Origin of the sequence: Streptomyces sp. AM 2-1-1, assembly GCF_029167645.1 — a bacterium.
GTDB lineage: Bacteria > Actinomycetota > Actinomycetes > Streptomycetales > Streptomycetaceae > Streptomyces.
In genome coordinates, this window is the sequence record NZ_CP119147.1 from 3,434,693 (window position 1) to 3,491,814 (window position 57,122).

A 57,122-nucleotide genomic window follows, 5' to 3' on the forward strand; every position below is an offset into this window, starting at 1 on the left:
GCTGCTCCTGCTCAACTCCGTCGTAGGCGCCGGACTCCCGATGCCCGACCCCTGGTGGGTCGCCCCGCTGCTGCTGGCGCTCGGCGGTCTGGTGGTGCTGGCGCTCGCCCTGCTCTCCTGGCCGTTCCGCCGCCGGCTCCCCGAACGCGCTGCGGTCGCCCGCACCTACCGGGCGGTCGCCGCCCTCCTCCGCGCTGCCGGAACCCCCGCGTACGAGATGCACCGCCAGGACGTCACCGAGAGCCTCAACACCTCCTACGACCTGGTCCTTGCCCGCCGCGCCCGCTACCACGGCCGCAGTCCCGCCATGGTGCGGATGCTCTCCCAGCTCAACGTCGTGATCCCCCTCGTCGAGGCGGCACCTGCCGTGCACGGGGAGGGCCGGCCGCTGCCCCCGGCCGTCCCGGCAGCGGTACGCGCGCTGGCCGAGGACATCGAACAGGGCCGCACCGGCCGCACCGTCCCCGACCTGCCACCGCCCGACTCCCCCGCCACCCAGGCGGTGGACAGCGCGCTCCGCCACACGGCGACCGTCGTCCACCGGGCCGAGCCCGATCCCTACAACGTGGACGACCGGCTCGGCCGCCCCGCCGCCCTGCGCGTCCGCGTGCGGCGCTCCCTGCGCTCCGTCCTGCTCTCCGAGGCGTCCTGGCGCTACGGACTGCGCCTCGCCCTCTGCATCGGGCTGGCCCAGGCGCTCACCTCGCTCATCCCGGTGGACCGCTCCTACTGGGTGGCGCTCACCGTCACCTTCGTCCTCAAGCCGGACTACGGTTCGGTGTTCTCCCGGGCCGTGCTGCGGGCCGTGGGCACCGCCGCCGGACTGGTCGTCGCCGCTCCCGTACTGGCGGAGGTCCCGACCGGCTGGTGGTTCGTCCCGGTGATGGTGGTCCTCGCCGCGCTCATCCCGGCGCTGACGGCGAAGGGGTACGCGTTCCAGACCGCGGCCATCACCCCGCCGATCCTGCTCCTCTCCGACCTCCTCAACCACCAGGGACTGGACCTGGTGCAGCCACGCCTCATCGACAGCCTCCTCGGCTGCGCGATCGTGCTGGTGGCCGGCTACCTGCTCTGGCCGGAGAGCTGGCACACCCGCGTCGGCGCCCGGCTCGCGGACGCGGTGGAGGACACCGCTGATTACGTCGCCTACGCCTTCGACTTGACCAGCGCGCACGACCGGGCCGAGCGGGTCCGCGCCCGCCGGCGCCTGTACCGCGACCTGTCGGCCGTGCGGTCCGAATTCCAGCGCGCCCTGACCGAGCCGCCGCCCGTGGGTGCCCGGGCGGCGGCGTGGTGGCCGTTGGTCGTCGCGGTCGAGCGCATCGTCGACGCGGCGACAGCGGCCCGGGTACGGCTGAACTACGGAGCTCCTCCGCCGGAACCCGGCGAAGCCATCATGATCGAGGGACAGTTGCGGGAGCTGGCCGAAGGAATCCGCTCCAGCGAGACCCTGGTGGGCGTACGGGCCGACCTCTCCGGCGACGAGGAGAGCGTGCTCCGTCCGCTCTGCCAGGAGGTCGCGGCCGCCCGGGCCATCGCATCCCCGCAGCCATGACGGCGTTTCACGTGAAACACAGAGAGTGAGCAGAGGAGTCGATGAGCGCGGGAGTGTCCGCGCCGCCCCACGCACGGCAGAAGACTGCCTGAAATACAAACACTCATGCGTGAGTCGAACGCTTTCGCATGCACGGTCATCCACTCACGCGGGAGTCGCGTACTGTACCTATCGCAACGTGAGTGTCACGTCGCGGGGAGGGGCCGTCATGCGCATTCTGGAAGGCACGCCCGCAGAGATCGCGGAGTTCCTGCGTCTCACCGACCAGGCTGCCGAGGGCGATGTCGCCGAGACCGCCGACGTCCTGGCCGCGAGCGGTGGCATGGACGAGGCCTCGGTCCAGGCCTTCATCGACCAGCGGGGACGGACCGACGCGGGCAAAGCCCGAGTGAGGAAGTACTTCGAGAAGCTCGGGCGTACAGGCGTCGAGATCGTCACCGGCCAGTCCGCGCGGACGAAGGACGGGCACACCGACTACCTGATGGTCCGCGACGACGGCCCGCGCCGCTTCGGCGCTGTCGCCTATGTGAAGCCCGCCAACAGCGGCCTCACCCTGCGCCTGACCCGGGAGGACGTGGCGGACGTCGACCCGGACCACATCCAGTTCCGCGATGTGCGGGCGGGCCACCAGTACGTCGTCAACTGCCCCCTCACCTCGGACGAGGCCATCGATTGGGCTGTCGAACTCACCCTGCGGGCCCTCGCGAAGGTCCGCACGGCGTAACTCCCGGCTCCGGGGGGGGGACGAGCGGGCCGCAGCCGCGCCCCGGCGCAACTCCCCCGCACACCACCCGCGACCCCGACGCCCGTCATCCACCGATGACGGGCGTTCGTCAGGACGTCCCCGAGCACGGCTCGGCAGTCCCCGTCGGCCGTCCCCGGCACGTGCGCGGGACGTCATGCGGGTCGACCCGCATCCACGAGAAAGGACGCACCGCAGCGACGAGCGAGAATCCGGTGCGGGCACCAGGATCCTCGCCGCCGGGGGTACGAGCCGTGGAAAGCCCACGAGGTACCGCATCGGCCACACCGGCTCGACGGAAAAGTCAGGTACGGCCGGGACCGGCGTCCCGCCCGCCCTGGAGCCGCTCCATCTCGCGCCGGTCCCGCTTGGTGGGGCGCCCGGCGCCCCGGTCGCGGACCGGCACCTGGAGAGCCACGTCGCGCGGGGGCGGTGGCGGGCTGGTGTCGACGAAGCACTCCACGGCGACCGGTGCGCCGACACGCTTCTTCACGATCTTGGACACGGTGACGATCCGGTCCCGGCCCTCGTGCCTCAGACGCACCTCGTCACCCACGCGCACGGCTTGGGCGGGCTTGGCGCGTTCCCCGGCGACCTTGACGTGGCCAGCACGGCAGGCGGCTGCCGCCTGCGCCCGGGTCTTCGTCAACCGGACCGACCAGATCCACACATCGACCCGGACGCTGCCTGCCGCCTGCGGAGCCTCACCGGAAACCATTCTCCGACTGTAACGGGGGAGCCGGTCGCGGGGACACCGTCGCCTGACCGGTCACCCGGACACCCGGCAGACGTCAACCGTGCGCACACCGTGACGGGGTACGTCCGTCCGGGTGTTGAGATACACGCCCACCCCCGCCCGGCGAAGTCCCGCTGACCGCCGAACTCTTGGGTTCTCGCAAAGGAAACGGTTGCGCGTCGGTTCACCCGCGTGCGGGCCGGACCGCCGAACGGCCTGATCCGGCCGCTAACCTTACGTATCCGTCCTGGCCAGGGATGATTTTCCACCGGTCGGACATTTCTCGCACCCAACTCATGCGAAAGGCCTCGCCCATGGGCATTCGGAGCTTGCTGCGCAAGGTGTTCGGCCGGGAGCAGGACGAGCCGACCACGGCCACCGTTCCGCCCCAGGGTGAGCGCGCGCGATCGACGGAACCGGAATCGGAAGCAGTGCCGGAGAGCACGTCCGCCGCCGAGCCGAAGGTGACCGTTCCCGCGCCCGCCGCTTCCCCCCTCTCCTCCGCCTCCCGCCATTCGGCGGACGCAGGTACGGGCGACTCCGGCGGGCCGGCCGAGCCGGACAAGGGAACCGCCGCCGCGCTGGTGGCCGCCGCCTTCGACCAGCCCACCGCCGCCCCGCACCCGACGGTGCCGGCCCAGAACACCGGTCCCAAGGCCGCCTCCGAGGTGAAGCCCGCGCCCACCCCCGAGGCCCCTGCGGCCTCCGAAGCCCCTGCGGAGCCGGTCGCCGAAGCGGAAGCGGAACCGGTCATCGGGACGGAGCCGGTCGACGGGGCGGAGAAGCCCGGGAGCCGCGAGGCCACGGAGACCACCGCGCTCGCGGAGACCACCGAGGCCGAAAAGAACCCCGCGGCCGAGGAGACCCCTGCGGCCGAGGAGACCCCCGCGCCGGCGAAGGCCGAGGAGCCCGCGGTCGTCGAGCCGGAGGTCCTCGCGGCCGCCATCACGATCGACCTGGACCCGGAGCCCGAGCCCGAGACCGAACCGGCACCCGCCCCGGCACCGACCGTCACCCCGCAGGCGCCGGAAGGCGACGCGGATTCGCAGCCGGAGACCACCGGGGCCCCGGACACCGCTGCGGCCGGAGCCGCCGAGCCCGGGACCGCTCCGAAGGCCGACGCCGCCGCGCAGGCCACCGAGGCGGCCCTCGACGCGATCATCATCGATTACGAACCCTCCGATGGGACTGCGGAGGGTTCCGAAGAGCCTGCGGAGGCTGCGGAGGGTTCCGAGGAGGCGGCGGAGGCGGCCGGGACGCCCGCCCCGGAGCAGGCGTCCCCGGAAGCCGCAGCCGCCCCGGGCCCCGAGGCCGTCCCGGCACCGGTGTCCTCCCCGCGAATCGCAGCCGCCCCGGCCGCCGCCACCACGGCCAGGCCCGCCACCTCGCTCGCCCGCGTGAAGTCCCGCGCCCCCGGCCTGGTCGCCCCGTACAAGTCCGCGCAGGCCGCCCTCAAGGCGCAGGGACTGACCGGGCTGCGGGCCTCCGTCTACCTGGTGCTCGACCGCTCCGGCTCCATGCGGCCTTACTACAAGGACGGCAGCGCCCAGCACCTCGGTGACCGCACGCTGGCCCTCGCCGCGCACCTGGACGAGAACGCCTCGGTCTCCGTGGTCTTCTTCTCCACCGACGTCGACGGCACCGGCACCCTCGGGCTCGACAGCCACGAGGGCCGTATCGACGGGCTGCACGCCGGACTGGGCCGCCTCGGGCGGACCCACTACCACCGTGCCGTCGAAGAGGTCGTCGCCCACTACGAGAAGTCCGGCGCCACCGGCCCCGCGCTGGTCGTCTTCCAGACGGACGGCCCGCCGGACGCCAAGGTCGCGGCCAAGCAGGCGCTGACCGAGGCCGCCCGGCTGCCGCTCTACTTCCAGTTCGTCGCGTTCGGCGACCCCGACGCCAAGGGCTTCGACTTCCTGCGGAAGCTGGACGCCGACCACGCCGGCTTCTTCCACGCGGGCCCCGCGCCGGCCTCGATCCCGGACGCCACGTTCTACCGCGAGATCCTCACCGGACTGCCCGCCTGGATCGCGGGCCGCTCCGGCGGCTCGGCGGGCTGACCTCCGTACCGTCGCGCACCGCGCTCCATCGCTCCACCGCTCCACCGCACGTCACGGCGGGCCCGGGTCACCGGGCCCGCCGTCCGCGTCCCGGACCCGGGGGCGGTCACCGGCGCGGGTTCCGGGCGGGAGCGAGGTACCAGGAGTCGGGGGAACCTCCTGCGGACCGTTAGGATTTTGACCATGGCGGCCACTGGATCCGAGAAGCAGGGAGAGACGTCGTTCTACGTCTCCACCCCCATTTACTACGTCAACGACGCTCCTCACCTGGGCCACGCCTACACGACCGTCGCAGGCGACGTGCTCACGCGCTGGCACCGCCAGCGCGGCGAGAAGGTGTGGTACCTCACCGGCACGGACGAGCACGGTCAGAAGATCATGCGCACGGCCGATCAGCACGGCGTCACCCCGCAGGCCTGGTGCGACAAGCTCGTCGAAGAGGCGTGGAAGCCCCTCTGGGAGCACCTCGACATCGCGAACGACGACTTCATCCGCACCACGGAGAAGCGCCACACCGACCGGGTGCAGGAGTTCGTCCAGGACCTGTACGACAAGGACGAGATCTACAAGGGTGGGTACGAAGGCCCGTACTGCGTGGGCTGCGAGGAGTACAAGCTCCCGGGGGACCTCATCCAGGCCGAGGACGGCACGCCCCTGTGCCCGATCCACAAGAAGCCGGTGGAGATCCTCAAGGAGGAGAACTACTTCTTCAAGCTGAGCGCGTACGGCCCGAAGCTGCTGGAGTTCTACGAGGCCAACCCCGGCTTCATCCAGCCGGAGTCCGCCCGCAACGAGGTCGTCAACTTCGTCAAGCAGGGACTCCAGGACCTTTCGATCTCCCGCTCGACCTTCGACTGGGGCGTCCCGGTGCCGTGGGACGAGAAGCACGTCATCTACGTGTGGGTCGACGCGCTGCTCAACTACGCGACGGCGGTCGGTTACGGCGCCAACCAGGAGAAGTTCGACGGGACCTTCCCGGCCGACGTCCACCTGGTCGGCAAGGACATCCTCCGCTTCCACGCGGTGATCTGGCCCGCCATGCTGATGGCCCAGGGCCTCCCGCTGCCGGGCCGGATCGCGGCCAACGGCTGGCTGATGGTCGGCGGCGAGAAGATGTCGAAGTCGAACCTGACCGGCATCAAGCCGCAGGACCTCACCTCGCACTTCGGTGTGGACGCCTACCGCTGGTACTTCCTGCGCGCCATCGCCTTCGGCAGCGACGGCTCCTTCTCGTGGGAGGACTTCTCGGCGCGCTACACCTCCGAGCTGGCCAACGACTACGGCAACCTCGCCTCCCGCGTCGCCGCGATGATCGGCAAGTACTTCGGCGGCACGCTGCCCGGGGCCACCGCCGCGGGGGACGCCGAGCAGGCGGTCCAGGACGGTCTGGCGAAGGCGGTCGCCGCAGCGGACCTGAAGATCGGCGAGGAGCTCGACTTCCAGGCCGGCATCCTGGCCATCTTCGACTTCGTGAAGCAGGTCAACGGCTACATCACGGAGCAGGAGCCGTGGAAGGTGGCCAAGGACGGCTCGCCCGAGGGGCAGGCCCGTCTCGCGACGATCCTGTACACGGCGTCCGAGGCGCTGCGGGGTGTCGCGGTGCTGCTGAACCCGGTGATGCCGGAGACCTCGCAGAAGCTGTGGGAGTCGCTCGGTGCCGAGCCCTCGCTGGGCGCCCTCGCCGACCAGCGCGTTCAGGACGCGGGCACCTGGGGCCGGCTGCCCGCCGGCGTCACGGTCACCAAGGGCGCGGTGCTCTTCCCGCGCCTGGAGGAGAAGCCGGCCGCGTAGTCGTACGCCCGCGGACCGGCCCCGGCCGGAGTCCGCGGACCGACCCGGAAGGGCGGGACCCCCGTGGCCCCGCCCTTCCGGCGTACCCGCCCTCGCGGCAGCAGGTCCGCAGGGGCCGTCAGCGCGCCAGCGAGGCCTTGTCGCCCATCACGACGACCGGCTTCTTCGCCGGGTCGAGCGTGCGCAGCAACTCCTTCATCCGCTCCTCCGAGACGGAGACACACCCCTGGGTCGGGCCGCCGTGGTCCACGTGGATCCAGATGCCGCCGCCCCGGTCCTCGCCGAGCGGCCGCTCGTGGTCGATCGGGCTGACGCCTTCGACGCGGTTGTAGTTGATGGCCACGACGTAGTCGAAGGAGCCCTCCAGGGGTTCGCCGAAGAACCCGTCGCCCTCCACCGCGAAGTACTCCTCCTCGTCGTACGGGAGCCGGCTGCCGGGATCGGGCAGTCTGCCGCCCGCGTCGGTGAGGCCGAAGACGCCCACCGGGGACCGGAGATCGCCGGTGGAGTGCTCGGCGGTCCACCCCTCCATGCCGTTGTGGGCGGCCCACGGCTCGGTGGCGGGTGTCCAGCCCCGGTCCGGGGCTTCGCGGACGTACAGGACGGCGGTGGACTCGTTGGAGTCCGCGTTCCGGCCGGTCACGACGAACGCCTGCCGGGTGTCGGCCGGGATCTCCGCCAGGGTCTCCGGCCCCAGCCCCGGGATCGCCGTCGGGAGCACGGAAGGAACGGACAGGGCGGACGGGGCGGACGGGGCGGACGGGGCGGACGGGGCGGACGGGGCCGGCGACCCGGGAACGACGGGCCGGGCGGCGGCCGGGGCGGAGGGAGCGGGAGGAGCGGCGGGCGCGGCGGACCGGGCGAGGACACCGACGGAGCCCTGGCCGCCTTCACCGTCCGACCCGGCCACCTCCGCTCCCTTCGGCACGGGCCCGGAGGAGGCGGGTGCGCCGCAGCCGGTGAGCACCAGGAAGAGAGCGAGAAAGGGCGCGAGGAGGGGCACGACGAGCAGGTGCGGTCGGCAACGACCAGCGGATGGGGCGGTCGCGGCGGAGACGCCACCCCGGCGCCGGAGAGCGCCCGGGCCCCGGACGAGGCGCCGGTGGGAGGAGACGGACGGCGGGAGGGAGACGCGCGGACGGTGGGAGACGGACACGGGGCGGGCTCCTGAGTGGTTCTGACTGACTTCCTCTCAGGAGCCACTCTTCGCCGCCTCCGCCGCTCCCGAATCCGGGCGGGGGCCATCCGGCGGTACACCCGCCCGCCGGTCGGCCGCCGGCGGCACGGCGTCCCGTCCGGCGAGCTTCACCGGCACCCCGTAACGACGCAACAGCCCCCGATCGGCGGATCGGGGGCTGTTTCACGTGAAACGTACGGAGCCGGGGCCCCGAGCGGCCGACGCGGTGCCCTTGCGAGCTGCTCCGCCGGGCGCGGTACCGCCCGAGCTGCTCCGCCGGGGGTACCGCCCGAGCGGCTCCGCCGGGTGCGGTACCGCCCGAGCGGCTACGCCCCCGCGCGGCGCGGGCGGAGGCGCCCGCCACGCGACCCGAGCCGGAACCGCAGCCGCACCGGCCCTCGGGGGCGCCGTGGCGCCCTTACTTCTCCGTCTTCTCCGCGGCGGAGGACTCGGCCTTGGCAGCCTCGCCCTTCGACGTGGCGACGGGCTTGCGGAGCTGGATGTTGAGCTCGCGCAGACGCGCCTCGTCCAGCACGGTCGGGGCGCCCATCATCAGGTCCTGGGCGTTGCCGTTGAGCGGGAAGGCGATCGTCTCGCGGATGTTCGGCTCGTCGGCGAGCAGCATCACGATGCGGTCCACGCCCGGGGCGATGCCGCCGTGCGGCGGGGCACCGAGGCGGAAGGCGCGCAGCATGCCCGCGAACTCCTGCTCGACGGTCTCGCGGTCGTAACCGGCGATCTCGAAGGCCCTGAGCATCAGCTCGGGCTCGTGGTTGCGGATCGCGCCGGAGGACAGCTCGATGCCGTTGCAGACGATGTCGTACTGCCAGGCCAGGATGTCCAGCGGGTCCTTCGTCTCCAGGTCCTCCAGGCCGCCCTGGGGCATCGAGAAGGGGTTGTGCGAGAAGTCGATCTTGCCGGTCTCCTCGTCCTTCTCGTACATCGGGAAGTCGACGATCCAGCAGAACCGGAAGACGCCCTCCTCGAAGTGGCCGGAGCGCTTGGCGGCCTCGACGCGGACGGCCGACATGATCTTGGAGACCTCGTCGAACTCTCCGGCGCCGAAGAAGATCGCGTGGCCGGGAACGAGCGAGAGGCGCTCGGTGAGCGTCTTGACGTCCGTCTCGGTGAGGAACTTGGCGATCGGACCGGCCAGCGTGCCGTCCTCACCCACGCGCACCCAGGCGAGGCCCTTGGCGCCGTGCTCGACGGCGTACTCACCGAGGCCGTCGAAGAACTTGCGGGACTGTCCGGCGGTGTCCGGGACGGGGAGCGCGCGCACGTGCTTCCCGGCGAACGCCTTGAACCCGGAGTCGGCGAAGACGTCCGAGATGTCGACGAGCTCCAGCTTGGCCCGCAGGTCGGGCTTGTCGTTGCCGTACTTCAGCATCGACTCGCGGAACGGGATGCGCGGGAACGGGGAGGTGACCTCGCGGCCGTTGCCGAACTCGGTGAAGAGCTCGGTCATCAGCTTCTCGATCGGCTGGAAGACGTCTTCCTGCTCGACGAAGGACATCTCGACGTCGAGCTGGTAGAACTCGCCCGGCGAGCGGTCGGCGCGGGCGTCCTCGTCGCGGAAGCAGGGCGCGATCTGGAAGTAGCGGTCGAAGCCGGAGATCATCAGCAGCTGCTTGAACTGCTGGGGGGCCTGCGGCAGCGCGTAGAACTTGCCCGGGTTGAGACGCGACGGCACGACGAAGTCACGGGCGCCCTCGGGGGAGGTCGCGGTGAGGATCGGGGTCGCCATCTCGTTGAAGCCGAGAGCCACCATCTTCGAGCGGATGGCGGCGATCACGGCCGAGCGCAGCATGATGTTGCGGTGCATGCGCTCGCGGCGCAGGTCGAGGAAGCGGTACTCCAGACGGCGCTCCTCGTTCACCCCGTCCTCGGTGTTGATCGTGAAGGGCAGCGGGGCCGCCTCGCCGAGCACCTCGACCGCGGTGACCTCGATCTCGATCTCACCGGTCGGGAGCTCCGGGTTCACGTTCTCGGTGCCGCGCGCGGAGACCTTGCCGTCGATCCGGACGACGGTCTCCTTGGTCAGCTTCGAGAGCGCCTCGTTCCCCGGGGTGCCGGGGCGGGCGACGAGCTGGACCAGGCCGTAGTGGTCGCGGAGATCGATGAAGAGGATGCCGCCCAGGTCTCGGCGATTGTGCAGCCAGCCGCTCAGCCGGACGTCGGTGCCGACGTCAGAGGCGCGGAGCTCGCCGCAGGTGTGGGACCTGTACCGATGCATCGTCGTTCATCCAGTCTTCGCGGTTGGGGGTCTGTGAGCCACCCCAGGCTACCGCCCGGAACCCGGCCTCCTCGTTGCCCCGACCACTTCGAGGTCATCCGGAGGCCCTGACTGCCGCCGCGTGCCCGGTGAGGGCGCTCCCCGGGTCCGGTCCGCCCCGGCGGGCGGCGGTCCCCACGGTGGCGTAGGCGGAACGCATCTTCCTAAAGTGGGGCAATGCGTACCGAGGACATCCTGGCGGCCATCGAAACGGGGCTGTGGCGCTGGGACACCGCGGACGGGACGGTCCTGCTCGACGCGGAGGCCGCCCGTCTCCTCGACATGCCCGGGAGCGGGATCTACCGGGAGTCCGTCGTACGCGCCCGCTACCACCCGGCCGACTGGAACGAGGTCCGCTCGGTCGTCACCCTGGCGGTCTCCGAGGACACCCTGGCGGAATCCCGGCTCCGGATCGTCGACGAGGACGGCAGGGTGCTCCGTACCGTGCGGGCACGGGCCCGGCCCTACAAGCCCACGGGCGCGGCCACCGACGAGTTCGTCCTCTGGGGCACGCTCCAGGAGGTCGCGGAGCCCATCCCCGGCGTCTCGTCCGCACAGACGCCCGTCACCGGCGACTGGCGGCGCTCCCGCGAGGCGTTCCTGCTGGACGCGGGGCGGGCACTGGTCGAGGCCCGGTCCACGGAGGAGGTCCTGCGGGTCGCCGGTTCGCTCTCCATGCCCGGCTTCTCGCCGGACGGGCTGGCGGTCTTCGGCATCGAGGGGGACCGGCTGACCGTCGTGGGCCATCACGGCCACGGCGACGGCGACGAGGAGCCCTTCGCCGACATGCCGCTCCAGACCGCCTACCCCGCGGCGGAGGTCGCCCGCACCGGCCGGTCGATCTACCTGTCGTCACCGGAGGAGTACGCCCGGCGCTTCCCGCTCACCTGGCCACTCGCCCGCAACTTCGGCCGGCGGTCCTGGGCCTTCCTGCCCCTGGTCGTCTCCGGACGGACCATGGGCGCCTGGATGGCCGGGTTCCGCGAGGCCGTGAGCTTCTCCCCGGACGAGCGGGCCGTGCTCACCACCGTGGCGAGGATGCTCGCCCAGGCCCTCGACCGCGCCGGGGCGGCGGAGTCCGAGCGGGAGCTCTCCCTTGGGCTCCAGCGGGCAATGATGCCCTCGCTGGGCATGCGCGTCCCCGGCATCACCGTGGCGGCCCGCTACATCCCCACCGGCGGAGGCCTCCAGGTCGGCGGCGACTGGTACGACATGATCGCGCTGCCCAACGGCCGGGTCGCGCTCGTCATCGGCGACGTGCAGGGCCACGACGTGCGCGCGGCCGGGCTGATGGGCCAGCTCCGCATCGCCCTGCGCGCCTACGCCTCCGAGGGCCACCGCCCGGACGCGGTGCTCGCCCGCGCCTCCCGCTTCCTGGCCGGGCTGACCAAGGCGTACGAGTACGACGGCGACGGCGACGAATCCAGCGCCCCGCGCTTCGCGACCTGCCTCTACGCCGAGGCCGACCCGGCCAACGGCACCCTCGACATCGCCCGCGCCGGCCACCCCGACCCCGTGGTGATCAGCGCCGACGGCACCGCCGTCATCCGGCAGACGCAGGGCGGACTGCCGCTGGGCATCGAGACCGACGCCGACTACCCGACGACCCAGGTGGTGCTGGAACCCGGCGAGACGATGATGCTCTGCACCGACGGGCTCATCGAGACCGGCGGACACGACCTCGCGACCGGCTGGGAGCGGCTGCGCCCCATTCTGGAGACGCCCGGAGCCGATCCGGAGACCCTCGCCGAGGCGCTCCTGGAGACGGTCCACGGACCCACCTCGCACTACACGACGGGCCCCCTCCCGGAGCGCCACGAGGACGACATCGCGCTGCTGGTAATCCGCCGAGACACCCCCGCCACCGAGGCGAAGTCCCCGCCGCGCCGTGCCGCGGTGACCATCGCGCAGGCCGAGCCGGAGCGGATCGCCGTCGCCCGGCAGCTGCTGCGCGAGCTGCTGCACGACTGGGCCGACGACGAGCAGGTCGACTCCGCCGTGCTGATGCTCTCGGAGATGGCCACCAACGTGCTGGTGCACACGGACGGCGACGCGCTGATGGTGGCCGAGGTGACCGGCGAGCACGGCGAGCGGCGGCTGCGGGTCGAGGTCGCGGACGGCAGCGATGAGCTCCCGCACAAGCGCCGTCCGGGCGAGATGGCCTCCAGCGGACGCGGGCTGGTCCTGATGGAGATGCTGGCGGACACCTGGGGGGTCGACCCGCGCGGAGCGGGCAAGTCGATCTGGTTCGAGCTGTACGAGTCCGCCGAGCCCGAGGAGCTCACGTCGCCCCCGCTCCCGTTCGAGCGGATCTGACCGGACCGCGCCGCGCTCAGGCCAGTACGACCGAGAAACTGTCCAGGGTGACCCAGGTGATGGCGTTGGCCGCCGTCGCGCCGAGCACGGTGACGCGGCCCGAGGTGCTGATCTCGACCACGCAGGCGTTGACGCCGGCCTTGTTGTTGCGCGGGCACACCCCCCGGGAGGTCTTCGGCACCGCGAGGGTGGCGGGGACCGCGCCCAGCGCGGCCTCCGCGGTGAGGGCGCAGACGACGCCGCCGCGCAGCTGGAGGAAGTCCGTGCCGGCGATCCTGACGACGCGGGCGGCCGGGACCTCGGCGGAGGCGGTGACGTCCGGGGCCAGCACGAGCGGCGCCCAGGGGTGGACCAGATTGACGCCGACGCCCCGGACGGGGGTGGCAGCGCCGGCGGGGGCGGCGAGCAGGGGTGCGCCGACGGCCGCCGCGGGGGCGGTGACGGCCGCGGTCAGCAGGGCACGACGACTGGGGGTGCTCAGCGGCATGAGGGGTCCTCGGGTGACGTGGGGGCGGGGGAAAGGGGAGGTGGAGCGCGGAGGTCGTGGGGGTCTCGTCAGCGCCAGGCGACCGAGAAGCCGTTCAGGTCGACCCGTTCGACCGGGTGGTCCGGGGTCGCCCCGTACACCGTGAGTCCGCCGTCGGGCGTGGCGTCCATCCGGCACACGCAGCGGCCGGCCAGGCCGTCGCGGGGAACCTCGGCCCGGACGGTGCGGCTCGGTGTCAGGGCAGGCGGGAGCAGCGCGATCCGGGTGTCCCGGGTGAGGGTCCCCCCGAGGACGCCGCGCAGTTGGAGCGAGGTGGTCCCGGCGATGTCCACCAGGCGTCCGCGCGGGCGCCCGGTGCCGTCCCGCGGGGTGATCCCCGGGGCGGGGGTGAGCGCGGTCCAGTCGGCCAGCACCTTCACCCCCTGCACGGGCGCCTCCGTGGAGAGGAAGCAGATGGTGACCTCGCGCGGTGTGGTGTGGCTGCCGCTGAACCCGAAGAGGAGCCGCGCCTCCCCGCCCGCCGGCTCGATGCACAGCCCTTCGGGCTCCCGGCGCTCCAGCCCCGGCACGGCGGTCATGAGCCGGGGCCCGGCGACCACGGAGCCGTCGGTCCAGGAGAGGGCGGTGATGTGGGTGTCGTCCACGTCCGGGTTGCCGGTGTACAGGTAGAGGTGGTCGCCGAGCGAGGCGAAGCCCTGGAAGGTGTCGGCCAGGCGCGGCACCCGTGCGGCCGCGGGGTGCGCGACCGTGCGCAGCGGGATCCAGGTGACGTCACCGGTGTAGGGGTCGATCGGGTACTGGCTGAAGAGGTACCCCCGCGCGGTCAGGTACCGGACGGTGAGGCGCAGCAGGACCGGGTCCACGTTGGGCGCGACGAACCGGGCCCCCGGTGCCGGGGTGAAGGGCTCCGACAGCACGGACGAGCCCAGGGTGACCGTCTCTCCCGGGAGGTAGGGGAACCGGGCGACGCGCGTACCGAACTGCTCGAACAGCGGGCCGACCTCGGTCCAGAGGTAGGTCGTGCCGCCGATGTGCTGGGCACCGATCTGGTAGCCGTGGCCGAAGCCGTCGCAGTGCATGTGGTCGAGCGCCCTGCCGGTGGCGCGGTCCATGCGGTAGACGCAGAGGTTGCCGTTGGCCGGGGCGTCGCGGATCTGCACGACGAAGAGGTCGTGGGTCACCGGGTCGACGGCCATCGACTGGGGCGCCCGGGTGTGCTTCTCGTGGTTGAGCGGCGTGCCGCTGAGGACGCGGCCCCAGGGGCCGGCCAGGTCGATGAGATCCATTACCGCCACGGACGAAGTCCCCTCCCCGCGGGTCCGTGGGTGGACCGCGCGCGGGGAGCGTACGTGCAGCGGGCCGCTCCGCCCGCGCGGCCCGCCGTACGCGCCGAGGAGCCACCCTCACGGGGTGTCGGGAGCCGCGTTCCGGGCCCGCAGCTCCTCGATCACGCCGAAGGCCGCCGCGCTGAGCGGGACGGCGAGCAGCATGCCGAGGATGCCGGCGACGCTCGCGCCGGCGGTCAGCACGATCAGGATGACGGCCGGGTGCAGCCGCACGGTGCGGCTCTGGATCATCGGCTGGAGCACGTGGCCCTCCAGCAGCTGGACCGCGACGACGATGCCGAGTACCCAGAGGGCGATGACGAACCCCCGGTCGGCGAGTGCCACCAGGACGGCCACCGCGCCGGAGAGGAAGGCCCCCAGGTAGGGGATGTAGGCGCCGACGAAGACCAGCGCGCCCAGCCCGACGGCGCCGGGCACCCCCACGATCAGCAGTCCGACGGTGATGCAGAGGGCGTCGATCAGCGCGATGAAGGTGGTGCCGCGCATGAAGCCCTCGACCGCCCCGAAGGCCCGGCGCCCCATCGCCTCGACGAGGTCGCCCGCACCGCGCGGCGCGAGGGAGTGGGCGAGCCGTACGGCCCGGTCGGAGTCGCGCAGGAAGAAGAAGGTGAGGAGCAGCGCGAGGACGGCGGTCGCGGCCAGGGTGCCGATCAGGCTCAGGCCGGTGATGACACCGCCGGCCGCGGTGGCGCCGAACTTCTCGACGAGGGTCCTGGCGTTGCCGGCGAGGTTGTCCACGGACGCCCGGTCGCCCAGGTCGAAGTGGTCGATCACCCACTGGCCGGCGTCCTTGAGCGAGGAGACGATGTGACCGCCGTTGTCGATGAGCGCGGTGACGACGATGTACCCGGCACCGCCGACGACCGCGACCAACAGGGCGCAGGTCAGGCCGGCGGAGAGGGAGCGCTGCACGTGGCGGGCGGTCAGCCAGCGGTGGACCGGGCCGAGCAGCGCCGTACCGAGCAGGGCGAGCAGGACGGGGGTGACGGCGGTCTTGAGGTAGACGGACAGCCAGACGACGACGGCGGCGACCCCGGTGACGAGCAGCAGGACACCGCACCAGGCGGCCGTCCGCCGGGCGGCGTCGGGCAGGAGGGGTTTCTGGTTCGGCACTCCACCACCCGATCACGGGGCGGGCGGATACGGCGTCCGGGCCCGCGACGCGTACGGGTGACGGATCGCCACCCGTACGCCGCCGGTCACATGCCGTGGACCGCCGGGACGGAGCCGAGACGGCCGGCCTGGAAGTCCTCGAAGGCCTTCTTCAGTTCGGCCTGGCTGTTCATGACGAACGGCCCGTAGTGCGCCATCGGTTCGCGGATGGGGCGCCCGCCGAGGAGGACGACCTCCAGGTCGGGGGTGTGCCCGTCCTGCTGCTCGTCCGCGCGGACGGTCAGCGAGGAACCGGCGCCGAAGACGGCCGTCTGTCCCAGGTGGACGGGGCGCCGCTCGGCGCCCGCGGTGCCGCGGCCGGCGAGCACGTACGCGAGGCCGTTGAAGTCCTCGCGCCACGGCAGGGTCACCTCGGCGCCCGGGCGGATGGTCGCGTGGATCATCGTGATGGGGGTGTGGGTGATGCCGGGGCCCTCGTGCCCGTCGAGCTCACCGGCGATGACGCGGAGCAGCGCGCCGCCGTCCGGGGAGGCGAGGAGCTGGACCTGGCCGCCGCGGATGTCCTGGTAGCGGGGGTCCATCATCTTGTGGCTCTTGGGCAGGTTCACCCAGAGCTGGAGGCCGTGGAAGAGGCCGCCGGACATGACCAGCGACTCCGGCGGGGCCTCGATGTGCAGCAGGCCGGAGCCCGCCGTCATCCACTGGGTGTCGCCGTTCTCGATGGTGCCGCCGCCACCGTTGGAGTCCTGGTGGATGAAGCTGCCGTCGATCAGGTACGTCACGGTCTCGAAGCCGCGGTGCGGGTGCCAGGGGGTTCCCTTGGGCTCACCGGCCGCGTACTCCACCTCACCCATCTGGTCCATCATGATGAACGGGTCGAGGTGCTTGTAGTTGATCCCGGCGAACGCGCGTCGCACCGGGAATCCCTCGCCCTCGAAGCCCGTCGGCGCGGTGGTGACCGCGAGGACGGGACGGGCGACGGCGTCGCCCGAGGCGGCCACCTTGGGCAGGGTCAGCGGGTTTTCTACGGTCACTGCGGGCATGGGAGCCACCTCCGGGCGGGATCTGCTTCCAATTTAGTTGAACAGTGAACATCTTGCAAGGCGTCGCGCATTCCCGGCGGGGCGCGAGGGGCGCGGCGGAGCGGCGGGGCCCGCCGAGGCGTACGCGAGGAAGGCCCGCACCGTGCCGGTGCGGGCCCTGGGGACGGGCGAGGGGCGGGCGCGTCAGCCGTACATGCGCCGCATGGCGAAGTCGACCATCTGCTCGACCGCCTTGGCGTCGAAGACCATCCGGTGGTCGCCCTCCATGTCGAGGACGAAGCCGTACCCGGTCGGGAGCAGGTCGATCACCTCGGCGCCGGTGATCACGAAGTACTTCGACTCCTTGCCCGCGTACCGGCGCAGCTCCTTGAGGGTGCTGAACATCGGGATCACCGGCTGCTGGGTGTTGTGCAGCGCGAGGAAGCCCGGGCCGTCGCCGCGCGGGCAGTACACCTTCGAGGTCGCGAAGATCTGCTGGAAGTCCTCCGCCGCGAGCGTGCCGGTGGTGAAGGCCCGTACCGCGTCCGCCAGGGAGGGTGGCGAGGGCTCGGGATAGAGCGGCTGCTCGGCATAGCCGCCGCCCATCTGCCCCATCTGACCCATCTGCTGCTGTGCACCCGGGTTCTGGTCGTAGCCGTACATGCCCCAAAGAGTAATCGGACACATCTCCGGCTCCAGGGGTTGCGCCTTATTACTCACGGGTAGCATCATCGGAGAGGTCCGCCCGACCGCGTCATGCCGCGGGCCGGTCCCTCCGCACAGCCCGTCGCCCGACCGCATCACTCCCCGGGGCGCTGCGCGTCACCGCTATTGATTACGGAGCCTTCCCATGGGGCACTACAAGTCGAATCTCCGCGACATCGAGTTCAACCTCTTCGAGGTGCTCGGGCGCGACAAGCTGTACGGCACCGGACCGTTCGCGGAGATGGACGTCGAGACCGCGAAGAGCATCCTCGACGAGGTCACCCGCCTCGCGGAGAACGAGCTCGCCGCCTCCTACACCGACGCCGACCGCACCCCGCCGGTCTTCGACCCCGCGACCCACACCGCACCGGTCCCGGAGACCTTCAAGCGGTCGTACCAGGCGTTCATGGACTCCGAGTACTGGCGCCTGGGCCTCCCGGAGGAGATCGGCGGCACCACCTCCCCGCGCTCCCTGATCTGGGGCTACGCGGAGCTGCTGCTCGGCGCGAACCCGGCCGTCTGGATGTACTCCTCCGGGCCCGCGTTCGCCGGCATCCTGCACGCCGAGGGCAACGACGCGCAGAAGAAGATCGCGGAGATCGCCGTCGAGAAGCAGTGGGGCTCGACGATGGTGCTGACCGAGCCGGACGCCGGTTCGGACGTCGGCGCCGGCCGTACCAAGGCGGTCCAGCAGGCCGACGGCTCCTGGCACATCACGGGCGTGAAGCGCTTCATCACGTCCGGCGAGCACGACATGTCGGAGAACATCCTCCACTACGTGCTGGCCCGCCCCGAGGGCGCCGGACCGGGCACCAAGGGCCTCTCGCTCTTCCTCGTCCCGAAGTACCACTTCGACTGGCAGACCGGTGAGCTGGGCGAGCGCAACGGCGTCTACGCCACGAACGTCGAGCACAAGATGGGCCTCAAGGCCTCCAACACCTGCGAGATGACCTTCGGCGACCAGCACCCCGCGCAGGGCTGGCTGATCGGCGACAAGCACGACGGCATCCGCCAGATGTTCATGATCATCGAGTTCGCCCGGATGATGGTCGGCACGAAGGCCATCGCCACCCTCTCCACCGGCTACCTCAACGCGCTGGAGTACGCCAAGGAGCGCGTCCAGGGCTCGGACCTGTCGCAGTTCATGGACAAGACCGCCCCCAAGGTCACCATCACGCACCACCCCGACGTGCGCCGCTCCCTCATGACGCAGAAGGCGTACGCCGAGGGCATGCGCTCCCTGGTGCTGTACACCGCCTCCGTCCAGGACGCGATCCAGGTCGAGGAGGCCGCCGGCGGGGACGCCAAGGCGCTGCACGGCCTCAACGACCTGCTGCTGCCGATCGTGAAGGGCTACGGCTCCGAGCGCTCCTACGAGCAGCTCGCGCAGTCGCTGCAGACCTTCGGCGGCTCCGGGTACCTCCAGGAGTACCCGATCGAGCAGTACATCCGCGACGCCAAGATCGACACCCTCTACGAGGGCACCACGGCCATCCAGGGCCAGGACTTCTTCTTCCGGAAGATCGTCCGCGACCAGGGCGCCTCCCTCAACACGCTCTCCGAGGAGATCAAGAAGTTCCTCGCCGGCGCCCAGGGCAACGACGAGCTGGCCCCCGCGCTGGACTCCCTCGCCAAGGCGGCCGTGGACCTGGAGGCGATCGTCGGCACGATGATCAACGACCTCACCGCGACCGGCGAGGACGTGAAGAGCATCTACAAGGTGGGGCTCAACACCACCCGCCTGCTGCTCGCCTCCGGCGACGTCGTCGTCGGCTACCTCCTCCTCAAGGGCGCATCGGTCGCCGCGGAGAAGCTGCCGACCGCCTCCGGCAAGGACATCGCCTTCTACCAGGGCAAGATCGCGGCCGCGAAGTTCTTCGCCGCCAACGTCCTGCCCGGCGTCTCGACCGAGCGCGTGCTGGCCGAGTCCGTCGACAACTCCCTGATGGAGCTGGACGAGGCCGCCTTCTAGGCGACGCGACCGGCGGACGCGGGTCCGCCCAGCCCGACGACCAGCGACGGCCCGCCCCCCTGCGGCGCACACCCGGGGGGGAGCGGGCCGCCGCCGTCCCACCCCCGCGGAACGGCGGGCCGGGCGGCGCGGCGGGACGACCGTGAATCCTCCGCAACAGGCGTCGTTACAGTGAAGAACATGAGTTCCTCCCACCACTTCGACAGGTCTCACACCGACGACCTGATGGCCTTCCTCGCCGCCAGCCCCTCGCCCTACCACGCCGTGGCCAACACCGCCGCCCTCCTGGAGAAGGCAGGGTTCCGGCAGGTCGAGGAGACAGCGGCCTGGGACGCGACGAGCGGCGGGAAGTACGTCCTGCGCGGCGGCGCCGTCATCGCCTGGTACGTCCCCGAAGGCGCCGCCCCCCACACCCCGTTCCGTATCGTCGGCGCCCACACCGACTCGCCCAACCTGCGGGTCAAGCCGCTGCCCGACACCGGGGCGCACGGCTGGCGCCAGGTCGCCGTGGAGATCTACGGCGGGACCCTGCTCAACACCTGGCTCGACCGGGACCTCGGCATCGCGGGACGGCTCTCGCTGCGCGACGGCACCGACGTGCTGACCTCGATCGACCGCCCGCTGCTGCGCGTCCCGCAGCTCGCCGTCCACCTGGACCGCGCGGCCAACACCGACGGCCTCAAGCTCGACCGCCAGAAGCACATGCAGCCGGTCTGGGGCCTGGGCCGGGTGGAGGAGGGCGATCTCGTCCGGTTCGTCGCCGAGGAAGCGGGGGTCGACCCGGAGGACGTGGCCGGCTGGGACCTGATGGCGCACGCCGTCGAGAAGCCCGCCTACCTGGGCCGCGACCGGGAGCTGGTGGCCGGCCCCCGGATGGACAACCTCCTCTCCGTGCACGCGGGCGCCGCCGCGCTCGCCGCCGTCGCCCGGCGGCACGCCTCCGAGGGCACCGCGCTCCCGTACATCCCCGTCCTCGCCGCCTTCGACCACGAGGAGAACGGCTCGCAGTCCGACACGGGCGCCGACGGCCCGCTGCTCGGCACGGTCATGGAGCGCTCCGTCTTCGCCCGGGGCGGCGGTTACGAGGACCGCGCCCGCGCCTTCGCCGGGACCGTCTGCGTCTCCTCCGACACCGGCCACGCGATCCACCCCAACTACGCGGAGCGCCACGACCCGACGCACCACCCGGTCGTCAACGGCGGGCCGATGCTGAAGGTCAACGTCAACATGCGGTACGCCACCGACGGCAGCGGCCGCGCCGTGTTCGCCGCCGCGTGCGAGCGGGCGGGCGTGCCGATGCAGACGTTCGTCTCCAACAACGCGATGCCGTGCGGCACGACGATCGGTCCGATCACCGCCGCGCGCCACGGAATCCAGACCGTGGACATCGGCGTGGCGATCCTGTCGATGCACAGTGCCCGCGAACTCTGCGGCTCCGACGACCCGTTCCTGCTGGCCAACGCCCTGACCGCCTTCCTGCGGGGCTGACGGCCGCCTCCGGGCCCCGGGCCCAACCTCCCTGACTGACATGGTTGTTGCCGGGCCGGGTACGCGATCCGTACACGGGCCGGAACCACCGGGCCGTCGAGGAGGCGGGAATCATGGGACTCGGAGGATGCATTCTCCTGATCGGTGCCGGAGCGGTACTGGCGTTCGCCACCGACTGGCAGATCGACACCGTCAACGTCGACCTGGTCGGCTGGATCATGATGCTCGTCGGCCTCATCGGCGTCTTCGCCTACATGAGCATCGCGCGGCGCCGCCGCATGATCGTGCCGCCCACCACCACGGTCGTCCCGAGCGCGGAGGACGAGAAGCGCTACCTGTGACGGGGGCGCCGGTGGAGCGGCGGCCGGTGCACCGGCCGCGGGAACGGCGAAGGGCGCGGAGAGGGTAGGACCTGCCTCTCCGCGCCCTCGTCGTGCCCGGACGGTCAGGCGTCGTCCATGCCCGCCAGCACCAGCGGCAGCCGGGCCACCCCGTCCGCCGTCACGACGACGGGTACGCCCCAGTCCTGCTGGTGGACGTGGCAGGCCGGGTACTCGTTCGCCGGGTCGTCGTCGCAGGACGCCGCCATCGCCGACACGTGCAGGATGCCCTCGGTGACCCCGTCCGCGAGCACCAGGTCGCGGAAGAGGTCCGTCCCCGCGCCCGACCCCCCGGCCAGCAGTTCCGGCGGGGTCGAGGAGACCAGCAGCCGGGTGGAGGGGCCGTACCGCAGGTCGAGCTTCTGACCCGCGGGCGCCTGGAAGACCACGTCGAGCCGGAGCTTCCCGGCCGCGATCCCGGTGGCCGCGCGCTGGGTGCGGTGCGCCCCGCCGTCCACCACGAGCGCCTCCTCGGGCAGCCGCAGCCGGGTCAGCCGGTGCCGCGCCGACTCCACGACCACCAGGTCCCCGTCGACCAGCACGGCGTCGCTCGGCTCCCGCAGATCGGTGGCGAGCGTGGTCACCTCGCCGCTCGCCGGGTCGAAGCGCCGCAGCGCGTTGTTGTACGTGTCCGAGACCGCCACCGAACCGTCCGGCAGCGCGGTGACCCCCAGCGGGTGCTGGAACAGCGCCTGCCCGGCGGCCCCGTCCCGGTGCCCGAAGTCGAAGAGCCCGGTGCCCACCGCCGTGGTCACCACGCCCTCCCGGTCGACGAAGCGCAGCGCCGAGGTCTCGGAGTCGGCGATCCACAGCCGCTCGCCGTCGGGGGAGACCGCGAGGCCGGAGGGCTGCGCGAACCACGCCTCGGCGGACGGACCGTCGACGAGACCCTCGTTGGTGGTGCCCGCGGCGACCTGGACGGTGCCGCTCGCGGGGTCGTACGTCCACAGCTGGTGCACGCCCGCCATGGCGATCCAGAGGCGGTCACCGAACCAGGCGACGTCCCACGGCGAGGAGAGGTTCACCTCGCGCGCCGAACCCGAGGTCGAGGAACCCTGCCACCACTGGTCACCGGTGCCGGCGAGCGTCACCGTACGGCCGGTGGTGAGGTCGAGGGCGCGCAGCGCGTGGTTGACGGTGTCCGCGACGGCGATCCGGCCGTCCGGCAGCACGGTGAGGCCCTGCGGCTCGCTGAACCGCACCTCGTCCCGCCCGCCGTCGGTGAAGCCGCGCTCGCCCGTGCCGTAGTGGCCGCGCACGGTCTCGCCGTCCGCCTCCAGCTCGACCAGGCGGTGCCGGGTGGTGTCCGAGACCAGGAAGCCGCCGTCCGGCAGGAGCAGCGCCTTGCCGGGGAAGCGCAGGTGGGTGGCGACCGGCTCGGGCGCGACGTACGGGCCGTCCCCGCGCCGCAGCGTGCCCTTCGCCGCGTGCTCGGCCTCCAGCTCGTCCACCAGCTTCGCGAGGGCGTGGGCGTGGCCCTCACCGGCGTGCTGGGCGACGACGTACCCCTCCGGGTCGACGACCACGAGGGTCGGCCAGGCGCGGACCGCGTACTGCTTCCACGTCGCGAGCTCCGGGTCGTCGAGCACCGGATGGTGCACCCCGTACCGCTCGACGGCGTCCACGACCGCCTGGTGCTCCGCCTCGTGCACGAACTTCGGCGAGTGCACGCCGATGATCACCACGGTGTCGCGGTGCTTCTCCTCCAGCTCGCGCAGCTCGTCGAGCACGTGCAGGCAGTTCACACAGCAGAAGGTCCAAAAATCGAGGACGACGATGCGTCCTCGCAGGTCAGCGAGGGTGTACTGCTGGCCGCCCGTGTTGAGCCAGCCGCCCTTGCCGATGAGCTCGGGGGCGCGGACACGGGCACGGTGGGGCGCGGGGGCGGGCGCCGGGACGGCATCGTTCATGCCTCAAGGGTGCCACCCGTGCACGGATGCCCGGCACGCGCGGGCGGTGCCCCGGTTCTGGCCGCTTCCGGCCGGAACCGCTCGCGTGCAGCGCTCCTCGGACACCTCCGGACGGGTACCGCGAAGGCCCGGTCGGTCCGGGACGGGTACGTCCCTCACCGGGTGGAACGCCGGCCGGGTGAGCGGGACGCCCGTCGGGCCGGCCCCGGCCGGGTCGGGCCCGGGGGCGCCGCGCGCCCCTCACGCATTCCGGGGCGGGCTCCGGGAACCTGTCTCCCATGAGACTTCTCGTACGCGAGCGACTGTTCGCCATCGGTGACGACTACTGGATCGAGGACACCGAGGGCCGCAAGGTGTTCCTCGTCGACGGCAAGGCCCTGCGGGTACGCGACACCTTCGAGCTGAAGGACGCGAACGGGCGGGTCCTCGTCGAACTGCGGCAGAAGCTGATCAGCATCCGCGACACGATGATCATCGAGCGGGACGGCGAGGAGCTGGCCCGGGTCAAGAAGAAGCGCCTGTCGCTGCTGCGGAACCACTACCGGGTGGTGATGGCGGACGGCACCGAACTCGACGTCAGCGGCAAGATCCTCGACCGCGAGTTCGCCGTCGACCACGACGGCGCGCTGCTGGCCCAGATCTCCCGGCGGTGGCTCAGCATCCGTGACACGTACGGCATCGACATCGTGCGTGAGGACGCGGACGCCTCGCTGCTGATCGCGGTGGCGGTGTGCGTGATCGTGCTGGCGGAGAAGGAGCACGAGTAGGGCGGCGGCTGAGGGACGGGGCGCGCAGAGGCGGGAGATACCGCGCGGCCGACCGACGACCGGTCGCACCGGAGCTCACCGCCAAAGTCGGGCCCCGCCCGACCCCTCACCCCACGGTCCCCGGCCGCTCCACCCCCAGCCGACGCCCCTTCAGCACCGGGAACCGCTCCCGGGTCTTCTCCACCTCCGCCGGGTCGAACTCGACGCGGAGGATCTCCTCCTCCGCCCCCGCCTCACCGAGGATCTCGCCCCAGGGGTCGACCACGAGGGTGTGGCCCGCCTGGGGGACGTCGGCGTGGGTGCCGGCGGTACCGACGGCGAGGACGTACGCCTGGTTCTCGACGGCGCGGGCCCGGGCGAGGAGGGTCCAGTGGGCCCGGCGGCGTTCGGGCCAGCCGGCGGGGACGACGAAGGTCTGGGCGCCCGCGTCGACCAGACCCCGGAAGAGCTCCGGGAAGCGGAGGTCGTAACAGGTGGCGAGCCCCAGGGTGGTGCCCGGGAGGGTGACGGTGACGAGCTCCTCGCCCGCGCCCATCAGGACCGCTTCGCCCTGGTCGAAGCCGAAGCGGTGGATCTTGCGGTAGGCGGCGACGCGCTCGCCCCGGGGGTCGAAGACGAGGGAGGTGTTGTAGAGGGTGCCGTCCTCGGCGCGTTCGACGAACGATCCGGCGTGCAGCCAGACGCCCGCCTCGGCCGCCGCGCGGGACATCACCTCGTGGGTGGGGCCTTCGAGGGGCTCGGCCTCCTCGGCGAACCGGGTGAAGGCGAAAGCGCCCACCGGCCAGAGTTCGGGGAGAACCACCAAGTCGGCCGGATTCGGACCTGACACCTCGCCGGCAACGAGGGAAGCCACCCGCGCCCTACGGTAATTGACGGGTTCATCCGGGTTTACCGCGATCTGGATGAGAGAGGCGCGCACACTACCACCGTCCTGGCATTCGAGCCGTCAAACCGGCCTACGATCGTCACACGAAAGCACTGCCGGGGTGCCTGCTCGCAGCGTAACTTGGAACTTTCCGAAGGAACGAACCTCCCACGCAGCTCGCCAGACAGCGCCGTCAGTGCCAGCCCGCCCGCCGCCAGCACTCCTGCACTCCAGCCCACGCACCGAAGAACCGCACGAGGGGTCCCGTGACCGTCCATCCCAGCCTCCAGACCTACGCCGATGCCTGGACCCACTCCATCGAGGCGATAACGGAGCTGGTGCTGCCGCTCGCCGAGGGGGACTGGAACCGCCGTACGCCGTGCCCCGCCTGGTCGGTGCGCGACATCGTGTCGCACATCATCGGCATGGAGTGCGAGCAGCTCGGCGACCCGCGCCCCATCCACACGCTGCCGCGCGACCTGTACCACGTGCGGAGCGACATGGCGCGGTACATGGAGATGCAGGTCGACGTACGGCGCCACCACACCTCGCCCGAGATGACCTCGGAGCTGGAATACACGATCATCCGCCGCTCCCGGCAGCTGCGGAACGAGTCGCGTGCCCCGGAGACGATGGTCCGGGCGCCGCTGGGGGCGGAGCAGACGCTCGAAGTGGCGCTGCACATGCGGGCCTTCGACGTGTGGGTGCACGAGCAGGACCTGCGCTGGGCCCTCGGGCAGCCCGGCAACCTCGACTCGCCGGGCGCCTTCGTCGTCCGCGACACCCTGCTCGAAGCCCTGCCGAAGGTCGTCGCCAAGGACGCGGGCGCCCCGGCGAACTCGGCGGTGGCACTCGACGTGCAGGGACCGATGGAGTTCCTCCGGACGATCCGGGTGGACGCGAACGGCCACGGGTCGATCGACGGGTCGCCCTCCCTGGGCCCCGACGTCACCCTGGCGATGGACTGGGAGACCTACTACCGGCTGGCCTGCGGGCGGGTACGCCCGTCGACCGTCGCGGACCGGATCAAGGTCGAGGGCGACGAGGACCTGGCGGCGGCGATCCTGCACCGCTTCGCCGTGACCCCGTAGGCCCGCGACTCCGTAGCCCGCGCCCCCGGGAGCCCGTCCCCCGCAGACCCGCAGGCCCGCCGCGGGACTCACGCCCACCGTGGCGGCGCTCGCCGGCTCCGGGACCAGCCGTCACACCGGTACGTGCACCGCTTCCACCCGGCTGATCACGTGGTGTTCGCGCTCCCGGGCGGCCGCCCGCTTCCGCAGCCGCAGGATCTGCACGGTGCCGAGCGCCTCCAGGAGGAACACCGAGGAGAACGCGATCGCGTAGTCGTCCCCGGTGGCGTCGAGCAGGACGCCGACCAGGAACAGCGTGGTCATCGAGGCGACGAAGCCGCCCATGTTGACGATGCCGGAGGCGGTGCCCTGGCGTTCGGGCGGGTTGGCGGGCCGCCCGAAGTCGAAGCCGATCATGGAGGCGGGACCGCAGGCGCCGAGCACCGCGCAGAGCGCGACCAGCAGCCACATCGGGGCGTCGCCCGGGTGGAAGACGGCCGCCGCCCAGAAGAGCGCGGTCGCCCCGACGGTGCCGAGGGCGAGCGGCAGCCGGGCCGCGTGGTGGCGGGCGATGATCTGCCCGTAGACCAGCCCCAGGGTCATGTTCGAGAGCACCACCAGGGTGAGCAGGCTGCCGGCCGTCCCCCGGCTCAGCCCCTGGTCCTCCACGAGGAAGGGCAGCCCCCACAGCAGCAGGAAGACCATGGCCGGGAACTGCGTGGTGAAGTGCACCCACATCCCGAGCCGGGTGCCGGGCTCCCGCCAGGAGGCGGCGATCTGACGGCGTACGTACGAGGCTCCGGCGTGCTCCACCGGCGGCGGCTCGTGACCCTCGGGGTGGTCCCTGAGGAAGAGCAGCAGCAGCACCAGCACCACGACACCCGCCAGCGAGCTGCCGACGAAGGTCGCCGTCCAGCCGAACCCGTGCAGGGCGCGGGCGATGAAGAGGGTGGAGACGAGGTTGCCCGCCATCCCGCAGAGGGCGGCGACCTGTCCGATCAGCGGCCCGCGCCGGGCGGGGAACCACCGGCTGCCGAGCCGCAGCACGCTGATGAAGGTCATGGCGTCGCCGAGGCCGAGCAGCGCACGGGAGGCGAGCGCGGTGCCGTACGACGGGGAGAGCGCGAAACCGAGCTGGCCGGCGGTGAAGAGGATCGCCCCGAAGGTGAGGACCCTCTTGGTGCCGAGCCGGTCGACCATCAGGCCGACGGGTATCTGCATCCCGGCGTAGACGAGCAGCTGGAGGATGGAGAAGGTCGACAGGGCGGAGGCGTTGATGTGGAACCGGTCCGCCGCGTCGAGCCCGGCGACCCCCAGGCTCGTACGGAAGATGATCGCGACGAAGTAGACGGCGACCCCGATGCCCCAGATCCGGGCGGCCCGGCTGCCGCCGGGCGGATCTCCGGGCAGGGAGAGGGTGGGTGCGGCTCCCGCACTCATCGGTCCTCACCCCGCACCAGCACCCTGACCCGGCCGACGTGACGCCGGACGACCCGTGCGGCCTCCTCGGCGTCGCCCGAGCGGATGGCGTCCAACAGCTCGCTGTGCTCGGTGATGTTGGCGGCGATCCGGTCGGGGTGCGCCTCCAGCACGGCCACCCCCATTCTCAACTGCCGGTCGCGTAGCTGGTCGTAGAGGCGGGAGAGGATCTGATTGCCGGCGTTGCGCACGATCTCGGCGTGGAAGCAGCGGTCGGCGACCGACACCGCGGCCAGGTCCCCGTCCCGGGCGAGGGCGCTCTGCTCGGCGAGCAGCTCGTCGAGCCGGGCGATCAGCCGCGGAGACGCCGGGACGGCCTTGCGGGCGGCGAACTCCTCGACGAGCAGGCGGGTTTCGACGACGTCGGCGATCTCCTGGGCGGAGACGGCGAGGACGAGTGCGCCCTTCTTGGGGTAGAGCTTGATCAGCCCTTCCACTTCGAGGCGGAGCAGCGCCTCGCGCACGGGCGTCCGGGAGACGCCGACCGCCACCGCGAGGTCGCCCTCGGTGAGGAGCGTCCCCCCTTCGTAACGGCGCTCCAGCACCGCCTCCTTGATGTGGGAGTAGACGCGTTCGGCGGCGGGAGGCGGTTTGGGCCCCGTCCGGCGGGCGGCGGGGGAAGCGGGAGGCGCGGCAGGCATGCACACAGCATAGATACAACAGATGCGCGAGGTGGAAGCCGTCCAAGATCCGGACGCCCCACCCCGTTCTCGTCACGCTCTCGTACCAGCCGATACCACCCGCCCCAGGAGTTACCGGACGGACCATTCCCGCGCGCTACGATGCACCGCTCCACAGGCGTCCAAACTCGCCCCGGCATCAGCACATCCAAGCGGCCGTCCCAGGAGTCTCACCATCAGCGGCTCCCATGGAGCCGCATTCCAGTGGCATTTGGAGCGTTTACCTTGAAAATCCGCATGACGGGCATTCGTCGCACCTCCGTCGCGGCCACCGTCACCCTGACGGCCGGTGCCGTCATCGCCGGTGGGGCGCTCGCCTCCACCGCGCAGGCGGCCACGATCCCCACGCCCACCGTCGTCGCGCCCGGCGGCTTCGTGATGAACAACGCCAACGCCGCGACGCTCTACTCCAAGGGCGCCGACACCCGCCGGCCGACCGGCTCCACCACCAAGATCATGACCGCCAAGGTGGTGCTGGCACAGAAGAACCTCAACCTGAACAGCACCGTCACGATCCAGAAGGCGTACAGCGACTACATCGTCGCCAAAGGCGCCTCCTCCGCGCACCTGATCGTCGGCGACAAGGTCACCGTGCGGCAGCTGCTGTACGGCCTGATGCTGCCGTCCGGCTGCGACGCCGCGTACGCGCTGGCCGACAAGTTCGGGGTCGGTACGACCCGCGCCGCCCGGGTGAAGTCCTTCCTCGGCAAGATGAACGCCGACGCGAAGACCCTCGGCCTGAAGAACACGCACTTCGACTCGTTCGACGGCATAAGCAATGGCTCGAACTACTCGACCCCGCGCGACCTGACGAAGATCGCCAGCAGTGCCATGAAGAACAGCACCTTCCGCGCCCTCGTCAAGACGACGTCGACGAAGCAGAAGGTGACCACGAAGAGCGGTGGCTACCGCTACATGTCGTGGACCAACACCAACAAGCTGCTGAGCAGTTACAGCGGCATGATCGGTGTCAAGACCGGTTCCGGCAGCAACGCGAAGTACTGCCTGGTCTTCGCCGCGACCCGCAACGGCAAGACGGTCATCGGCGCTGTCCTGGCGTCCACGTCCGAGGCGACGAGGACGACCGACGTGAAGAAGCTCCTGGACTACGGTTTCAAGAAGTAACCCGCACCACCGAAGGGGCCCGGACCGCGCGCGCTCCGCGCACCGGGCCCCTTCCCCTGTTCCGTCCCACCCGTTGTTCCGTCCCACCCGTCGACGACCCTTGTCCGAAAGGGCCTCCCACACGTGACCCCTCTCTCCCGCGTACGCCTGCGCACGGTCGCCGCCGTATCCGTCGCGGCGACCTCCTGCACGCTGCTCTCCGCCGTCGGCGCCACACCGGCGGCAGCGGCCGCGGTGGCCTGCAAGACCAACTACTTCACGCGCACCTACTACGCGAACACCACGTTCGCCGGTACGCCGAAGAAGACCGACTGCGACAACGCGATGGACCAGAACTGGGGCACCGACGCGCCCCTGCCCGGTCTGCCGAAGGACAACTTCGCCGTCCGGTACTCCGTCACCCGCGACTTCGGTTCCGGCGGGCCCTTCACCTTCGCCGCCTCGGCGCGCGACGGCGTCCGGGTCTACCTCGACGGCGTACGGAAGATCGACATCTGGAAGAACGGCTCGGCCACCGTGGCGAAGTCGGTCAACCTCACCGTCCCGTCCGGCAAACACACCCTGCGCGTGGACTACGTGAACTGGACCGGCGCCGCCAACGTGAAGTTCGCCTACGCGCCCCGCACCTCGGCGACGGTCGACAAGGTCGGGCCGCGCACCCCGACCGGTGTGAAGGCCGTCCACGACACCGCGTCCGGCAAGGTGAGGATGACCTATCCGGCGAGCGTGGAGATGGACCTGGCCGGCTACCGGATCTACCGCCGCCCGGCCGGCACCACCACGTACACCCTCGTCGCCTCGGGCGGAGCCACCGGCTACACCGGTCTCAACCCCGTGCCGGGCATCACCTATTACTACGAGGTCCGGGCCGTCGACAAGGCCGGCAACGTCTCCACCGGTTCGGCCGACGTCCCCGTGGTCTCGCCGCTCATGACCACGCCCACCGGCCTCGCGGCGACGGGCACGGACACCGGCATCACCGTGACCTGGAAGCCGGTGGCGGGCGCGACCCGCTACCTGCTGAACCGCAGCGGCGCCGGTACCGCCACCACCGTGTCGGTGACCGGCACCTCCTTCCACGACACCGCGGTCGCCCGGTCCGTCCCGTGGCAGTACCGCGTGGCCGCCGTGGACGGCGCGGGCCGCACCTCGGCCTACACCCCCGCGACCGACACCGCCGCCTCCGCACACCGCACGGTCGCCGCCCCGCACAGCCTGACGGCGGTCGCCGCCACGTCCTCCGTGACGCTCTCCTGGCTCCGGGCGACGACGGACGGCGCCGTCGCCGGGTACCACGTCTACCGCTCCACGAAGCTGCCCGTCGACACCGGGGCGGCGCCCGTCGCCGACGTCGTCTCCTCGACCCTTCTCGCGGACGGCAGCCGCCGGTTCACCTGGCGGGACGACCATCCGGTCGGCAGCACCACCTACCACTACGTGGTCAAGGCCTTCGACTCCACCGGCAAGGAGTCCGCGGCCGCGGCCGCCGTCAGCGCCACGACCCCCGAGGAGGACCTCACGCCCCCGGCGCCGGTCACCGGCCTGACCGCGGAGGCGACCGACTACGGCGTCGAGCTGCGCTGGAAGAACGGCGGGGAGTCCGACATCGTGCGCCAGCGGGTGCTGATCGGGGAACTGGTCACCGACGAGGAGGAAGGCGCCTCGGTCTGCTACGCGCTCACCTCCGCGTACGTCGGCCCCACCGTCGCCTCCTACCGGGACGTCCGGCTGCCCGACGGTGAGGAGCGCTGCTACTTCGTCGACGTCGAGGACGGCTCCGGCAACCACAGCATGGTGGACCCCGAGGCCAACCCCGTCGTGGTCGTCACCGAGCGGGACCTGACGCCCACCGTCGAGACCCCCGCGGGCTCCCCCGTCACCGTCACCGGCGAGGTCGGCGCCACCGGCGGCGTGCGGCTCACCTGGCAGCCGGTCACCGGCGCGACCGGCTACACCGTCGAGCGCTGGAACCCGGCCACCGGCGCCTACGCACCGGTACCGGACGCCGTGTCGCCGTACGCCGCCACCTCCGTCACCGACCGCACCGCCGCCGCGGGCACCACGCACTTCTACCGCGTGAGCGCCCTCTACGCGGACGGCCCCGCCTCGGTCCCGGGCACCGCCCAGGTGGTGCTCCCGCCGGCCGCGTGAGCTGATCACCGGAGGGCACGAGCGCCGGGCCCCGCGCGGAGGATCGCGCGGGGCCCGGCGCGTGCCCGCCCGGGCCGCACCGCTGCGCCCGGCCTTCGACCGGTCAGTCCCCGACCGCCCGGTCCGGGTCGTCCAGCGGGGTGTTCACCCGGAGCCAGCGGTAGCCGTACGGCTCCAGCGCGACGTCGAGCCGCCCGCCGGCCGCCGCCTTCACGCCGTCCCCGTCGGCCAGGTCGGTGAGCAGCCGGCCGCCCCGCAGCCCGGGGACCTCCAGGGTCGTGGTGAGCTGGCGGCCGGAGAAGTTGTGCACGGCCAGCACCGCCCCTTCCGGCAGCGAGCTCAGGTGCGCCAGTACGCCCGGCTCGTCGGTGTCGAGCACCTCGCAGTGGCCCCAGGCGAGTTCGGGTGCGTCGCGGTACCGCTCGATCAGGGCGCGCATCCGGGAGAACGGCGAGCCGGGGTCGCGCGTCTGGTCGTGCACGTTGACCCGCTTGGGGCCGAAGGCGCCCTCCACCACCGGGTTCGGCAGTTCGGCATCCTCCGCGCGGGTGAAGCCGCCGCCCTTGTCCGGCGTCCACTGCATGGGGGTCCGCACCGCCTGGCGGCCGGGTGCGGCGAGGTTCTCCCCCATCCCGATCTCCTCGCCGTAGAAGAGCACGGGGGTTCCCGGGAGGGTGAGCAGCAGGCTGTAGGCCAGTTCCACGCGGCGCTGGTCGCCGTCGACCATCGGCGGCAGCCTGCGGCGCAGCCCCCGGTCGTAGAGCTGCATGTCCTTCTCCGGGCCGAACGCGGCGAAGACCTCGGCGCGCTCGTCGTCGTCGAGCTTGTCGAGCGTCAGCTCGTCGTGGTTGCGGACGAAGGTCGCCCAGCGCGCGTCGCGCGGCGGCACCGGGCGCTCACGCAGCGCGGACGCCAGGGGCCCGGCGTCCTCCCGGGCCATCGACAGGTACATCTGCTGCATGCCGATGAAGTCGAAGCAGAGGGTCAGCTCGTCGCCCTCGCCGGCCTCGGCGCCGCCGAAGAACCGGGCGGTGTCCTCGTACGGCAGGTTCACCTCGCCCAGCAGGATCGCCTCGCCGTTGCGGCGGCCGAGGAAGGCCCGTAGGTCGGCGAGGTACGCGTGCGGGTCGGGGAGGTCGCCGGCGTCCGGCTGCCCGTCGGTCTCCAGCAGGAAGGGGACCGCGTCGACGCGGAAGCCGGACAGCCCGAGCTCCGTCCAGAAGCCCATGATCCGGGCTATCTCGTCCCGCACGGCCGGGTTGGCCACGTTGAGGTCGGGCTGCTGCTTGTAGAAGCGGTGCAGGTAGTACTGCTCGGTCGCCTCGTCGTACTCCCAGACGCTCTTCTCCTCGTCGGGGAAGACCACTCCCTGCGGCCCGTCCTCGGGCGGGGTGTCGCACCAGACGTACCAGTCGCGGTGGGCGGAGTCGCGGCTGGAGCGGGCGTCCAGGAACCAGGGGTGGTGGTCGGAGGTGTGGTTGACCACCAGGTCGGCGATGACCCGGATGCCCCGGTCACGGGCGGTCCGCACGAACTCGGTGAAGTCGCCGAGGGTGCCGAGCCGGGGGTCGACGCCGTAGAAGTCGGTGATGTCGTAACCGTCGTCGCGCTCCCGGGTCGGATAGAAGGGCATCAGCCACACGCAGGTGACGCCGAGGCGCACCAGGTGGTCGATCCGCTGGGTCAGTCCGGCGAAGTCACCGATTCCGTCGCCGTTGCCGTCCTGGTAGGTCTCCACGTCCAGGCAGTAGACGACGGCGTTCTTCCACCACACGTCGGAGGTACGGGTCAGCCTCATCGGTTCTCTCCCGCCACGGCCGGAGCGGGCGTGGTGACGTCGAGGCGCGGCAGCACCTTCTCGCCGAACGCGTCGATGAAACCGCTCTGTTCGACGCCCACGTGGTGCAGCATGACCGTGTCGAACCCGAGATCGGCGTACTCCTGCAGCCAGGCGGCGTGCTGACCGAGGTCGGCCGAGACGTTGACGCTCTCGGCGACCCGCTCGGGCGTGACGTGCTCGCTGACGCTGTCGAAGAGCTCGGCGGAGTCGAGGTCCCAGCTCGCGGGCGCCCCGTGCACGTTGGTGCGCCACTGCTCGTGCGCGAGGGCGAGCGCCTTGTCCGGGTCGGGGTCCCAGCTGAGGTGCGTCTGGAGGTGGAGCGGGCCGGTGCCGCCCGCCGAGCGGTAGGCGTCCACGATCCCCCGCAGCGTCGCGTGCGGGGCGTTGACGGTGATGAGGCCGTCCGCCCACTCGGCGCACCACCGCGCGGTCTCCTCGCTGCACGCGGCGCCGATCAGCGGCGGCACGGCCTCGGGAAGGGTCCAGAGCCGGGCCCGGTCCACGGTCACCAGCCCGTCGTGGCTGACCTCCTCGCCGTGCAGCAGCGCCCGGATGATGTCGACGCACTCCCGCAGCCGGGCGTTGCGGATCTCCTTGCGCGGCCAGCCGCCGCCCGTGATGTGCTCGTTGGAGGCCTCGCCGCTGCCCAGGGCGGCCCAGAAGCGGCCCGGGTACATCGCGGCGAGACTGCCGATGGCCTGCGCGACGATCGCCGGGTGGTAGCGCTGCCCCGGGGCGTTGACGACACCCAGCGGGATGGTGTCGGTGGCCTGGAGGGCGGCGCCCAGCCAGGACCAGGCGAAACCGGACTCGCCCTGCCGGACGCTCCAGGGCGAGAAGTGGTCGGAGCACATGGCGGCGGTGAAGCCCGCCTGTTCGGCGCGGACGACGGCTGCCAGCAGATCGGCGGGGGGCACCTGCTCGTGCGATGCGTGGAATCCGTAGACAGTCATGGGGCGCGGGTACCCGGGGATGCCCGGATCATCTGCGCAGCGGCCGCTCAGCGGTGCGGGGCGACCGGTTCGCGCCTCCCCGCCGTCGGCCCGGACGCCTCTCCCGGCTCAGCCGACGCGCCGGTGCACCCTCGCCTCCCAGGGCGCGAGGACCAGCCGGCCGGGCTCGGCGGGCAGCGACGGGCCGTTGGCGAGGAGGAGTTCGGCGCCCTCCCAGCCGGCGAGGCCGTCGGCCCCGCCCGTACCGGCGCCGGACAGGTCCACGGAGACGGTCTCCCCGGTGAAGTTGCCGAGGACCAGCAGCGTCGTGGGGCCGTGCCGCCGGGTGAACGCGTAGACGCGTTCGTCCTGAGGCAGCAGCATCTGGAACTCACCGTGCACGACCGCCGGTTCGGTGTGGCGCAGCGCGATCAGCCGGCGGTAGTGGTGGTGGACGGAGTCCGGATCCGCGCGGGCCGCCTCCGCGTTGACCACGACGTGGTCCGGGTTGACCGGCAACCAGGGGGTCCCCGTGGTGAACCCGGCGTGCGGGGAGGCGTCCCACTGCATGGGGGTACGCGCGTTGTCCCGGCCCATCGCCCGCAGCCCGGGCAGCACGTCCTCGGGCCGGGCGCCCGCGCGCAGCGCCTCGGCGTAGTGGTGGAGCGATTCGATGTCCCGGAAGTCCTCGATGGTGCGGAACGGGGCGTTGGCCATGCCGAGCTCCTCGCCCTGGTAGACGTACGGCGTCCCCCGGTGCAGGTGGAGCACGGTGGCGAGCATCGTCGCGGACCGGGTGCGGTGGCGGGGGCCGTCGTCGCCGAACCGGGAGACCACCCGGGGCTGGTCGTGGTTGTTCCAGTAGAGGCTGTTCCAGCCGACGTCCGCGAGCCCTTCCTGCCAGCGGCCGAGGGACGCCTTCAGGTCGGTCAGCCGCAGGGGGCGCGGGTCGAACTTGCCGCGCCCGTGGTCGAGTCCGACGTGTTCGAACTGGAACACCATGTCGAGCTCGGCGCGGCGCGGATCGGTGAAGAGCCGGGCCTGCTCGACGGTCACCCCGGGCATCTCCCCGACGCTGAGCAGCCGCCCCGGGTAGAGGCCGAGCACCTCGCGGTGCATCTCCTGGAGGTAGTCGTGGATGCGCGGGCCGCAGACGTAGTGCGGCGAGCCGTCGCCGTAGGGACCGTCGCCGGTCAGCGCGCCGTCGGGCAGCGCCGGATCCTTGGAGAGCAGGTTGACGACGTCCATCCGGAAGCCGTCCACGCCGCGCTCCAGCCACCAGCGCATCATCGCGTACACGGCCTGCCGCACCTCCGGGTTCTCCCAGTTGAGGTCGGGCTGCCCCGGCGCGAAGAGGTGCAGGTAGTACTCCCCGCTCCTCTCGTCGTACGTCCACGCGGGTCCCGAGAAGAACGAGCCCCAGTTGTTGGGCTCCCGGCCCTCGCGCGGAGGGCGCCACCAGTACCAGTCGCGCTTGGGGCCGGCGGGATCGCGCGACTCCTGGAACCAGCGGTGCGCGTCGGAGGTGTGGTTGACCACCAGGTCCATGATCAGTTTCATCCCCCGCCCGTGCACGGCGGCCAGCAGCCGGTCGAAGGCGGCCAGATCGCCGAAGACGGGGTCGATGTCCTGGTAGTCGCTGATGTCGTAGCCGTTGTCGGCCTGCGGCGAGGGGTACACCGGGGAAAGCCAGATGACGTCGGCTCCCAGGTCGGCGATGTGGTCCAGCCTGCCGGTGATGCCGTCCAGGTCTCCTATGCCGTCGCCGTCGGAGTCCGCGAAGCTGCGCGGGTAGACCTGGTAGACGACCGCCGACTTCCACCAGGCCGCATCCGCGTCACCGGGGGTGTCGCTCCCGGGCGCGGGCCCCGTCCCGTGGCCGGGCGCCGCCCTGTGGCCGGGCGCCGTCCCGTGGCCGGGCGCCGCCTCGTGGTCGGCCGCCGTCGCGCCCCGGGGCGCCGTCTCTCCGCCGGATGCCGTCCCGCCTCCGGGTGCCGTCCTGCTCTCAGGTCCCATCGCCGTCTCCTCCGCCTCGGTGCGACAGGGGTCCGGGCCGTGCGGTCCCCCGTTTACCTCTGCCCGGGCAAGGGCGTCCGTAGTGCCCGGCGCACCGCCGGGACTCCGGGCATGACCGAGGGCCGGACCCGGCTCCCGCGAGCCCGGCCCGGCCCTCCGGCACGGCCACGTCCCACCGCCCGGATCTCCCCGCGGCGGCGAGGGCGTCACCGCTTCGCGGCGCGACGCTTCCTGACCACCAGCAGCAGTGCGACGGCGGCCACCGCGAGCAGCGGTCCGCGGCGGCGGCCGGCGGCCCGCTGGGCACGGCCGGCCTGCTCCGCGAACGAGTCCGGGGTCTTCTCCTCGACCTTCGACGCCACGGCCGAGGCGGCCGAGGAGATCCGGTCCCTGGCCCGTATCGCCTTGTCCACCACCGGGGGCGGCAGCTTCTCCTGCGCGTCCCGCGCGATCCGGGCGGCATGGTCCTTCGCCTGGACGGCCTTCTCCTGCACCTGCGCCTTCGCGACGGCGGTCTTCTCCCGCACCTGGGCCGTGGCCTCCGTCGCCTTCAGCTGGGCCTGGGCCTTGGCCTCTGCCGCCTTGACCTGGGCCTGCGCCTTGGCGTGCTCCGCCTTCTGCTGGACCTGCGCCTTCACATCGGCCTTCGCCGCCAGGGCTTCGACCGTCTGCCCGAGCTGCTCGCGGGTCGCCTCGGCGTTCCGGCGCAGCTCCTCGGGGGTCGGCGGCTCTTCGGAGTGCGCGCTCAGGTTCCGGGCCTGCTCCGGGGACGGGAACGGGGGCTGGGCCCGCGACGGGTCCGAGGGCTGGGGCTGGTTCTGGGGCATGTCGTTCATCGGTGCGCCTTCTCCTTGATCTCCGCCATGTCTGCCTTGACGTTGTCGATGGCCCGCTCGGGCTTGGCCGGGGTGGCCAGCGCGATCTCCTTCTTGCCCTTCAGGGCCAGGACTGCCGCGACCGCCGCCAGTACGGCGCACACGATCAGCGCGGAGGCCCACACCGGCATGACCGTCGCCAGACCGGCGATGCCGGCCGTCACCAGCGCGCCCAGGGCGAGGAACCCCACGGTGGCCGCACCGCCGAACAGCCCGCCGCCCAGTCCGAACCGCTTGCCCTTCTGGGTCATCTCCGCCTGGGCGAGGCGCATCTCGTCCCGCACCAGCTGCGACAGCTGCTGCGAGGCCCGGGTCACCAGCGCCCCGACGGAGTCGTCGTGCGTACCGGCGGGTCCCGTGCCGGGTCCGCGTTCCGCACCGGGTCCGCCCGGTCCGGTCGGGTACTCAACCGTGGTCATCGTCCTTCGCCCGCCTCTCCTCGCCGTGCCGCTCCCGGGGGGAACGGCCGTCCACCGCACCTGGATTGTCATGAATGCGCCGCAATGGCGGGTACCCCCGCGATGTCCCCGCATGCGCGCCGAGCCGGTGTCCCTCCCGCGGGCCGAGGGTGGAGGTCCGGCGCGCCACCGCTCCGCACTGCGCCCCACGGCGGCCGTCGGCCTCAGGGAAGCCGCCGCCACCACACCTTCGGTACGCGATGGATCAGCCACGCGCTCGCCAGCCCCAGCGCCGCACCGGCGGCCACGTCGCTCGGGTAGTGCGCCCCGGACTGGACCCGCTCCACCGCCACCACACAGGCGGGTACGGCGCAGAGCGCCCCCACGACCGGTGCGGCGCCCGCGACCGCCGCGCTGAATCCCACGGCGGCGGCGGTGTGGCCGGAGGGGAAGGAGGAGCTGTCGGGGCGGTCCTCGACCCCGTCGTGCGGTATCAGCTCGGCGGGCGGTCTGCGCCGCTCACACAGCTGCTTGCCCACACCGTTGGAGAGGAGTTCCGCCAGCCCCATGGCGGCCAGCCCGGCGACCGCCGCCCTGCGGTGACGACGGCCACCGACGGCCGCCATCAGGCCCGCCGCCGCCCACCACAGCTTGGTGCGCTCGGCCGCCGACTCCACCGCCGGCAGGATCTCCCGCGTCACCGGCGACCTCCAGTGCGCCACCCGGCTGGTCAGCAGGCGGTCCCCCTGCCGCAGCGCCGCCAGTCCGGCCCGGTACACCGGCCCCGCCTCCGTGCCGATCGCCCTCTCGTACACCGCTGTCCCGTCCTTCTGCTCATCATGGAGGCCTGCCGGGTCCCGGCCCGGCCCCGGCCGTGTCAGCCGAGCCGGCGGCGGTCCTCGTCGGACCACTTGCTGGTGTCGCGCGGTTCGACGTAGGGCTCCTCGTCCTCGGGGAGACCGCCGACGATGGCCCGCTCCCGGCTCATCTCGGCGTCGAACTCCAGGCCGAGGAGGATCGCCAGGTTGGTGATCCACAGCCACACCAGGAAGACGATTACCCCGGCGAGGGCCCCGTACGTCTTGTTGTAGGAAGCGAAGTTGGCGACGTAGAGGGCGAAGCCCGCCGAGGCGATCAGCCAGATCAGCAGCGCCAGGAAACTGCCCGGCGTGACCCAGCGGAAGCCCCGTCCCCGGGCGTTCGGCGCGGCCCAGTAGAGGATCGCGATCATGAAGGTGACCAGGACCGCGAGGACGGGCCACTTCGCGATCGACCACACCGTCAGCGCGGTGTCCCCGACGCCCAGGGCCCCGCCCGCGCGGCTCGCGAGGGGCCCGGTGAAGACCACGATCAGGGCGCTGATCACCGCCATCACCATCAGGATCACCGTCAGCACCAGGCGCAGCGGCAGGACCTTCCACACCGGGCGCCCCTCGGGCACGTCGTAGACGGCGTTGGAGGAGCGGATGAACGCCGCGATGTAACCGGACGCCGACCACACCGCCAGCAGCAGACCCACGACGGCCATCACCGAACCGATGCCGCCGTTGCCCTGCAGCTGCCGCACGGCGTCGGACAGGATGTCGCGGGCCGGCCCCGGAGCGAGCTTCCGCAGGTTGTCCATGACCTTCTGGGTGGTCGACTCCCCGGCGAGGCCGAGGATCGAGACCAGCACCAGCATGGCCGGGAAGAGCGAGAGGACGCTGTAGTACGTCAGGGCGGCGGCCCGGTCGCTCAGCTCGTCGTCCTTGAACTCCGTCGCCGTACGCTTCAGCACCGCCCACCACGACCGCTTGGGCATCCCGGTCGGGGCGTCGGGAGCGTTGCGCTCCACCTCCGGATCGGGGCCGGCGTTCTCGGTCTCGTGCCCGCCCTGGTCGTCGCGGGCGGCCTCGCCGCGGGCCGCGGCGTCGGCGCGGGGCTCGGCGCGGTGGTGCCCGGCGAGCGGGAGAGCGCCGGGTTCTTCCTGGTCGTGGGGTGATGCGGGGGTCGATGCCATGGTTCCACGAGTGTCCGCGTCACGGGATCGGAAACGGCCCGGTGCGGTGCCGCGTCGGGACGACCGGTCGCCGGGTCCCCTCGGACGGTGCCGGGAGGAGCCGCGCGGACCCCTCACCGGGGGTACGGCGGCGCCCCGCCGGCGGGAGGCCGACGGGGCGAGGGGGGCGCGGGGCCCGGGAGGTGACCGGAGGTGACCGGCCGGGCCCCGCGCGCGATCCGTGAGGGATCAGTTGGTGACGTAGAGGTACTTCCAGGCGCTGTAGGCCGTCGAGTTCACGGTGTCACCGGAGTAGTCGACGCCCCTGACGTACGCCGACCTGATGCGGAACTTGGCGCCGACGGAACCGGCCCCCGGCTTGCCCAGGTCGACGATCGTCCGGCCGGCGGAGTCCAGCGCGAAGTACTCCGAGCCGCCGTCGCGCCAGGCGCCCGCGTAGTACACCTGGATGTCCATCCGCTGCTTGCGGCCCGGGTAGGCGTTGATCGCGGTGTGGAAGTACGGGGCCGTCGTCTTGTGGATCCAGTAGTAGTTCGTCGCGCCGATCTTCCCCGTCTTGTAGTGCCGGGAGATGGCCGTGACGACCTTGGCCTGGCCTCCCGACCACACCATGACGGTCTTCGGCGCGGTCCGGGCGTCACCGTCGTACACGGCGTAGACGACCGAGTCCCGGTACATGTTCAGGGTGCCGGAGAACTTGCCCGCGCTGTTCACCGTGCCGGTCTTGAGCAGGTACTTGCCCTTGCCGTCGCCGGCCCGGTCCGCGACGAGCTTCACCGTGCGGTTCTTGTACGTCGCCCCGAGGGTGGCGGTGAAGGCGACCGGCTGCCCGTAGGCGAACACCTTCTTGTTGTTGTTCAGGGTGAGCGCGACCGCCGTCCGGGACACCGCGACGGTGTCGGAACCGCTCGCCGCGGAGTGCGCGGCGTCGCCCGCGTACGCGACCTTATACGTCACGTTGCCGCCGGCGGACGTCGTGTCCGCGAAGGAGAACGCACCGCCCCCCTTGGTCACGACCGCGGGGAGCGCCTTGCCCTTGGGGTACTCGAGGTCGGTACGCGTCACGGTCAGCTTGGTCCCGACGGGCACCGCCACGCTCGCGGTGATCTTGCCGGTGACGGTCAGGGCCTTGGCGCGCGTCGCACTGGCGGGCGCGCTCACCGTGACCGTCGGGAGCGACTTGGTGGGCTCCCCCAGGACGCGCAGGGAGAACACGCCCAGGCTGTTCTCCGACACCGCGAACAGCCTGCTGCTGTCCGGTGCCCAGGCCAGGGCGCCCGTCACGAGGAGGTCTCCGCCCGACGACGTTCCCGTGTTGGGGAAATCAAAAGTCCGAACGGAAGTCGGCGAGCCGTGCGAGAAGACGTGGACGTCCGGGTCGTAGGAGGAGTCGGTGCCGCCCGCGACCGCGCCGTTCGGGGCGACGTCCACGGCGACGGGGTAGCTGGTCGACCGGTACTCCACGACCGGCGAGAGGTCGGTGGTGGAGAACGCCGCGTGCACGTAGGGCGCGCCGCTGGCGGTGATGACCTCCTTTCCGTCCGGGGTGATGTCCAGCTCCCGGAGGTTCCCGGCCACCGGCCGGCTGACGCGCAGCGCCAGTCCCGTGTCCGACACGTCGTAGACGCTGACGGTGGAACCCTCCCGCACGCCGACCGCCAGCACGCCGGGAGCGGCCGAGTCGGAGCCCAGCTCCGGGGCCGCGGCGCCGTAGCCCGCCTCGGGACTCTGCTGGGAGGGCTGGACCACCGGCTCGGGGCCCGACAGGTCCAGCGAGCCGATGCGCCCGCTGTACCCGAACCACAGCTTGCCGCCGGCCTGGGCGAGCGTGCTGACCCCGTCGAGACCGCCGAGGGCGTAGCTCTCGCTCTGTGCGTACGTCTTCGTGTCGACCGCGACGATCCGGCTGCCGCCGGTGACGGCCGCGTACACCCGGCCGGAGTCGGCGGAGAGCTCGAGGCCGTTGACACCCAGGAGGCCGGTGAGGGTGGCGACCGTCGTGCCCGCGTAGTCGGTGACGACGATCTTGCCGGCGGTCGGATCCGATATGTAGACCCGCTGGTGGACGCCGTCCACCACGACGTCTCCCGCCGACTTCAGGGAGACGACCTTCGAGGTGTCGGCCGCCGCGGCCGAACCGGCCGTCATGACGCTCAGCGTCGCCGAGCTGAAGAGGACCGCGAGCGCCGTCGCAGCCGTGATCGTGCGTCTGCGCATCTGTCCGCGCACCATGAATAGAACCCCCCAGGGTGAAGAAAGTGTGTGAGCGTCCCCGCTGCCGCGAAGCCTATGCGACACCGGTGACAGGTGAGCACCGGGTTTCCCCCTGCGGCGACCCCCGCCGGCCACACCCGGCAGGACCCAAGTACAACCGGTGCGGGTGGAGTTGCCGGACGTGACGTCCGATTTCCGCCAGCGTCCCGGCGCACCGCCGAGGACCCTGGCTCCATGACCACCACGTATGCGGTACGAGCCATCGCCCCCGCCGTACTCACCCGGCTCCGGCAACGGGACGACGCGGGCCACACCCGGACACCGGCCACCGACCCGGAGGGCGGCGCGCCCCTGCGCTGCTGTCTCCGCCGCAGTGAGGCCGGTGAACGGATCGTCCTCGTCTCGTACGCACCGCTGCGCCGCTGGGCGCGGGAGACGGGCGCCGAGCCCGGCCCGTACGACGAGTGCGGACCGGTCTTCGTCCATGCCGAGGAGTGCGGCGGCCCCGGCGACGGGCCCGGATACCCGGCCGGACTCCACGGCCCGCGCCGGGTGTTCCGCGCCTACGACGCCGACGGACACATCCTCGGCGGCAGGCTCGTCGAGATCCCGCGCGAACGGGCGGCCGAGGCCGGTCCCGTCCTCACCGAGGTCTTCGCCGACCCGGCGGTGGCGCTGGTCCACGTACGGGCGGTGGAGTTCGGCTGCTTCCTGGCGGAGGTGCGGCGGGGGCAGGGGTCGTGGAGGGGGTAGAGGGGGGTTCCCAGGACCTGCCTCCTCCGCGGCGCCGGCTCTCCGCTCCCGGTGCCGGCGCCGTGGAGGCGCGTGATGGGGTGGCCGTCAGGCGCACATGCCGGACCCGGACGGCGGGGCGGTGGCGCCCCGACGAGAGGGACCGACGCCGTGACCGATCACTGCTGCGAGGCGATGAACCGCCACGCGCACGTGGAGTGCGACCAGCACGCCGACCCCTTCGCCTGCCCGGACACGCTGATCACCTTCGGGGCCCGGTTCCAGGAGTACGGACTGATCGTCCAGGACGGCGGCACTTCCGCGATCACCATCGGCTTCTGCCCGTGGTGCGGAGCACGCCTCCCCGAGTCGCAGCGCGACCGGTGGTTCGACGAGTTGGAGCGCCGCGGGATCGATCCGTGGGAGGACGAAGTCCCCGCCGAGTTCCAGGACGACCGCTGGCTCGCCGGCCCGTCCCGGGAGTGAGCCGGGCAGAAGCTGTTCCCCTCACCCCATGACCGGGAGGTACGCGGCCGCGTACTCCTCGGCGACGCCGAACACGGACGCACAGCACGGGCACACGGCCTTGCCGAAGAGATGGGCGATGCCCTCGGCCAGTTTCCGCCGGCCGTCCCGGACCACGGTGTCGTACATCCACCTCCCCGCTCCGGAGAGCTGCTCGGCCGATGCCGGACGCAGAGCCCTGCGGTCCACGTCCCCCGCGTGCCAGTCCCGCACGGCCGAGTAGCGCCCGTAGTCGCCGATGGCGAGCGTCACCTCGACGTGGCAGGCGGGACAGGACACTCGGTAGAAGTCGTCCGAGAAGTCCTCCAGGACCGACGCCCAGTGGTACTGCTCCCGCACCGCCAGGAGGGCGCGAAAAGCCGGAAGGTACGGGGCCGGTCCCGTCCTCAGGTGCCGGTCCAGCAGGTCACCGAGGGCGATGACCGTCCCGTCGCAGCTCCTCAGCAGGTCGTCGCACCCGTGGTGGCCCGCCGCGCGGCCGACGATCTCCCCGGCGAGTCCGAGCGCCCTCACGCTCTTCTCCGCCAGACGCACCAGGTGCGGCAGGGCCGCGAAGGAGGCGGGGAACACCAGGTCGCACTCCAGGACGAGGCGGAAGCCCAACTCGGCCCACGTCTCGGTGTCGTCCTGACGTTCCACCCGGTCCAGGAGGCGGGGGACCTGATCGGTGTCCCCGCGCGCGTCGTACATCCGCGTCCAGCCGGTCACCGTCGCCGGAGCGCCCGCCCTTGTCGTACGGCCTCCGTTCACCGGGAGGGAGGGCCCTCCGCGCGACGCACGTGCGCGCCGAAGGCGGCCCAGGTCGCAGGAGCGACGACGACGAGGGGGCCGCCGGGGCGCTTGGAGTCGCGTACGGCGACGGAGCCGGGGGTGTTGAGGGCGACCTCGACGCATTCCTGGTCGACCGTGCTGTAACTGGATTTGGCGAATCGGTAGGCCATTAGTAGCCGATTCCTTTGCTCAGTTCTCTGATGAACTCCGCTGAGTCATGCACCGACAGGCTAGCCCTGCAGAGGGAGTTGAAGATGTCCACGAACGATGCTCCCTCCTCCGGATCCTCGACCCAGATTTCGGAGCGCTGAGCGTCCATGTGAACGACGTCCATGGCCTCGTCCTCAGCGAACGACAGAATGTTGAAAGGCCCCGTGACGCCCATGTGCCCGCCTGCCCGGAAGGGAAGGATCTGGATGTGGACGTTGGCCAACTCCCCGAGCTCACACAAGTGCTCAAGCTGGCGCCGCATCACATGGGGCCCGCCGATGAGCTGGCGGAGACTCGCCTCCCAGATGACCGCGTGCATGCGCAAGGGATCGGGCGCGAAGAGTCGCTGTTGCCTCATGGCACGGGTGGCAACGACCGCCTCCAGACGGTCCGGGTCATCCCACGAGGACTCCGCGATACCCATCGCCCTGGTGTACTCGGCCGTCTGGAACAGACCGGGGATGAGCGCCATCTGCCACTGCCTGTTGCGGAGGGCACCGTCTTCCATGGCGATGTACTCGCTGTGCTTACTGGAGTGGACGGTGTCGTTCCACCAGCCCTTGACCTTCCGGCGCTCGCGATCCAAGGCGGCCAGCTCCAGCAGACGACCAACGAAGTGCTTGTCACTCACGCCGTAGTAGTCGCACAGCGCGCGGATGTCGGGATCCCGCATGGGGACCCAGCCGCGCTCCATCTTCACGATCTTCGAGTTGGTCGCGCTGATCGCCTGCGCGGCCTGCTGCTGCGTCTTCCCCGATGCGTCCCGGAGGCGAAGAAGCTCGCCACCGAGCCTGCGGCCCAACACGGTTGACGTCCGGTTACCAAGTTGCGGTGCGCGATTCACGGAGCCAGTCTCTCGCTCTGCCCGGAGGACGTCGACCTCCGTCACTCGTTGGAGACAATCGTCTCCGTTTCACTTGTGCCTAGGAGTCGCGGATGGCTACGTTCAGCACCCACCGCTCGCACAGCGGAGCCGATCGGCGGAAGTGCACCGTGCTGCCCCGCGTCGGCCTCCACCGGCGTGGCTCCGGCGCGGCCTCGCCACCGCCCGCCCCACGGAGGTACGCGCCATGACCGCCGCGACGAGGCTCCCGAACCCGTTCTCCGCGAGGACGTGCTCAGCTACACCCCCGTCCCCGCCGCGGTGCCGCGCTGCCGGCGTCGGGCCAGCCGGCTCGTGGCGGAGTGGGGGTACCCCGAACTGGCTGACGACACCGCCCTGCTGGTGAGCGAACTGGCGACCAACGCGCTCCTGCACGGCGGTGTCCGGGGCCGTCTCTTCCGCCTCCGTCTCGCCCTCACCGCGAGCGCTCTGCGGATCGAGGTCACCGACGCGCGGGCGGACCGGCTGCCCGACACCCGCACACCGTTGGACGCGGACTGCTACGGACGGGGGCTGCTGATCGTGGCGGAGCTCGCCGACCACTGGGGCGTGGAGCACCGCACGGTGGGCAAGACGGTCTTCGCCGAGTTGTCGCTGCGACGGCCGGGGTCCACCCCGCCGGCGCCCCGGTAGCGCGGGCGGTTCTCGCGGCAACGCGGGACGGGCCCGCACTCCGTGGAGCGCGGGCCCGTCCTCGTACCTCTCGAACCGGCCGGGGCGGTCAGCCCCAGGTGATCAGCCGCTTCGGCTGCTCCAGGATCGCGGCGACGTCCGCCAGGAACCTCGAACCGAGCTCGCCGTCGATCAGGCGGTGGTCGAACGACAGCGCCAGCGTGGTCACCTGACGGGGCTTCACCCTGCCCTTGTGGACCCACGGCTGGAGCTTGATCGAGCCGACCGCGAGGATCGCCGACTCCCCCGGGTTGAGGATGGGCGTGCCGGTGTCGACGCCGAAGACACCCACGTTGGTGATGGTGAGCGTGCCGCCCGCCATCGCCGCCGGGGACGTCTTGCCCTCCCGCGCCGTGGCGACCAACTCACCCAGAGCGGAGCCGAGTTCGGGCAGGGTCTTGTCCTGCGCGTCCTTGATGTTCGGCACGATCAGACCGCGCGGGGTGGCCGCGGCGATGCCCAGGTTGACGTAGTGCTTCTGGACGATCTCCTGGTTCGCCTCGTCCCACGTGGCGTTGACGCCCGGGTTCCGCTTGACCGCGACGAGGAGGGCCTTCGCGATGAGGAGCAGCGGGTTGACCCGGACCCCGGCGAGGTCCTTGTCCTCCTTCAGCTCCGCCACCAGCTTCATCGTGCGGGTGATGTCGACCGTGACGAACTCGGTGACGTGCGGTGCGGTGAAGGCGCTGGTCACCATCGCCTGCGCGATGGCCTTGCGCACCCCCTTGACGGGGATGCGGGTCTCGCGCGCACCCGGTACCGCGGCGGCCACCGGCTGCGGCGCCTGGTAGGACGCGTCCCCGGCGTACGGGGCGTCCTCGGCGTAAGGCTCCGCCGGGGCGGTGGCGGCGCCACCGACCGCACCGGCCGGTGCCGGCGCCGGGGTGACGGGGGCGGCCGAAGTGGCGGCGGCGTGCACGTCCTCGCGGGTGATGACGCCGTCCGGGCCGGTGGGGGTGACCCCGTCCAGGTCGATGCCGAGGTCCTTCGCCAGCTTGCGGACCGGGGGCTTGGCGAGCGGACGGCTCTTGGCGACGCCCGGAGCGGGACCCTGGCCGTTCAGCTCGCGCTGGACGGCCTCGACGGCGGCGGTCGCGGGCTCCGCGCCCTTGCGGGGGCGGCGCTTGGTGGAGCCCTCGACGACGCCGTAACCGACCAGCACGGGCCGGCGGCCCTGCGGCGCCTCCTGGGGAGCCACCCCGGCGGGGGAGGCCGCGGCGGGCTCCGCCGGGGCGGCCACCGGAGCCTGGACGGGCGCGGCGGCGTCGGAACCCGGCGCCACGTCCACCACGATGATCACCTCGCCGACGTCGACCGTGGTGCCTTCGGGGAAGCGCAGCTCGTGCACCACCCCGTCGAACGGGATCGGCAGCTCCACGGCCGCCTTGGCGGTCTCGACCTCGCACACGACCTGGCCGTCGGTGACGGTGTCGCCGGGCTGGACGTACCACTTGAGGATCTCCGCCTCGGTGAGTCCCTCGCCCACGTCGGGCATCTTGAACTCACGGAAACGAACCGATGTGTCGGTCATCGTCGTCACGGCCCTCTCCTCAGTACGCCAGCGAGCGGTCGACGGCGTCGAGCACCCTGTCGAGACCCGGCAGGTACTCGTCCTCGATCCGGGCCGGCGGGTACGGGACGTGGTAGCCGCCGACGCGCAGGACCGGTGCTTCGAGATGGTAGAAGCTGCGTTCGGTGATCCGGGCGGCGATCTCCGCGCCGGATCCGTAGAAGACGGGGGCTTCGTGCACGACGATCAGCCGGCCCGTCTTCTCGACCGACGTCTGGATCGCGTCGAAGTCGATCGGGGACATCGACCGCAGGTCCAGGACCTCGACCGACTTGCCCTCGCCCTCGGCGGCGGCGGCGGCCTCCAGGCAGACCTTCACCATCGGCCCGTACGCGACGAGCGTGAGATCGCTCCCCTCGCGGACCGTGAGGGCGCTGTGCAGCGGGACGGGGATGGCCTCGGTGTCGACCTCGCCCTTGTCCCAGTAGCGCCGCTTCGGCTCGAAGAAGATGACCGGATCGTCGCTCTGGACGGCCTGCTGCATCATCCAGTACGCGTCGTGCGCGTTCGACGGCGAGACGACCTTCAGCCCGGAGACGTGTGCGAACAGCGCCTCGGGGGACTCGCTGTGGTGCTCGACCGCGCCGATGCCGCCGCCGTACGGGATACGGACGACGACGGGCAGCTTGACCTTGCCGAGCGAGCGGGCGTGCATCTTCGCGAGCTGCGTGACGATCTGGTCGTACGCCGGGAAGACGAAGCCGTCGAACTGGATTTCGACGATCGGGCGGTAGCCGCGCAGGGCCAGGCCGATCGCCGTGCCGACGATGCCGGACTCGGCGAGCGGGGTGTCGATCACCCGGCCCTCGCCGAAGTCCTTCTGGAGCCCGTCGGTGATCCGGAAGACGCCGCCGAGCTTGCCGACGTCCTCGCCCATGATCAGGACCTTGGGATCGGTGTCGAGGGCGTGGCGCAGCGACTCGTTGAGCGCCTTGGCGAGGGAGATCTTTTCGGCGGCCATGGTCAGTTGCCCTCCTCGGCGAACGATGCCTGGTAGGCGGCGAACTGGGCCCGCTCCTCGTCGACGAGCGAGGAACCGCCCGCGTAGGCGTGGTCGAACATCGCCAGCGGCTCGGGGTCCGGCATCGCACGGACGTTCTCGCGCACCCGCTTGCCGAGCGCCGTGCTCTCCTCCTCCAGAGCGGTGAAGAAGGCCTCGTCCGCGAACTTCTGCTTCCGCAGGTAGGTGCGGAGCCGCAGGATCGGGTCCTTCGCCTCCCACGCCGCGCGCTCCTCGTCGGCCCGGTACTTCGTCGGGTCGTCGGAGGTGGTGTGGGCGCCCATGCGGTACGTGAACGCCTCCACGAGGCTCGGGCCCTCGCCGCGCCGACAGCGCTCCAGCGACGCCTTGGTCACCGCGAGGCAGGCGAGCACGTCGTTGCCGTCGACCCGGACGCCGGGGAAGCCGTAGCCCTGGGCGCGCTGGTAGAGCGGCACCCGGGTCTGGCGCTCGGTGGGCTCGGAGATCGCCCACTGGTTGTTCTGGCAGAAGAACAGGACCGGGGCGTTGTAGACCGCGGCGTAGGTGAAGGCCTCGGCCACGTCGCCCTGGCTGGAGGCGCCGTCACCGAAGTACGCGACCACGGCGGAGTCCGCGCCGTCCTTGGCGACACCCATGGCGTAGCCGGTGGCGTGCAGCGTCTGCGAGCCGATGACGAGCGTGTAGAGGTGGAAGTTGTTGCTGCTCGGGTCCCAGCCGCCGTGGTTCACACCGCGGAACAGGCCGAGCAGGTTCGCCGGGTCCACGCCGCGGCACCAGGCGACGCCGTGCTCGCGGTAGGTGGGGAAGACGTAGTCGTCGTCGCGCAGCGCGCGCCCGGAGCCGATCTGCGCGGCCTCCTGGCCCAGCAGCGAGGCCCACAGGCCCAGCTCGCCCTGGCGCTGGAGGGCCGTCGCCTCGGTGTCGAAACGGCGGGTGAGCACCATGTCCCGGTACAGGCCGCGGAGCTCCTCGGCCGAGAGGTCGATGCTGTAGTCGGGGTGCTCGACGCGCTCGCCCTCGGGCGTGAGCAACTGTACGAGCGGGGGCTCGGAACTCTGCGGTGCCTTCGCGGCGCTGGTGCGCCTGCTGCTACTGCGTCGCGGCTTACGCGCGGCAGTGCTCTCCACGGTCACGTGCGTGCTCCTCCGTCGGTCCGGACCCCGGGGTCTGCCGGGAACCAGTGCGGCTCGCCTGTGTCCGGACCCGTGCACGGGGTGGGTGCCGCTCAGCCGGGAACAGGCGTGACAGGTGCCCCGGCGAGCACCCTGTCACAGGCACGTTACCCAGTGGGTCGCATATACGCGAAACCCTCTCTGACCTGCGATTTTGCTTGGATTTCCAAGTAAATCGCGAAAAACCCGAACTCTCGCTGGTCACAGCACTGGTAACAGCCTCGCAGGCCGCCGGAACAACGGCACGTTATCTCGGGGGGCCGCCGCAGGGAAGGGCGGACGGGAGCGGAGTGTGTGAGACTGCGAATGTGTCCGAAGAAGGAAAAATCACCGTATTCCTCCTGGACGACCACGAGGTCGTCCGGCGTGGCGTCCACGACCTGCTCGCGGTGGAGGACGACATCGAGGTGGTCGGCGAGGCAGGCACGGCGGCGGACGCCCTGGCCCGCATCCCCGCCACCCGCCCCGACGTGGCCGTCCTGGACGTGCGGCTGCCGGACGGAAGCGGGGTGGAGGTGTGCCGGGAGATCCGCTCCCGGAACGAGAACATCAAGTGCCTGATGCTCACCTCGTACGCCGACGACGAGGCCCTGTTCGACGCGATCATGGCGGGCGCCTCGGGATACGTGCTGAAGGCGATCCGGGGCAACGAACTGCTGGGCGCGGTGCGCGACGTGGCGGCCGGAAAATCGCTGCTCGACCCCGCGGCGACCGCCCGGGTGCTGGCGCGGCTCCGCGACGGCAAGGACGGCAAGGGCGACGACAAGCGGACCCACCTCACCGACCAGGAGCGCAAGATCCTCGACCTGATCGGCGAAGGGCTCACCAACCGGGTCATCGGGGAGCGCCTCCACCTCGCGGAGAAGACCATCAAGAACTACGTCTCCAGCCTGCTGTCGAAGCTCGGCATGGAACGCCGCTCGCAGGCCGCCGCGTACGTCGCCCGGATCCAGGCGGAAGAGCGCCGCTGACCTCGCGGCCCGGTGCCGCCGGGGCCCGTGCGTGGGACCTTGGTCCCGGCGGGCACGGGGCCGCCGGCCCTTACGGACCGGCCGGTCGCCGTCGGACAGTGGAGGACATGTCACCAGAGGAATCGCAGGCCATCGCGTTGCTGGACCGGGTCCCGTACGGCCGGCTGGCGACCAGCAGGCGTGCGCTGCCCCTGCTGGCACCGGCCCGTCACATCGTCTGCGACGGTCGCATCGTGCTGCGGATGCACGCCGGGCTCGGCCACCACGAGGCGTGCGACGGAAGCGTCGTCGCCTACGGTGCCGACAACCTGAACACGACCGCCCCGGGAGAGGGTGACCTGTGGGCCGTCCAGTTCACCGGCACCACCGAACTGCTGGAACCCTCCCGCGCCCAGCGCGCCCGCTTCGGCGCGCAGCCCGCCGCGGTCGACGGCGAAACGTTCGCTCCGGTCTACCTCCGGCTCCACCCGCACTTCGCCGCAGTGCACACTCTGGGCTGGAATTCAAGTCCGCAGCTCCGCCACGGGGCGTGATCTACCATCTGGTAAGTGCCGCGCTCATATGTAACCCACCCTCCCCAGCCTCCGGTCGGCGAGGTCATGCGCCGCTATCCCGCGGTCGGTGAACCGCTCGCCTGCGAGCCGATCACCAAGGGACTGCTCAACCACGGGTACCGCGTCTCCACCACGCGCGGCGCGTACTTCCTCAAGCACCACCTCGACAAGAAGCACCTCGACGACGCCACCGGCGAACGGTCCCTCATCGCCCGCCAGCACCGGGCGACCCAGCGGCTCCAGTCGATCGGAGTCCCCGTCGCCCCGCCGCTCACCGACGCCGACGGCGGGACGGTCACGGTGATCGACGGCCACTGCTTCGCCCTCCACCCCTGGGTCGACGGGCGGCACCGGATCGGTGCCCAGCTGACCCCCGGCCAGTCCCAGCGTCTCGGGGCGCTCCTCGGAGCCGTACACACCGGTCTCGAACAGGTCATGGGACCGGGCAGCGGGACGCCGGCCCCGCGGCGGGGGCACGGCAGCCCCGACCCGGCCGACACCTTCGCCCTCATCGACGAACTGCTCGACGCGGCGCGCGGCGTACGCCCCCGCGACACCCCGCTCGACGCCTTCGACGAACTGGCCGTCCACCGCCTCGTCGAACGCCGCGCCCTCCTCGAACGCCACGCCCACCGCCGCCCGCCCACCCCCGTGGGCCCCGCGCACGGCTGGGTGCACGGCGACTTCCACCCGCTGAACCTGCTCTACCGGGGCAGCGACCCCGTCGCCATCGTCGACTGGGACCGGCTCGGCGTGCAGCCCCGCGCCGAGGAAGCGGTACGTGCCGCCGCGATCTTCTTCGTCCAGCCGGCCGGAAAACTGGAACTGGACAAGGTCATGGCCTACGCCCGCGCCTACCGCGAGGCCGCCGGGGCGAGCCCGGCCGAGCTGGCCGACGCGGTGCACCGCGTCTGGTGGGAGCGGCTCAACGACTTCTGGATACTGCGCTGGCGCTACGCCCTGGGAGACCGCAGGGCCGACCCGCAGTTCCCCGCGGTGTCGGCCCTGGTGGTGTGGTGGACCCGGGAGTACGAGGCGGTGCACGAGGCCTTCACGGGGTGACGGCCTCGTGCACCGGCGGCTGCCCGGCTCACCGGCCGCCGACGGCTCCCGGACTCAGGGGGTGGTGCTGGTCGTTCCCGCGGCGTCCTCGGGATCGGCGGGCTCGGTGGTGGTGCCGCCACCCCCGATGATGCCCGTGCCGCCCAGCGAACTGGAGCCCTCGTCGTCTCCCGTCGGGTCGGCGCTCGGCTCCTCGGACGTCTCGCCCGTGGAACCCGAGTCGTCCCCGCCCGTCGTCGTGGACGGCGCCTCCGTCGTCTGGGTGGGCCTCGGCGTGAACGACGGCCGGGTCTTCGTCGGCGACGGGGTCCAGGTCGGGTCCTGGGTCCACTCCGACTGCCCGCCCGTGGAGTTCTCGGGCTGCTGCGTCTCCTCGCTCGGCTCCTCGCTCGGCGCGGCCGAGGTCTCCTCCGGGGACGGCGAGGTCGTCGTGGTCTGCTTGCCCGGGTCCTTCTTCGTGCCGCCGCCGTCGTCCCCCGCGCCCATGGCGAACGCGACCCCGACACCGATCGCGATCAGGGCGAGCACGGCGAAGAGCCACATCTTGCTCTTGCCGCCGCCGTTCCCCCGGCCGCCGGTGTCGTACCCGCCGTACCCGTTGTAACCGCCGTCGTCCGGGTTCGCCGCGGGCAGGATCGGACCCTGCGAGGTGGTCCCGTGCGACGAGAAGCCACCGGCCCCCATCGCCCGGGTGGAGCCGGTGAGGCCCTGCGCCGGCGGGTGCGCGGCGTCGTACGCGGCGACCGGTCCGGTGTTCCACGTACCGGTGTGCCCGCCCTGCGTCTGCAGCATCTGCAAGCCGTACTGGACCAGCCCGCGCATCTCCTCCGCGCTCTGGAACCGGTCGTCCGGTTCCTTCGCGAGCGACCGCATCACCAGGCCGTCCAGCTCCGGCGGCACGCCGTCCGAGACCTCGGACGGCGGCACCGGGATGTCCTGGACGTGCTGGTACACCACGGAGAGCGGCGTCTCGCCGGTGAACGGGGGCCGCAGCGCCAGCAGTTCGTACAGCAGGCAGCCGGTCGCGTAGAGGTCGGAGCGGTGGTCGACCGCCTTCCCGAGCGCCTGCTCCGGGGAGAGGTACTGCGGGGTGCCCATGACCATGCCGGTCTGCGTCATCGTCGACTGGGCGCCGTGCAGCGCACGGGCGATGCCGAAGTCCATGACCTTGACGGCACCGGAGTGGGTGATGATGACGTTCGCGGGCTTGATGTCCCGGTGCACGATGCCGTGCTGGTGCGAGTAGGCCAGGGCCTCCAGCACACCGGAGACGATGATGAGCGCCTGCTCCGGCGGCGGCGCCTCCGCGCTGATCAGCAGCTCACGGATGGTGCGGCCCTCGACCAGCTCCATCACGATGTAGGGGACGGTCTGCCCGCCCACGGTGTCCTCGCCGGAGTCGTACACGGCGACGATCGCGTGGTGGTTGAGCCCGGCCACCGACTGCGCCTCGCGGGTGAACCGCGCCTTGGACACCGGGTCCTCGGCGAGGTCGGAGCGGAGCAGCTTCACCGCGACGGTGCGCCCGAGCCGGACGTCCTCCGCCGCGTAGACCTCCGCCATGCCGCCCCGGCCGAGCCGGTGGGTCATCCGGTACCGGCCGTCCCCGACGACACCTCCGACGCCCCAGGAGTCGGTGCCATCCGAGACTCCGCCGCCGTTTGCTTCGGAATCGGGTGCCATCAGTCCTCGCCGTCGTATCTGTCCGCGCGTCCGCGGGTCCTCACGGTGCCTGGGTCCTGCTTCGGCCGACTGGGCAGCCGCATTGCCACGCCACGCTACAGCCTCCGCCGCACCCCCGGTCCCGGGCCGAACCGGTCATCCGATCGGCCGGTGTGCCGCACAGGCACATACCGGACCGTTCCTGTAACGCTTCCGAGACGGTTCGTGTGGTCAGGGTCACGGAACCGGCACCTGGCTTGACGTGTCCCACCCCTCGGGCAGACTGGGCCCGTAGTGCGGATCTTCGCGTATTCCCGGGCCCCGGCGCCCTTCGTTCACCGAAGCTTCGCCACAGATTTCCGCGTTGCCCGCGACAGAGCGGGGCGACGCGTCACCGGTGCGCCGAGGGGGAGCAAGTCATGAGCCAGGACGGCGCACAGGGGCGCTACGCGGGCGGATCCGTCGCCGGCGGCCGGTACCAGCTCCGGGATCTGCTCGGCGAAGGCGGCATGGCCTCCGTCTACCTCGCCTACGACGCCGCGCTCGACCGCCAGGTCGCGATCAAGACCCTGCACACCGAACTCGGGCGCGAGCAGTCGTTCCGCGAGCGGTTCCGCCGGGAGGCGCAGGCCGTCGCGAAGCTCCAGCACACCAACATCGTCTCCGTCTTCGACACCGGCGAGGACGAACTCGGCGGTGCCCTGATGCCGTACATCGTCATGGAGTACGTGGAGGGCCTGCCCCTCGGCTCGGTGCTCCACGAGGACATCGCCACCCAGGGCGCGATGGCCGCCGACAAGGCCCTCAAAGTGACCGCCGACGTGCTCGCGGCGCTGGAGACCAGTCACGAGATGGGGCTCGTCCACCGCGACATCAAGCCCGGCAACGTGATGATCACCAAGCGCGGCGTCGTCAAGGTCATGGACTTCGGGATCGCCCGCGCCATGCAGTCGGGCGTCACCTCGATGACCCAGACCGGCATGGTCGTCGGCACCCCGCAGTACCTCTCCCCCGAGCAGGCCCTCGGCCGGGGCGTGGACGCCCGCTCCGACCTCTACTCGGTCGGCATCATGCTCTTCCAGCTGCTCACCGGGCGCCTCCCCTTCGACGCGGACTCCCCGCTCGCCATCGCGTACGCGCACGTGCAGGAGCAGCCGGTCGCCCCGTCCACCCTCAACCGGGCGATCACCCCGGCGGTGGACGCCCTCGTCGCCCGAGCGCTGCGGAAGAACCCGAACGAGCGCTTCCCCAGCGCCGCCGCGATGCGCGACGAGGTCTTCCGGGTGCTCAACGCCTCGGGCCCCGCCACCGCCCCGGTGATCGTCGCGGGCGGCCCCGCCAACAGCGGGTCGGGTGTCGGCTCGGCGGTCTTCCCTCCGGTCGACCAGCAGGCCGCCCAGGCTCCGTACAGCGTCCAGACGCCGTACCCGGCCCACCAGCAGCAGCCCGGCCCCTACGGAACCCCGGCCCCCGCACCGAGCTACGGCTACCCGCACGCCGCCCCTCACGGTTACCAGCAGACCCCGCCGCCGTACGCGGTGGCACCGACCGGCGCCGGGCCGCACGGGGGGACCGGCATGGCCACGGGCGGCTCGACCGTCGGCGGTACGGGCATCGGCGGCACCGGTGGGGGCGCGGGCGGGGCCCGGCGGAACACCCCGGTGATCGTCGGCTCGGCCGTCGTCGCCCTCCTCGCCGTCGCCGGCCTGGTCACGCTGCTGGTGCTCCAGAACGGCTCGGACGACGAGCCGGAGGCCACCGGCGGTTCGACCGGGAGCAGCGCGCCGGCGGTCGCGGGCGAGCACAAGGCGCCCGAGCGCAACCGGACGATGGACACCGAAGACTGCACCGACCCGATGACGGACGTCCGTGACCCGGAGAAGGTCTCCGCGCCCGACTTCGTCTACAAGGACCTGCTCTCCGCGAAGGCGTGCGCCGACGCCGCCGGATGGACCCTCAAGGTGATCGACGAGCCCGGCAACGCCTACGCCGAGGACCAGATCCTCAAGCAGTTCCCGACCGCCGGTGCGGCGATCGACCCGGAGAACGCCCACATCGAGCTGAGTGTCTCCACGGGCGACCCGGCCTGAGCCGAGGGCGGCTCGCCCCGGCTCGGGACCGATCCGGGCGGGATCCCGTGCGGGGTCGGGGTCTCGCGGGGTCGGGGTCTCATGCGGGCGTCCCGCGGGGTCGGGGTCTCTTGCGGTCGGATCTCGCGACGCCGGGATCGGGGGTGCGGGTGCGTGGGGATCGGGGGTGCGGGTGCGCCGGGATCCGGGTCCGACTCGGCCGGTTCCGGGTCGGGCGGCGGGCTCGGGTCGGGTCGGGTCGGGTCGGGTCGGGTCGGGTCGGGTCGGGTCGGGTCGGGCGTACGCCGTCCGGAGCGGCCGTTCGGGTGGTACCCGGGCCCGCCGTCATCACGGCGGATGACATCCGCCGAACCGGGATGCCGGGAATGTGGGGGCGTGTGACGCTGATCCCATGGCTCCAGGTCCCCCTCCCCCGCGGTCGTCTTGGACGTCGAGCTGGGTGGTCTGCCTCCTGTTCGCCATGGGCGCCCTGCCGGTGGCGGCGGCCGGCGGGCCCGCCGCCGCTTCTCCCCGTACGAACGCCTCCGCTCCCCCGGGGCCGGCCGTGACCGCGGTCTCCACGACGACCTCGCCGACCGGGCGCCCGGATGCGGGTCGACCGGATGCGGGTCGCCCGGATGCGGGTCGACCGGATGCGGGTCGACCGGATGCGGGTCGATCTGCTGCCGGAGTTCCGGCGGCGCCGGACGGTCTCGCTTCCGTGGCCCCTTCTTCCTCCTCCGGAGTCCTCTCCCCGCAGGGAGCCCTCCGCCCGCTGTCCGCGTCCTCCTCCGGCCCATCGGGGCCCTCGCCGTCCGCCTGGTGGCCCTCGACCGGCTCCCGGGAGATCGCTCCCGCCCTCACGGCCCTCGTCACGGCCCCCGCCACGGCCCCTGTCGCCGCGCTCCCGGCCGTCGTCGGTCCGGTCCGGGCCGGCGGCCTCCCCGCAGCCGCCGTTGTGCGGCCGACCGCGAGCCCGACGCCGACCGCTCCACCGCGCTCGTCGCCGGCCACGCCGTCCCGTCCGCCGGATCCTCTCGCCGGACGGCCCGCCGGGGAGGGCCGGATGCGCCCCGGCCGTCCGCTGACCCCGCAGGAGCTCGCATCGGCCGTCGCCGCGCTCGAGGAGGCGGGAACGGAAGGCTCCCTCACCCCCGCTCCCTCCCCCGAGGTGCCCTTCCCGTCCTGGGAGCCCGGACCCGCTCGGCGGCTCACGCTGTCCGCCCGGTCCGCCGAGCGGGTCCGCCAGGTGTCCCTGGGTGGCGGGATCGCTCTGGTCGGTCTCGGGGTCGGCTTCGTCGCCGCCCGCATGCGCCGCGTGGAGTGAGGGGACGGGCGGTACGGGCGGGGCGGGAGTGGTCCGCGCCCGGTGAAGCGCGAGAACTTCGGGGGACCGACCGCACATCTGGGTACGTACAGGGCGGTGGATCATGCTTAAGCGGGGGCACCACCCCTCTGTACGGCGCAGGTGCGAGACAATGGCGGCATGGAGATGCCGAGGAATGACCGGTCGCAGGAGCACCCCCAGGTCCTCGTAGTGGGACAGGACGGAATGGCTGTCGGCGGCGGTGCCAGTGGCGACGAGTCCCGCGAGGTCCCAGTGACGGAGATGGTCGAACAGCCCGCGAAAGTCATGCGCATCGGCAGCATGATCAAGCAGCTCCTCGAGGAGGTCAGAGCGGCACCTCTCGACGAGGCGAGCCGCGTCCGGCTCAAGGAGATCCACGCCAGCTCCGTGAAGGAGCTGGAGGACGGACTCGCCCCGGAGCTGGTGGAGGAGCTGGAACGCCTCTCGCTG

General features: G+C 71.9%; 48 protein-coding genes (2 of these 48 running past the window's edge). 21 read left to right on the top strand and 27 right to left on the bottom strand.

The annotated features are described in order from the left end of the window. Together PZB77_RS14780 and PZB77_RS14785 are read left to right on the top strand one after the other, a co-directional pair. On the top strand, positions 1-1,555 hold the 3' portion of the coding sequence (locus tag PZB77_RS14780) for an FUSC family protein (RefSeq protein WP_275493059.1). It extends 365 nt beyond the left edge of the window; the window shows 1,555 of its 1,920 coding nt (coding positions 366-1,920); the start codon falls outside the window, past its left edge; the stop codon is at positions 1,553-1,555. Positions 1,556-1,763: 208 nt separating this feature from the next. After that, positions 1,764-2,279: a hypothetical protein gene (locus PZB77_RS14785; protein WP_275493060.1), complete on the top strand. Its 516-nt coding sequence runs from the start codon at positions 1,764-1,766 to the stop codon at positions 2,277-2,279. A gap of 322 nt (positions 2,280-2,601) precedes the next feature. Here the strand turns inward: PZB77_RS14785 and PZB77_RS14790 are convergent, their stop codons facing one another. Next, positions 2,602-3,015, bottom strand: a complete 414-nt coding sequence (locus PZB77_RS14790) for a S4 domain-containing protein (RefSeq protein ID WP_275493061.1) — start codon at positions 3,013-3,015, stop codon at positions 2,602-2,604. Between the two features lie 332 nt (positions 3,016-3,347). Between PZB77_RS14790 and PZB77_RS14795 the strand changes: the two genes are divergently transcribed. Both PZB77_RS14795 and metG read left to right on the top strand, forming a co-directional pair. Beyond that, positions 3,348-5,096, top strand: coding sequence for a VWA domain-containing protein (locus PZB77_RS14795; RefSeq protein ID WP_275493062.1), 1,749 nt, complete (start codon positions 3,348-3,350; stop codon positions 5,094-5,096). Positions 5,097-5,279: 183 nt separating this feature from the next. Next, on the top strand, positions 5,280-6,887 hold the full coding sequence (metG, locus tag PZB77_RS14800) for a methionine--tRNA ligase (protein ID WP_275493063.1): 1,608 nt from the start codon (positions 5,280-5,282) through the stop codon (positions 6,885-6,887). 118 nt (positions 6,888-7,005) lie between these two features. On the opposite strand, the gene PZB77_RS14805 is transcribed toward metG, so the two are convergent. After that, positions 7,006-7,890, bottom strand: coding sequence for a L,D-transpeptidase family protein (locus tag PZB77_RS14805; protein WP_275493064.1), 885 nt, complete (start codon positions 7,888-7,890; stop codon positions 7,006-7,008). Positions 7,891-8,482: 592 nt separating this feature from the next. After that, on the bottom strand, positions 8,483-10,300 hold the full coding sequence (gene aspS / locus PZB77_RS14810; RefSeq protein WP_275493065.1) for an aspartate--tRNA ligase: 1,818 nt from the start codon (positions 10,298-10,300) through the stop codon (positions 8,483-8,485). A gap of 216 nt (positions 10,301-10,516) precedes the next feature. On the opposite strand from aspS, the gene PZB77_RS14815 reads away from it, so the two are divergent. Then, entirely contained in the window at positions 10,517-12,655 is a 2,139-nt protein-coding gene (locus tag PZB77_RS14815) for a SpoIIE family protein phosphatase (protein WP_275493066.1), read from the top strand. A 16-nt stretch (positions 12,656-12,671) separates the two neighbouring features. Here PZB77_RS14815 and PZB77_RS14820 read toward each other — a convergent pair whose 3' ends face one another. The 5 genes from PZB77_RS14820 to PZB77_RS14840 form a co-directional block, all read right to left on the bottom strand. After that, positions 12,672-13,142, bottom strand: coding sequence for a hypothetical protein (locus tag PZB77_RS14820; protein ID WP_275493067.1), 471 nt, complete (start codon positions 13,140-13,142; stop codon positions 12,672-12,674). Between the two features lie 68 nt (positions 13,143-13,210). Further along, the gene (locus PZB77_RS14825; RefSeq protein WP_343299901.1) at positions 13,211-14,428 is read right to left on the bottom strand and encodes a hypothetical protein; all 1,218 of its coding nucleotides are present in this window, start codon (positions 14,426-14,428) and stop codon (positions 13,211-13,213) included. A gap of 117 nt (positions 14,429-14,545) precedes the next feature. Then, entirely contained in the window at positions 14,546-15,601 is a 1,056-nt protein-coding gene (locus PZB77_RS14830) for an AI-2E family transporter (protein WP_275493069.1), read from the bottom strand. Positions 15,602-15,687: 86 nt separating this feature from the next. Further along, complete coding sequence (locus PZB77_RS14835; protein WP_275493070.1) at positions 15,688-16,644, bottom strand: pirin family protein; 957 nt, start codon at positions 16,642-16,644, stop codon at positions 15,688-15,690. Between the two features lie 183 nt (positions 16,645-16,827). Then, positions 16,828-17,286 carry an SseB family protein gene (locus PZB77_RS14840; protein ID WP_266706714.1) on the bottom strand — a complete coding sequence of 153 codons (459 nt, stop codon included), beginning with the start codon at positions 17,284-17,286 and terminating at the stop codon, positions 16,828-16,830. 187 nt (positions 17,287-17,473) lie between these two features. Between PZB77_RS14840 and PZB77_RS14845 the strand changes: the two genes are divergently transcribed. The 3 genes from PZB77_RS14845 to PZB77_RS14855 all read left to right on the top strand — a co-directional run bounded on the left by PZB77_RS14845 (position 17,474) and on the right by PZB77_RS14855 (position 21,129). Continuing rightward, the gene (locus tag PZB77_RS14845; RefSeq protein ID WP_275493071.1) at positions 17,474-19,300 is read left to right on the top strand and encodes an acyl-CoA dehydrogenase; all 1,827 of its coding nucleotides are present in this window, start codon (positions 17,474-17,476) and stop codon (positions 19,298-19,300) included. Between the two features lie 180 nt (positions 19,301-19,480). Beyond that, positions 19,481-20,788: a M18 family aminopeptidase gene (locus PZB77_RS14850; protein ID WP_275493072.1), complete on the top strand. Its 1,308-nt coding sequence runs from the start codon at positions 19,481-19,483 to the stop codon at positions 20,786-20,788. A 113-nt stretch (positions 20,789-20,901) separates the two neighbouring features. Continuing rightward, entirely contained in the window at positions 20,902-21,129 is a 228-nt protein-coding gene (locus tag PZB77_RS14855) for a DUF6458 family protein (RefSeq protein WP_275493073.1), read from the top strand. 104 nt (positions 21,130-21,233) lie between these two features. Here the strand turns inward: PZB77_RS14855 and PZB77_RS14860 are convergent, their stop codons facing one another. Continuing rightward, positions 21,234-23,078, bottom strand: a complete 1,845-nt coding sequence (locus PZB77_RS14860; RefSeq protein ID WP_275493074.1) for an NHL domain-containing thioredoxin family protein — start codon at positions 23,076-23,078, stop codon at positions 21,234-21,236. 278 nt (positions 23,079-23,356) lie between these two features. Here PZB77_RS14860 and PZB77_RS14865 point away from each other — a divergent pair, with 278 nt between their 5' ends. Beyond that, a complete protein-coding gene (locus tag PZB77_RS14865) occupies positions 23,357-23,845 on the top strand; it encodes an LURP-one-related family protein (protein ID WP_275493075.1) in 489 nt (162 codons plus the stop codon). Positions 23,846-23,951: 106 nt separating this feature from the next. Here PZB77_RS14865 and PZB77_RS14870 read toward each other — a convergent pair whose 3' ends face one another. Next, positions 23,952-24,764, bottom strand: a complete 813-nt coding sequence (locus tag PZB77_RS14870; protein WP_275493076.1) for a carbon-nitrogen family hydrolase — start codon at positions 24,762-24,764, stop codon at positions 23,952-23,954. Positions 24,765-24,976: 212 nt separating this feature from the next. Between PZB77_RS14870 and PZB77_RS14875 the strand changes: the two genes are divergently transcribed. Beyond that, the gene (locus PZB77_RS14875) at positions 24,977-25,801 is read left to right on the top strand and encodes a maleylpyruvate isomerase family mycothiol-dependent enzyme (protein WP_275493077.1); all 825 of its coding nucleotides are present in this window, start codon (positions 24,977-24,979) and stop codon (positions 25,799-25,801) included. A 111-nt stretch (positions 25,802-25,912) separates the two neighbouring features. Here PZB77_RS14875 and PZB77_RS14880 read toward each other — a convergent pair whose 3' ends face one another. Both PZB77_RS14880 and PZB77_RS14885 read right to left on the bottom strand, forming a co-directional pair. Beyond that, entirely contained in the window at positions 25,913-27,220 is a 1,308-nt protein-coding gene (locus PZB77_RS14880) for an MFS transporter (protein ID WP_275493078.1), read from the bottom strand. After that, entirely contained in the window at positions 27,217-27,900 is a 684-nt protein-coding gene (locus PZB77_RS14885; RefSeq protein WP_275493079.1) for a GntR family transcriptional regulator, read from the bottom strand. Before PZB77_RS14885 ends, PZB77_RS14880 begins: the two co-directional genes overlap by 4 nt. Before the next feature lie 276 nt (positions 27,901-28,176). On the opposite strand from PZB77_RS14885, the gene PZB77_RS14890 reads away from it, so the two are divergent. Together PZB77_RS14890 and PZB77_RS14895 are read left to right on the top strand one after the other, a co-directional pair. Then, positions 28,177-29,064: a serine hydrolase gene (locus PZB77_RS14890; protein ID WP_275493080.1), complete on the top strand. Its 888-nt coding sequence runs from the start codon at positions 28,177-28,179 to the stop codon at positions 29,062-29,064. Between the two features lie 123 nt (positions 29,065-29,187). Then, positions 29,188-31,215: a PA14 domain-containing protein gene (locus tag PZB77_RS14895; RefSeq protein WP_275493081.1), complete on the top strand. Its 2,028-nt coding sequence runs from the start codon at positions 29,188-29,190 to the stop codon at positions 31,213-31,215. 103 nt (positions 31,216-31,318) lie between these two features. Here the strand turns inward: PZB77_RS14895 and PZB77_RS14900 are convergent, their stop codons facing one another. From PZB77_RS14900 to PZB77_RS14935, 8 genes are all read right to left on the bottom strand, one after another. Continuing rightward, positions 31,319-33,013 (bottom strand): alpha-amylase family protein, encoded by a 1,695-nt coding sequence (locus PZB77_RS14900; RefSeq protein WP_275493082.1) that lies wholly within the window; start codon positions 33,011-33,013, stop codon positions 31,319-31,321. Further along, on the bottom strand, positions 33,010-34,008 hold the full coding sequence (locus PZB77_RS14905) for a TIGR03885 family FMN-dependent LLM class oxidoreductase (RefSeq protein WP_275493083.1): 999 nt from the start codon (positions 34,006-34,008) through the stop codon (positions 33,010-33,012). Before PZB77_RS14905 ends, PZB77_RS14900 begins: the two co-directional genes overlap by 4 nt. A gap of 108 nt (positions 34,009-34,116) precedes the next feature. After that, positions 34,117-36,003, bottom strand: coding sequence for an alpha-glucosidase (locus PZB77_RS14910; protein WP_275493084.1), 1,887 nt, complete (start codon positions 36,001-36,003; stop codon positions 34,117-34,119). 206 nt (positions 36,004-36,209) lie between these two features. After that, on the bottom strand, positions 36,210-36,839 hold the full coding sequence (locus PZB77_RS14915; RefSeq protein WP_275493085.1) for a DUF3618 domain-containing protein: 630 nt from the start codon (positions 36,837-36,839) through the stop codon (positions 36,210-36,212). Then, the gene (locus PZB77_RS14920; RefSeq protein ID WP_275493086.1) at positions 36,836-37,297 is read right to left on the bottom strand and encodes a phage holin family protein; all 462 of its coding nucleotides are present in this window, start codon (positions 37,295-37,297) and stop codon (positions 36,836-36,838) included. The genes PZB77_RS14915 and PZB77_RS14920 overlap by 4 nt, the downstream gene beginning before the upstream one ends. Before the next feature lie 203 nt (positions 37,298-37,500). Next, positions 37,501-38,091 carry a phosphatase PAP2 family protein gene (locus PZB77_RS14925; protein ID WP_343299866.1) on the bottom strand — a complete coding sequence of 197 codons (591 nt, stop codon included), beginning with the start codon at positions 38,089-38,091 and terminating at the stop codon, positions 37,501-37,503. Positions 38,092-38,153: 62 nt separating this feature from the next. Further along, entirely contained in the window at positions 38,154-39,275 is a 1,122-nt protein-coding gene (locus PZB77_RS14930) for a YihY/virulence factor BrkB family protein (RefSeq protein WP_275493087.1), read from the bottom strand. Positions 39,276-39,503: 228 nt separating this feature from the next. Next, entirely contained in the window at positions 39,504-41,492 is a 1,989-nt protein-coding gene (locus tag PZB77_RS14935) for a WD40 repeat domain-containing protein (protein WP_275493088.1), read from the bottom strand. A 231-nt stretch (positions 41,493-41,723) separates the two neighbouring features. Between PZB77_RS14935 and PZB77_RS14940 the strand changes: the two genes are divergently transcribed. Both PZB77_RS14940 and PZB77_RS14945 read left to right on the top strand, forming a co-directional pair. After that, a complete protein-coding gene (locus PZB77_RS14940; RefSeq protein ID WP_275493089.1) occupies positions 41,724-42,242 on the top strand; it encodes a DUF1203 domain-containing protein in 519 nt (172 codons plus the stop codon). 150 nt (positions 42,243-42,392) lie between these two features. After that, positions 42,393-42,707 carry a hypothetical protein gene (locus tag PZB77_RS14945; RefSeq protein ID WP_275493090.1) on the top strand — a complete coding sequence of 105 codons (315 nt, stop codon included), beginning with the start codon at positions 42,393-42,395 and terminating at the stop codon, positions 42,705-42,707. Positions 42,708-42,728: 21 nt separating this feature from the next. On the opposite strand, the gene PZB77_RS14950 is transcribed toward PZB77_RS14945, so the two are convergent. The 3 genes from PZB77_RS14950 to PZB77_RS14960 are packed head-to-tail and all read right to left on the bottom strand — an operon-like array spanning position 42,729 to position 44,571. Then, the gene (locus PZB77_RS14950; RefSeq protein WP_275493091.1) at positions 42,729-43,454 is read right to left on the bottom strand and encodes a hypothetical protein; all 726 of its coding nucleotides are present in this window, start codon (positions 43,452-43,454) and stop codon (positions 42,729-42,731) included. A 38-nt stretch (positions 43,455-43,492) separates the two neighbouring features. Further along, on the bottom strand, positions 43,493-43,687 hold the full coding sequence (locus PZB77_RS14955) for a DUF397 domain-containing protein (RefSeq protein WP_275493092.1): 195 nt from the start codon (positions 43,685-43,687) through the stop codon (positions 43,493-43,495). Next, a complete protein-coding gene (locus PZB77_RS14960) occupies positions 43,687-44,571 on the bottom strand; it encodes a helix-turn-helix transcriptional regulator (protein WP_275493093.1) in 885 nt (294 codons plus the stop codon). The genes PZB77_RS14955 and PZB77_RS14960 overlap by 1 nt, the downstream gene beginning before the upstream one ends. Before the next feature lie 270 nt (positions 44,572-44,841). On the opposite strand from PZB77_RS14960, the gene PZB77_RS14965 reads away from it, so the two are divergent. After that, a complete protein-coding gene (locus PZB77_RS14965; RefSeq protein WP_275493094.1) occupies positions 44,842-45,243 on the top strand; it encodes an ATP-binding protein in 402 nt (133 codons plus the stop codon). Positions 45,244-45,331: 88 nt separating this feature from the next. Here PZB77_RS14965 and PZB77_RS14970 read toward each other — a convergent pair whose 3' ends face one another. The 3 genes from PZB77_RS14970 to pdhA are packed head-to-tail and all read right to left on the bottom strand — an operon-like array spanning position 45,332 to position 48,967. Further along, positions 45,332-46,822 carry a dihydrolipoamide acetyltransferase family protein gene (locus PZB77_RS14970; RefSeq protein WP_275493095.1) on the bottom strand — a complete coding sequence of 497 codons (1,491 nt, stop codon included), beginning with the start codon at positions 46,820-46,822 and terminating at the stop codon, positions 45,332-45,334. A 10-nt stretch (positions 46,823-46,832) separates the two neighbouring features. Beyond that, on the bottom strand, positions 46,833-47,813 hold the full coding sequence (locus PZB77_RS14975; protein WP_275493096.1) for an alpha-ketoacid dehydrogenase subunit beta: 981 nt from the start codon (positions 47,811-47,813) through the stop codon (positions 46,833-46,835). A 2-nt stretch (positions 47,814-47,815) separates the two neighbouring features. Then, positions 47,816-48,967 (bottom strand): pyruvate dehydrogenase (acetyl-transferring) E1 component subunit alpha, encoded by a 1,152-nt coding sequence (gene pdhA, locus PZB77_RS14980; protein WP_275493097.1) that lies wholly within the window; start codon positions 48,965-48,967, stop codon positions 47,816-47,818. A 347-nt stretch (positions 48,968-49,314) separates the two neighbouring features. Between pdhA and PZB77_RS14985 the strand changes: the two genes are divergently transcribed. The 3 genes from PZB77_RS14985 (at position 49,315) to PZB77_RS14995 (ending at position 51,593) form a co-directional block, all read left to right on the top strand. After that, positions 49,315-49,977 (top strand): response regulator transcription factor, encoded by a 663-nt coding sequence (locus PZB77_RS14985; RefSeq protein WP_275493098.1) that lies wholly within the window; start codon positions 49,315-49,317, stop codon positions 49,975-49,977. Between the two features lie 107 nt (positions 49,978-50,084). Next, positions 50,085-50,510, top strand: coding sequence for a pyridoxamine 5'-phosphate oxidase family protein (locus tag PZB77_RS14990; RefSeq protein WP_275493099.1), 426 nt, complete (start codon positions 50,085-50,087; stop codon positions 50,508-50,510). A gap of 66 nt (positions 50,511-50,576) precedes the next feature. Then, positions 50,577-51,593, top strand: a complete 1,017-nt coding sequence (locus PZB77_RS14995) for a phosphotransferase (RefSeq protein ID WP_275496074.1) — start codon at positions 50,577-50,579, stop codon at positions 51,591-51,593. Between the two features lie 54 nt (positions 51,594-51,647). On the opposite strand, the gene PZB77_RS15000 is transcribed toward PZB77_RS14995, so the two are convergent. After that, positions 51,648-53,276, bottom strand: a complete 1,629-nt coding sequence (locus tag PZB77_RS15000; RefSeq protein WP_275493100.1) for a protein kinase — start codon at positions 53,274-53,276, stop codon at positions 51,648-51,650. Positions 53,277-53,674: 398 nt separating this feature from the next. Between PZB77_RS15000 and PZB77_RS15005 the strand changes: the two genes are divergently transcribed. The 3 genes from PZB77_RS15005 to PZB77_RS15015 form a co-directional block, all read left to right on the top strand. Then, complete coding sequence (locus tag PZB77_RS15005) at positions 53,675-55,345, top strand: protein kinase (protein ID WP_343299867.1); 1,671 nt, start codon at positions 53,675-53,677, stop codon at positions 55,343-55,345. 1,045 nt (positions 55,346-56,390) lie between these two features. Next, positions 56,391-56,651: a hypothetical protein gene (locus tag PZB77_RS15010; protein WP_275493102.1), complete on the top strand. Its 261-nt coding sequence runs from the start codon at positions 56,391-56,393 to the stop codon at positions 56,649-56,651. Positions 56,652-56,810: 159 nt separating this feature from the next. Beyond that, positions 56,811-57,122, top strand: partial view of a bacterial proteasome activator family protein gene (locus PZB77_RS15015; protein WP_275493103.1) — the 5' portion only. Its footprint extends 237 nt past the window's final position; 312 of the gene's 549 nt are visible here — the first part of the coding sequence; its start codon is at positions 56,811-56,813; the stop codon falls past the right edge of the window.

Excerpts from the sequence above, each read along its gene's own strand:
- PZB77_RS14785 (WP_275493060.1), top strand. The coding sequence starts at position 1,764 with ATGCGCATTCTGGAAGGCACGCCCGCAGAGATCGCGGAGTTCCTGCGT.
- PZB77_RS14790 (WP_275493061.1), bottom strand. The coding sequence starts at position 3,015 with ATGGTTTCCGGTGAGGCTCCGCAGGCGGCAGGCAGCGTCCGGGTCGAT.
- PZB77_RS14795 (WP_275493062.1), top strand. The coding sequence starts at position 3,348 with ATGGGCATTCGGAGCTTGCTGCGCAAGGTGTTCGGCCGGGAGCAGGAC.
- metG (WP_275493063.1), top strand. The coding sequence starts at position 5,280 with ATGGCGGCCACTGGATCCGAGAAGCAGGGAGAGACGTCGTTCTACGTC.
- aspS (WP_275493065.1), bottom strand. The coding sequence starts at position 10,300 with ATGCATCGGTACAGGTCCCACACCTGCGGCGAGCTCCGCGCCTCTGAC.
- PZB77_RS14815 (WP_275493066.1), top strand. The coding sequence starts at position 10,517 with ATGCGTACCGAGGACATCCTGGCGGCCATCGAAACGGGGCTGTGGCGC.
- PZB77_RS14820 (WP_275493067.1), bottom strand. The coding sequence starts at position 13,142 with ATGCCGCTGAGCACCCCCAGTCGTCGTGCCCTGCTGACCGCGGCCGTC.
- PZB77_RS14825 (WP_343299901.1), bottom strand. The coding sequence starts at position 14,428 with ATGGATCTCATCGACCTGGCCGGCCCCTGGGGCCGCGTCCTCAGCGGC.
- PZB77_RS14835 (WP_275493070.1), bottom strand. The coding sequence starts at position 16,644 with ATGCCCGCAGTGACCGTAGAAAACCCGCTGACCCTGCCCAAGGTGGCC.
- PZB77_RS14840 (WP_266706714.1), bottom strand. The coding sequence starts at position 17,286 with ATGTACGGCTACGACCAGAACCCGGGTGCACAGCAGCAGATGGGTCAG.
- PZB77_RS14845 (WP_275493071.1), top strand. The coding sequence starts at position 17,474 with ATGGGGCACTACAAGTCGAATCTCCGCGACATCGAGTTCAACCTCTTC.
- PZB77_RS14850 (WP_275493072.1), top strand. The coding sequence starts at position 19,481 with ATGAGTTCCTCCCACCACTTCGACAGGTCTCACACCGACGACCTGATG.
- PZB77_RS14855 (WP_275493073.1), top strand. The coding sequence starts at position 20,902 with ATGGGACTCGGAGGATGCATTCTCCTGATCGGTGCCGGAGCGGTACTG.
- PZB77_RS14860 (WP_275493074.1), bottom strand. The coding sequence starts at position 23,078 with ATGAACGATGCCGTCCCGGCGCCCGCCCCCGCGCCCCACCGTGCCCGT.
- PZB77_RS14865 (WP_275493075.1), top strand. The coding sequence starts at position 23,357 with ATGAGACTTCTCGTACGCGAGCGACTGTTCGCCATCGGTGACGACTAC.
- PZB77_RS14880 (WP_275493078.1), bottom strand. The coding sequence starts at position 27,220 with ATGAGTGCGGGAGCCGCACCCACCCTCTCCCTGCCCGGAGATCCGCCC.
- PZB77_RS14885 (WP_275493079.1), bottom strand. The coding sequence starts at position 27,900 with ATGCCTGCCGCGCCTCCCGCTTCCCCCGCCGCCCGCCGGACGGGGCCC.
- PZB77_RS14890 (WP_275493080.1), top strand. The coding sequence starts at position 28,177 with ATGACGGGCATTCGTCGCACCTCCGTCGCGGCCACCGTCACCCTGACG.
- PZB77_RS14900 (WP_275493082.1), bottom strand. The coding sequence starts at position 33,013 with ATGAGGCTGACCCGTACCTCCGACGTGTGGTGGAAGAACGCCGTCGTC.
- PZB77_RS14905 (WP_275493083.1), bottom strand. The coding sequence starts at position 34,008 with ATGACTGTCTACGGATTCCACGCATCGCACGAGCAGGTGCCCCCCGCC.
- PZB77_RS14910 (WP_275493084.1), bottom strand. The coding sequence starts at position 36,003 with ATGGGACCTGAGAGCAGGACGGCACCCGGAGGCGGGACGGCATCCGGC.
- PZB77_RS14915 (WP_275493085.1), bottom strand. The coding sequence starts at position 36,839 with ATGAACGACATGCCCCAGAACCAGCCCCAGCCCTCGGACCCGTCGCGG.
- PZB77_RS14920 (WP_275493086.1), bottom strand. The coding sequence starts at position 37,297 with ATGACCACGGTTGAGTACCCGACCGGACCGGGCGGACCCGGTGCGGAA.
- PZB77_RS14930 (WP_275493087.1), bottom strand. The coding sequence starts at position 39,275 with ATGGCATCGACCCCCGCATCACCCCACGACCAGGAAGAACCCGGCGCT.
- PZB77_RS14935 (WP_275493088.1), bottom strand. The coding sequence starts at position 41,492 with ATGCGCAGACGCACGATCACGGCTGCGACGGCGCTCGCGGTCCTCTTC.
- PZB77_RS14940 (WP_275493089.1), top strand. The coding sequence starts at position 41,724 with ATGACCACCACGTATGCGGTACGAGCCATCGCCCCCGCCGTACTCACC.
- PZB77_RS14955 (WP_275493092.1), bottom strand. The coding sequence starts at position 43,687 with ATGGCCTACCGATTCGCCAAATCCAGTTACAGCACGGTCGACCAGGAA.
- PZB77_RS14975 (WP_275493096.1), bottom strand. The coding sequence starts at position 47,813 with ATGGCCGCCGAAAAGATCTCCCTCGCCAAGGCGCTCAACGAGTCGCTG.
- PZB77_RS14990 (WP_275493099.1), top strand. The coding sequence starts at position 50,085 with ATGTCACCAGAGGAATCGCAGGCCATCGCGTTGCTGGACCGGGTCCCG.
- PZB77_RS14995 (WP_275496074.1), top strand. The coding sequence starts at position 50,577 with ATGCGCCGCTATCCCGCGGTCGGTGAACCGCTCGCCTGCGAGCCGATC.
- PZB77_RS15000 (WP_275493100.1), bottom strand. The coding sequence starts at position 53,276 with ATGGCACCCGATTCCGAAGCAAACGGCGGCGGAGTCTCGGATGGCACC.
- PZB77_RS15005 (WP_343299867.1), top strand. The coding sequence starts at position 53,675 with ATGAGCCAGGACGGCGCACAGGGGCGCTACGCGGGCGGATCCGTCGCC.
- PZB77_RS15010 (WP_275493102.1), top strand. The coding sequence starts at position 56,391 with ATGCGCCCCGGCCGTCCGCTGACCCCGCAGGAGCTCGCATCGGCCGTC.